The 57,671-nt window shown below is 62.3% G+C and carries 43 protein-coding genes (1 of these 43 cut by a window edge); 22 read left to right on the forward strand and 21 right to left on the reverse strand.

Annotated elements, in window-relative coordinates; all coding sequences use genetic code 11:
* The 5 genes from QN222_RS24875 to QN222_RS24895 all read left to right on the forward strand — a co-directional run.
* The coding region (locus QN222_RS24875; RefSeq protein ID WP_283961902.1) for a type I polyketide synthase at positions 1-6,945 on the forward strand (6,945 nt) is incomplete at its 5' end.
* The gene (locus tag QN222_RS24880) at positions 6,942-8,357 is read left to right on the forward strand and encodes an aminotransferase class I/II-fold pyridoxal phosphate-dependent enzyme (protein WP_283961903.1); all 1,416 of its coding nucleotides are present in this window, start codon (positions 6,942-6,944) and stop codon (positions 8,355-8,357) included. The genes QN222_RS24875 and QN222_RS24880, both read left to right, overlap by 4 nt.
* Positions 8,358-8,511: 154 nt before the next feature.
* Positions 8,512-9,315 (forward strand): SDR family oxidoreductase, encoded by an 804-nt coding sequence (locus QN222_RS24885; RefSeq protein WP_283961904.1) that lies wholly within the window; start codon positions 8,512-8,514, stop codon positions 9,313-9,315.
* Positions 9,316-9,526: 211 nt separating this feature from the next.
* Positions 9,527-11,119, forward strand: a complete 1,593-nt coding sequence (locus QN222_RS24890; RefSeq protein WP_283961905.1) for an LTA synthase family protein — start codon at positions 9,527-9,529, stop codon at positions 11,117-11,119.
* Between the two features lie 15 nt (positions 11,120-11,134).
* Complete coding sequence (locus tag QN222_RS24895; protein ID WP_283961906.1) at positions 11,135-12,451, forward strand: capsule biosynthesis protein; 1,317 nt, start codon at positions 11,135-11,137, stop codon at positions 12,449-12,451.
* A gap of 22 nt (positions 12,452-12,473) precedes the next feature.
* On the opposite strand, the gene QN222_RS24900 is transcribed toward QN222_RS24895, so the two are convergent.
* The 8 genes from QN222_RS24900 to QN222_RS24935 form a co-directional block, all read right to left on the reverse strand.
* Complete coding sequence (locus tag QN222_RS24900) at positions 12,474-13,484, reverse strand: KpsF/GutQ family sugar-phosphate isomerase (RefSeq protein ID WP_283961907.1); 1,011 nt, start codon at positions 13,482-13,484, stop codon at positions 12,474-12,476.
* Between the two features lie 146 nt (positions 13,485-13,630).
* Positions 13,631-14,086 carry an Rrf2 family transcriptional regulator gene (locus QN222_RS24905; protein WP_283961908.1) on the reverse strand — a complete coding sequence of 152 codons (456 nt, stop codon included), beginning with the start codon at positions 14,084-14,086 and terminating at the stop codon, positions 13,631-13,633.
* 272 nt (positions 14,087-14,358) lie between these two features.
* A complete protein-coding gene (locus QN222_RS24910; protein ID WP_283961909.1) occupies positions 14,359-14,568 on the reverse strand; it encodes a hypothetical protein in 210 nt (69 codons plus the stop codon).
* 503 nt (positions 14,569-15,071) lie between these two features.
* A complete protein-coding gene (gene secD / locus QN222_RS24915; RefSeq protein ID WP_283961910.1) occupies positions 15,072-17,606 on the reverse strand; it encodes a protein translocase subunit SecD in 2,535 nt (844 codons plus the stop codon).
* Positions 17,607-17,718: 112 nt separating this feature from the next.
* On the reverse strand, positions 17,719-18,129 hold the full coding sequence (locus tag QN222_RS24920; RefSeq protein ID WP_283961911.1) for a hypothetical protein: 411 nt from the start codon (positions 18,127-18,129) through the stop codon (positions 17,719-17,721).
* A 169-nt stretch (positions 18,130-18,298) separates the two neighbouring features.
* A complete protein-coding gene (locus QN222_RS24925; protein WP_283961912.1) occupies positions 18,299-19,912 on the reverse strand; it encodes a 5-guanidino-2-oxopentanoate decarboxylase in 1,614 nt (537 codons plus the stop codon).
* On the reverse strand, positions 19,909-21,099 hold the full coding sequence (locus QN222_RS24930; RefSeq protein ID WP_283961913.1) for a pyridoxal phosphate-dependent aminotransferase: 1,191 nt from the start codon (positions 21,097-21,099) through the stop codon (positions 19,909-19,911). The genes QN222_RS24925 and QN222_RS24930 overlap by 4 nt, the downstream gene beginning before the upstream one ends.
* 79 nt (positions 21,100-21,178) lie before the next feature.
* Positions 21,179-21,793 (reverse strand): TetR family transcriptional regulator C-terminal domain-containing protein, encoded by a 615-nt coding sequence (locus QN222_RS24935; RefSeq protein ID WP_283961914.1) that lies wholly within the window; start codon positions 21,791-21,793, stop codon positions 21,179-21,181.
* Between the two features lie 274 nt (positions 21,794-22,067).
* Here QN222_RS24935 and QN222_RS24940 point away from each other — a divergent pair, with 274 nt between their 5' ends.
* The 9 genes from QN222_RS24940 (at position 22,068) to QN222_RS24980 (ending at position 31,894) form a co-directional block, all read left to right on the forward strand.
* Positions 22,068-22,841, forward strand: a complete 774-nt coding sequence (locus QN222_RS24940) for an ABC transporter ATP-binding protein (RefSeq protein WP_283961915.1) — start codon at positions 22,068-22,070, stop codon at positions 22,839-22,841.
* 36 nt (positions 22,842-22,877) lie between these two features.
* Positions 22,878-23,660, forward strand: coding sequence for a transporter substrate-binding domain-containing protein (locus QN222_RS24945; RefSeq protein ID WP_283961916.1), 783 nt, complete (start codon positions 22,878-22,880; stop codon positions 23,658-23,660).
* Positions 23,661-23,794: 134 nt separating this feature from the next.
* Positions 23,795-24,520, forward strand: coding sequence for an ABC transporter permease (locus QN222_RS24950; protein WP_283961917.1), 726 nt, complete (start codon positions 23,795-23,797; stop codon positions 24,518-24,520).
* The gene (locus QN222_RS24955; RefSeq protein ID WP_283961918.1) at positions 24,517-25,452 is read left to right on the forward strand and encodes an ABC transporter permease; all 936 of its coding nucleotides are present in this window, start codon (positions 24,517-24,519) and stop codon (positions 25,450-25,452) included. Before QN222_RS24950 ends, QN222_RS24955 begins: the two co-directional genes overlap by 4 nt.
* A gap of 1 nt (position 25,453) precedes the next feature.
* Entirely contained in the window at positions 25,454-26,623 is a 1,170-nt protein-coding gene (locus QN222_RS24960) for a M20 aminoacylase family protein (RefSeq protein WP_283961919.1), read from the forward strand.
* 285 nt (positions 26,624-26,908) lie between these two features.
* Positions 26,909-28,297 carry a glycosyltransferase family 39 protein gene (locus tag QN222_RS24965; RefSeq protein WP_283961920.1) on the forward strand — a complete coding sequence of 463 codons (1,389 nt, stop codon included), beginning with the start codon at positions 26,909-26,911 and terminating at the stop codon, positions 28,295-28,297.
* Between the two features lie 189 nt (positions 28,298-28,486).
* Positions 28,487-29,905 (forward strand): cytochrome ubiquinol oxidase subunit I, encoded by a 1,419-nt coding sequence (locus QN222_RS24970; protein WP_283961921.1) that lies wholly within the window; start codon positions 28,487-28,489, stop codon positions 29,903-29,905.
* Entirely contained in the window at positions 29,895-30,899 is a 1,005-nt protein-coding gene (cydB, locus tag QN222_RS24975) for a cytochrome d ubiquinol oxidase subunit II (protein ID WP_283961922.1), read from the forward strand. The genes QN222_RS24970 and cydB overlap by 11 nt, the downstream gene beginning before the upstream one ends.
* Before the next feature lie 689 nt (positions 30,900-31,588).
* Positions 31,589-31,894: a chorismate mutase family protein gene (locus QN222_RS24980; protein ID WP_283961923.1), complete on the forward strand. Its 306-nt coding sequence runs from the start codon at positions 31,589-31,591 to the stop codon at positions 31,892-31,894.
* Between the two features lie 68 nt (positions 31,895-31,962).
* Here the strand turns inward: QN222_RS24980 and galE are convergent, their stop codons facing one another.
* Positions 31,963-32,967, reverse strand: coding sequence for a UDP-glucose 4-epimerase GalE (gene galE / locus QN222_RS24985; RefSeq protein WP_283961924.1), 1,005 nt, complete (start codon positions 32,965-32,967; stop codon positions 31,963-31,965).
* A 344-nt stretch (positions 32,968-33,311) separates the two neighbouring features.
* On the opposite strand from galE, the gene QN222_RS24990 reads away from it, so the two are divergent.
* Positions 33,312-34,652 carry a pilus assembly protein TadG-related protein gene (locus tag QN222_RS24990; protein ID WP_283961925.1) on the forward strand — a complete coding sequence of 447 codons (1,341 nt, stop codon included), beginning with the start codon at positions 33,312-33,314 and terminating at the stop codon, positions 34,650-34,652.
* 61 nt (positions 34,653-34,713) lie between these two features.
* On the opposite strand, the gene QN222_RS24995 is transcribed toward QN222_RS24990, so the two are convergent.
* A complete protein-coding gene (locus tag QN222_RS24995) occupies positions 34,714-35,880 on the reverse strand; it encodes a pyridoxal phosphate-dependent aminotransferase (protein WP_283961926.1) in 1,167 nt (388 codons plus the stop codon).
* Between the two features lie 244 nt (positions 35,881-36,124).
* Positions 36,125-36,553 (reverse strand): large conductance mechanosensitive channel protein MscL, encoded by a 429-nt coding sequence (gene mscL / locus QN222_RS25000; protein ID WP_283961927.1) that lies wholly within the window; start codon positions 36,551-36,553, stop codon positions 36,125-36,127.
* Positions 36,554-36,917: 364 nt separating this feature from the next.
* On the opposite strand from mscL, the gene QN222_RS25005 reads away from it, so the two are divergent.
* Positions 36,918-40,424 carry a PAS domain-containing hybrid sensor histidine kinase/response regulator gene (locus tag QN222_RS25005; RefSeq protein ID WP_283961928.1) on the forward strand — a complete coding sequence of 1,169 codons (3,507 nt, stop codon included), beginning with the start codon at positions 36,918-36,920 and terminating at the stop codon, positions 40,422-40,424.
* Between the two features lie 200 nt (positions 40,425-40,624).
* Here the strand turns inward: QN222_RS25005 and QN222_RS25010 are convergent, their stop codons facing one another.
* Both QN222_RS25010 and QN222_RS25015 read right to left on the reverse strand, forming a co-directional pair.
* Positions 40,625-41,272 carry a response regulator transcription factor gene (locus tag QN222_RS25010; protein ID WP_283961929.1) on the reverse strand — a complete coding sequence of 216 codons (648 nt, stop codon included), beginning with the start codon at positions 41,270-41,272 and terminating at the stop codon, positions 40,625-40,627.
* 89 nt (positions 41,273-41,361) lie between these two features.
* Entirely contained in the window at positions 41,362-41,796 is a 435-nt protein-coding gene (locus QN222_RS25015) for a hypothetical protein (RefSeq protein ID WP_283961930.1), read from the reverse strand.
* Between the two features lie 105 nt (positions 41,797-41,901).
* Here QN222_RS25015 and QN222_RS25020 point away from each other — a divergent pair, with 105 nt between their 5' ends.
* Both QN222_RS25020 and QN222_RS25025 read left to right on the forward strand, forming a co-directional pair.
* A complete protein-coding gene (locus tag QN222_RS25020; protein ID WP_283961931.1) occupies positions 41,902-42,249 on the forward strand; it encodes a DUF952 domain-containing protein in 348 nt (115 codons plus the stop codon).
* Positions 42,246-43,334 carry a quinone-dependent dihydroorotate dehydrogenase gene (locus QN222_RS25025; RefSeq protein ID WP_283961932.1) on the forward strand — a complete coding sequence of 363 codons (1,089 nt, stop codon included), beginning with the start codon at positions 42,246-42,248 and terminating at the stop codon, positions 43,332-43,334. The genes QN222_RS25020 and QN222_RS25025 overlap by 4 nt, the downstream gene beginning before the upstream one ends.
* On the opposite strand, the gene QN222_RS25030 is transcribed toward QN222_RS25025, so the two are convergent.
* The 3 genes from QN222_RS25030 to QN222_RS25040 form a co-directional block, all read right to left on the reverse strand.
* The gene (locus QN222_RS25030; protein WP_283961933.1) at positions 43,310-44,677 is read right to left on the reverse strand and encodes an MATE family efflux transporter; all 1,368 of its coding nucleotides are present in this window, start codon (positions 44,675-44,677) and stop codon (positions 43,310-43,312) included. The two genes, QN222_RS25025 and QN222_RS25030, sit on opposite strands and share 25 nt — an antisense overlap.
* Before the next feature lie 153 nt (positions 44,678-44,830).
* Positions 44,831-45,334, reverse strand: coding sequence for a CAP domain-containing protein (locus QN222_RS25035; protein WP_283961934.1), 504 nt, complete (start codon positions 45,332-45,334; stop codon positions 44,831-44,833).
* Between the two features lie 2 nt (positions 45,335-45,336).
* Positions 45,337-45,603, reverse strand: a complete 267-nt coding sequence (locus QN222_RS25040) for a DUF6460 domain-containing protein (protein WP_180940092.1) — start codon at positions 45,601-45,603, stop codon at positions 45,337-45,339.
* Positions 45,604-45,755: 152 nt separating this feature from the next.
* Here QN222_RS25040 and QN222_RS25045 point away from each other — a divergent pair, with 152 nt between their 5' ends.
* The 4 genes from QN222_RS25045 to pdeM all read left to right on the forward strand — a co-directional run bounded on the left by QN222_RS25045 (position 45,756) and on the right by pdeM (position 51,008).
* Positions 45,756-46,748, forward strand: a complete 993-nt coding sequence (locus QN222_RS25045; RefSeq protein ID WP_283961942.1) for a class I SAM-dependent methyltransferase — start codon at positions 45,756-45,758, stop codon at positions 46,746-46,748.
* Positions 46,749-46,900: 152 nt separating this feature from the next.
* Positions 46,901-47,536: a YitT family protein gene (locus tag QN222_RS25050; RefSeq protein ID WP_283961935.1), complete on the forward strand. Its 636-nt coding sequence runs from the start codon at positions 46,901-46,903 to the stop codon at positions 47,534-47,536.
* Between the two features lie 95 nt (positions 47,537-47,631).
* A complete protein-coding gene (locus QN222_RS25055; protein ID WP_283961936.1) occupies positions 47,632-50,184 on the forward strand; it encodes a ligase-associated DNA damage response DEXH box helicase in 2,553 nt (850 codons plus the stop codon).
* A gap of 98 nt (positions 50,185-50,282) precedes the next feature.
* A complete protein-coding gene (gene pdeM, locus QN222_RS25060; RefSeq protein WP_283961943.1) occupies positions 50,283-51,008 on the forward strand; it encodes a ligase-associated DNA damage response endonuclease PdeM in 726 nt (241 codons plus the stop codon).
* A gap of 28 nt (positions 51,009-51,036) precedes the next feature.
* Here the strand turns inward: pdeM and QN222_RS25065 are convergent, their stop codons facing one another.
* The 5 genes from QN222_RS25065 to QN222_RS25085 all read right to left on the reverse strand — a co-directional run.
* Complete coding sequence (locus QN222_RS25065; protein WP_283961937.1) at positions 51,037-51,594, reverse strand: dihydrofolate reductase family protein; 558 nt, start codon at positions 51,592-51,594, stop codon at positions 51,037-51,039.
* A 328-nt stretch (positions 51,595-51,922) separates the two neighbouring features.
* Positions 51,923-52,159, reverse strand: a complete 237-nt coding sequence (locus tag QN222_RS25070) for an Lrp/AsnC ligand binding domain-containing protein (RefSeq protein ID WP_136509220.1) — start codon at positions 52,157-52,159, stop codon at positions 51,923-51,925.
* Between the two features lie 126 nt (positions 52,160-52,285).
* Positions 52,286-53,089 carry a TIGR02186 family protein gene (locus tag QN222_RS25075; protein WP_283961938.1) on the reverse strand — a complete coding sequence of 268 codons (804 nt, stop codon included), beginning with the start codon at positions 53,087-53,089 and terminating at the stop codon, positions 52,286-52,288.
* Positions 53,089-54,015 (reverse strand): sulfite exporter TauE/SafE family protein, encoded by a 927-nt coding sequence (locus QN222_RS25080; protein ID WP_180940085.1) that lies wholly within the window; start codon positions 54,013-54,015, stop codon positions 53,089-53,091. The genes QN222_RS25075 and QN222_RS25080 overlap by 1 nt, the downstream gene beginning before the upstream one ends.
* A gap of 506 nt (positions 54,016-54,521) precedes the next feature.
* Positions 54,522-57,671: the 3' portion of a peptidoglycan-binding protein gene (locus QN222_RS25085; RefSeq protein WP_283961939.1), read on the reverse strand. The gene runs 537 nt beyond the window's last position; 3,150 of the gene's 3,687 nt are visible here — the last part of the coding sequence; its start codon lies off the right edge, out of view; it ends in the stop codon at positions 54,522-54,524.

Genomic DNA, 57,671 nt, shown 5'->3' on the forward strand with positions numbered 1-57,671 from the left:
AACATTCTTGCCCATCCCCTTCCCTTCGTCGGCTTCGCCCAGGCACGAATGTTGTCGCCGGAAGGCCTCTGCCGGGCCTATGACAACGATGGCGCCGGCTATGTGCGCGCCGAAGGCGGCGTCGTCTTCATCCTGCGCCGCTCGGATCGGGCGCGCCGCGAACGCGACCGCAGCTACGCCAGGATCGTGGCAACCGGAGTCAACTCCGCCGGCCGGACCAATGGCATTTCGCTTCCTTCGCGCGAGGCGCAGGCCAATCTGCTCAGGGCCATCTACGAGGGCAACGGCATCGATGCCAACCAGGTCGCCTTCGTCGAGGGCCACGGTACCGGAACAAAGGTAGGCGACCCGGCGGAAGTATGGTCCATCGGCACCGTCATTGGCGCCAAACGCAGGGCGCCGGTGCCGATCGGCTCCATCAAGTCCAATATCGGGCACACCGAGCCGGCCTCCGGTCTGTTCGGCATGATGAAAGCCATCCTGGCGCTTGAGCACAACTACCTGCCAGCGTCACTGCACTTCGACACGCCGAACGAACACATCGATTTCGACGGACTGAACGTTCGCGTCACCGCCAACCCGATCGAGCTGCTCAAAGGCAAGCGTGCACGGCTTGCCGGCATCAACTCGTTCGGCTTCGGCGGCGCCAACGCGCACGTGGTCATCAGCGACCCGGAGACGGTACAGGAAGAGAAAGCCGCGCTTTCGTCGGCCGGTCACGTGTTCATGGCAAGCGCCCACACGGCGTCCAGCCTCGAGACCCTGCTGAAGGAGTACAAGGCGAGCTTTGCGAATGCCTCGAAGGAAGAGACGCGCGCGATGATCGCTGCCTCCGGCGCCAACCGCACCCATATGCGCCATCGCTTCGCAGCGCGCAGCGATCACGCCGAAGATATCGTGCGTGCGATCGCCAGCCATCTGGACAAGCCCGGCTCCGACATCGGCGAAGTGGGCGAAGCCCCGGTGAAGGATGCAAAAGTCGCGTTCGTCTTCTCGGGCAACGGCTCTCAATGGGCCGGCATGGGCGTCGAAGCCTTCCGCGAGAATCTGCACTTCCGCCAGTCCTTCACATCCGTCAGCGCTCTCTTCAAGTTCCATTCCGACATCGTCCTGACCGACCTGCTGACGGATCCGGAACTCGACAGGAAGCTCTCGGACACGAAGATCGCGCAGCCACTACTGTTCGCCGTTCAGGCTGCTCTCTCAGATTCTCTGGTCGCGATGGGCATCAAGCCGGCTGCGGTCTTCGGCCACTCGGTCGGCGAAATCGCCGCCGCCTATGCGGCCGGCGCACTGTCGCTCGTCGATGCCGTGTCGATCGTTGCCAAGCGGTCGCTGCATCAGGATCTCCTGGCAGGCCAGGGAACAATGGCGGCGGCGATGCTCGGCGAGGAAGCCGCCCAGGCTTTCGCGCAGGCCCGCGGTCTCAACGAGCTCTGCGTCGCAGCCGTCAACGCGCACAATTCGGTCACGATGTCGGGTCCGGCGCACGAAATCTCCGCTTTCCGCGACGCCGCGCGCAAAGCCAAGATCCCGGTCCAGATCCTCGATATCAACTACCCGTTCCACCATCCGGTGATCGACCAGGCAAAGCAGGCCTTCCTTTCAGACATTCCGGACATTGCCCCGCGGCGGACGGAGCTGACCTATCTCTCGACCGTAACCGGCGCAGCACTTGAGGGAACTGAGCTCGATCCGGACTATTGGTGGAAAAACGTCCGCGAACCGGTCCGCTTCCAGGCCGCCGCGGAGGCGGCGCTCGAACTCGGCTGCCGGCTTTTCATCGAAATTTCCCCGCGCCCGATCCTGGCATCCTATGTCAAGGAAACGATCAAGCAGGCGGCCTTCCCGGCGGCGGTCGTGCCGACGTTGCTTCGGGACGTCGGCCAGAGCGGTCACGATCCGATTTCGGCATCGATGGCGCGTGCCGTCGCGCACGGTGCTGCGGTCGACCGGCCACGCGTCTACGGCAAGCGCAACGCTTTCGTCGAATTGCCGGCCCTGCCCTTCGAACCGGTCGAATTGCGGCCTGCGGCCACGACCGATTCCACCGACCTCTTCGGCCGTTCCGCGCGGCCTTATCGCCTGACGGGCTGGCGCAGCGATCCGAACAGCGGAAGCTGGAAGAACCACGTCGACGCGCATCTCTTCCCGGATCTGGCGGAGCATGTCGTCGACGGCAAAGCTATTTTGCCGGGTAGCGGCTTCATCGAAGTGGCGGTTTCCGCCGCACAGCAGTATTACGGCAGTGACGAGGTGGAGATCACCAATCTGGAGATCGTTCGCCCGCTGGAGCTCAATGACAGCCGCATCATGGAGCTGTCGACGATCCTGTCGCCGGAGACGGGCGACATCGAGATCCGCTCGCGCGAGCGCCTCTCGGAGGACGACTGGACGGTGCATGCCGTCGCGCGAAGCCGCAAGCCCGTGCCCGGAAAGAACAATGCCTCTCCGTCCTTCGCCAAAATGGCGAAAACGGCGAGCGTCGATCCTTCGAAAGCCTACGATACGGCGAAGCAATTCGGGCTCGATTACGGTCCGAGGTTCCAGTTACTTTCAAAGGCCGTCGCGTACGGCGACCGGATCATCGACGTCGAGCTGAAGGCACCGAATGCGGCGGGACACCCGCTCGTCAGCTATTCGCTTCACCCAATCTCCGTCGATGCCACCTTCCATGGCCTCGTTGCGCTCTTCGACCGCTTTACCGGTGACAAGGGCGGCGCACCTTATATTCCTGTGCGCTTCGGTTCCGTGCATGTCGTCAACGCCGGGCGGCCGATCGCCCGTGCCACCATCGAGATCGAGCGTGTCAGCGCCAATTCGATCAAGGCGAGGTTCCATTTCTTCGACAAATCGGGCGAAGCGATTGCGCATTTCGACGATTGTCGTTTCCGCCGCACCTATTTGCGCAAGCACAAGACGCTGGATGGGCTTTCCTTCCACTACGAGACCGTGCTCTCCGAGACGACGCTGCCCGGCGCCAAGCCGGCCGCACTCATGCCCTCCTTGCTGACGGCGCCCGGCGGTGGCAACGACGGCGTGGACAACGCGACCTTGCTGTTCAATGCTGCGATCTACCGCGCCTGCCAGGAAATCGCGCTGAAACTTGCAAGGGGAGGCGCCACAATCCGCGGCGATGCCCTGCCCGGCGACTTCGCCTTCCAATGTTTCCTGACAAGCTGCCTCTACGTATTGGAGGACGCGGGACTGAGCGAACATCAAAACGGCGTCTGGACGGTTGCGCGGGAGTTCAGCCTTCCGGCCGTGGCCGAAATCCTCGGCGAACTCTACGGCGAGCGTCCCGATCGTGCTGTCGAAGCCGTGCTTATCAACAATGCCTACGCCGAAGCCTTAAGCCGGCTCGACGCGCTCTTCGCTGCGGGGCCGGATGGCGACCACTCTCCGTCCTTCCCGGGCTTCATCAGCGACGCAACGCTCGACCATCAGGCTGTGCATTCCGTCGCGAGCCGGCAGCGCATGGAGCGGGTGCTCGGCGCGGCGGAATGGGCACTGACTGCGCAAAACTCCGGCGTCCCCTTGCGCATTGTCGAATTCGGAAGCGTTTCGACGGGTTTCACGCGGCGCCTCGCTGACCTGGCGGCTCGTCATGGCGCGAGCCTGATCGTCGCCGAACCGCGCGACAACGCGCAGCGCAACCTTGAGATTGCATTCGAGAACGATGCGCATGTGCGCATTCTCAAGAAAAGCGAATTCGCGGCGATCGCGCCCTTCGACCTCGCTGTCAGCGCCTCGGACAATCTTTACCAGCTGATCGAGGATGAAGTCGCGCTACGCACTGCATTGCGCTCGATGCTGCGCGAAGGCGGCGCCCTTGCTGCAGCTGTCAGTGCGCCCTCGATCTTCGGCGACTTCGCTCTCGGATTGTCCGACGGCTGGTTTGCCCGCAGTCAGACGGCAGAGTTCCCAATCGGCAACCTTGCTGCCGTACCGCATTGGCAGAAATGTCTTTCGGATCTCGGACTGCGCGACATCAACGTCGCGGACCATGAGTGCGCACACGGCAACATCGTCCTGCTCGAGGCCCGCGGCGCGACTGCGGCGACAACATCCGGCGAGCCAGTGCAGGCGAACGAAGCCGTTGCCGGCCCCTATCTGGTCATCCAGGTGGAAAGTTCGGCCCGCGACACCGCGTCGATGCCTGGCCATGCCGTACCAGTCTCGCTCGTGGGCGACATGGCCGCGGACGTTGCAGCACTGCGGACCGCACTCGGTACATTGGGCCAGAATCCAGTTCGCGCGGTACTCGTTTCGCCCGCGACGGGTCATGCGAGCAACACCGATTCCGCCTCGCTGCAGACTTATGTGCTTGCGCTTAGCGCCTTCGCCGAAGCATTGAGGCAGCATCTCGCAGACGCTGACGCGTCAGTCGACGACCGCCCTCGCCTGGTGCTCGTTGCTCCGGGCGGCGCACCGGTTACTTCAGGCGCAAGTGGTGTTGCGCTCAGTGGGGTGAATTCCGGCCTCTGGGCGTTCGCTCGCGTTCTTCAGAACGAATACGAATTCCTCGATGTCCATTCGCTCGACCTTGGCGGTCACGACGAGGCGAGCCTGGAGGCTGGCATCGCGTCGGCATTGCCGCTGTTGACCGTATCCGGTTCAAATCGTGAATGGCTGCTGGACAGGGGCACTGGGTTGCTCTCGGAAATCCGCGCCGTTCCCGGCCCCGCCGCCCGAACGGAAGGCAAGACAAGCTCCTTCACGGCGGCGACCATCCGCCAGCGCGTGAGCTCGCAGGTTGCGAGCATCGCCTGGGAGGAAGCTGATGTACCACGGGCCGCAAGGGGCGAGGTCGTGGTCGCCGTTGCGGCAACGGGCCTGAACTTCCGCGACGTCATGTGGGCGATGGGCCTTCTTCCCGAGGAAGCGCTCGAAGACGGCTTTGCCGGCGCGACGATCGGCATGGAGCTTTCGGGCCATGTGGTGGCGGTCGGCGAAGGGGTCGACGACCTTGCCGTCGGCGATGCGGTCATGGCGATCGCATCTTCGGCATTCTCGACGCACGCGGTCGTTTCCCGCGCCGGCGTTGCAAAACTGCCGCGAACCATCAGCCCCGTCGCAGCCGCCACTGTGCCCGTCGCTTTCCTCACGGCCTATTACGCGATGGTCGAGCTCGGCCGCATCCAGGCCGGAGAGACGATCCTCATCCATGGCGCTGCCGGCGGCGTCGGCCTTGCCGCGCTCCAGGTCGCCAAACTCAAGGGCGCCAAGGTCATAGCGACGGCTGGAACGCGCGAAAAACGGCGCTTCCTGGCGATGCTCGGTGCCGATCATGTATTCGATTCGCGCTCGCTCGGCTTCGTCAACGACGTGCGCGTCGTCACCGGCGGAGAGGGCGTCGACCTCGTGCTCAACTCGCTGTTCGCCGAGGCGATGGAACAAAGCCTCGCGCTCGTGAAGCCTTTCGGCCGGTTCCTGGAACTCGGCAAGCGCGACTATTACGCCGACAGCAAGATCGGATTGCGGCCGTTCCGGCGCAATGTCAGCTATTTCGGCATCGATGCGGACCAGCTTCTGGTCAATGCGCCTGCGCTCACCAAACGCATCTTCATGGAAATCGGGGTGCTTTTCGAGGAAGGCAAGCTGACGCCGCTCCCTTACCGCGCCTTCGATTTCGACGAAATCGGCAACGCCTTCCGCCTGATGCAGAATGCCGGGCACATCGGCAAGATCGTCGTCCTGCCGCCGGTCGCCGGCACGCACGAGATCGCCGTGAAGCCGCATAAGGGCGTCAAAGTGGATCCGGACGGCGTTCATCTCGTCGTCGGCGGCATTGGCGGTTTCGGTCTAGCGGCCGCCAACTGGCTGGTCGAGAAGGGTGCACGCAGGATCGCGCTGTGCTCGCGCCGCGGTCAGGCGGACGCCGAGACGAGCGCGACGCTCGCGCGCTGGCAGAAGACGGGCGTGTCTGCCTCGCTCCATGCCTGCGATATCACCGACACTGACGCGGTCGACGGGCTTCTTGCGACGCTTCGTGCCGAGGCGCCGCTGCGTTCCGTCGTCCATGCGGCGATGGTGCTGGACGACGCCCTGATCAGCAATCTCAACCGTGAGCGTAACCGGCCGGTGATCGACACGAAGGCCAAGGGCGCAGCGATCCTCGACCGGCTGACGCGCGACGACCAGCTCGACAACTTTATCCTGTTCTCCTCGGCAACGACTCTGGTCGGCAACCCGGGACAGGCCAACTATGTCGCAGCCAACGGCTATCTCGAAGGCCTTGCCCGCGCCCGCCGCGCGGGGGGCCTGGCGGGTCTCGCCGTCGGCTTCGGCGCAATCGCCGACGCCGGTTATCTCGCGCAGAACACCGACGTGAACGATCTTCTTGCCAAGCGCATCGGCAAGACCGCCTTGAAGGCCCAGGTGGCACTCGACCTGGTCGAAAGCCACATCGCCTCGGATCCCGGCACCGTCGATGCGGCGGTCGTGATGATTTCGGAGATCGACTGGACGGCCGCGCGGAACCTGCCAGTCGCCCGCAACGCGCTCTTCGAGGTGATCCTGCGCAGCGCGGATCAGCATTCTTCCGGTTCCGAGGGAACCAAGATGGACCTCGTCGCGATGATCGAGGGGAAGTCGCCTCAGGAAGCCGAAGACATCCTGTTCGACCTGGTGGCAGGCGAAATCGCCGCAATCCTTCGCGTGTCGAAAGATACGGTGACCCGTGGCAAGATCCTGAAGGAAATTGGCCTGGACAGCCTGATGGCGGTGGAACTCGGCATGAGTTTCCAGCAGAACACTGGCTTCGATATGCCTTTGAGCGGCGTCGCCGACAATACGACCGTGGGCGATGTTGCGCGCAAGCTCTATGAAAAGGTAAGCAAGCGGGACCAGGGCGACGATGGCGAGGCGGCCGATGACCGGCTTGTGAGCGAACTCGCACAGCGCCACGCCGGGGCGGACAGGGAAAAAGCACTGAGCCAATGAGCAACGACGGAAACGGCCAGACCTTCTCCAAGATGAACAGCAGCCTCAAGGAGAACCTTCTGGACAGGATGAGGAACACGCACCAATCGTCCGAGCGCAACCGGATGGCGCGCTCGGAACGGGAGTTGCCGGCACCTCCCCGTCGCCGCCAGGCGCGCTTCGAGGATCTTCCTGAATACAAGCAGGTGCTCACTCAAAAATTCGCGAGCGAGCAGCTGGGTATCGCCAATCCCTTCTATCGGGCACACCAGACGGCGGCCGGGGCGACGACCGTGATCGACGGTCGCACGATGATCAACTTCGCCTCTTACGATTACCTCGGGCTGAACCGCCACGCCCACGTGCTCGACAGAGCGCGCGACACGATCGGGAACTTCGGGATTTCCGCCTCCGCAAGCAGGCTCGTTGCCGGGGAGCGGCCGGTGCATGTCGAGCTCGAGGAAAAGATCGCGCGGTTCTATGGCGTCGACGCGGCGGTCTGTTTCGTCAGCGGTTATCTCACCAATGTTGCCGCCATCAGCTGCCTGATGGGACCCAAGGACCTCGTGATCCATGACGAGTTCATCCACAACAGCGCGCTTGCCGGCATCAAGCTTTCCGGCGCCACGCGCCGTCTCTTCAAGCACAACGACGCGACCGATCTGGAGCATGTGCTGCGGACGGTTGCCGGCGAATACCGGCACATCATGGTCATCGTCGAAGGCATCTATTCGATGGACGGCGATGTCGCGAACCTTCCCGCGCTGTTGAAGCTCAAGGCCGAATATGGCTTCTGGCTGATGGTCGACGAGGCCCATTCTCTCGGCGTTCTCGGGCGGCAGGGCAAGGGCCTCGCCGAACACTTCGGCGTCGATCCCCACGAGATCGACATCTGGATGGGAACGCTGTCGAAAACGACGTCGAGTTGCGGTGGCTATATTGCCGGCAGCGAAGCATTGGCGGCAGTGCTCAAGGCATCGGCCGGCGGCTTCGTCTACAGCGTCGGCCTGGCACCGGTGCTCGGCGCATCGGCGGTCGCCAGCCTCGATATCCTCGAACGCGAACCGGAACGCACCGCGGCGCTCAGGCGCAACGGCGGCCTGTTCCTAAAGCTTGCCAAGGAGGCCGGCCTCGATACCGGCTTGAGCGGCGGCTTTTCGGTTGTTCCCGTCATCGTCGGCGATTCGCTCCGCGCGGTACAGCTTTCCAACGATCTGCTCGCGGCGGGAGTCAATGTGCTGCCGATCATCCATCCGGCTGTACCGGAAGGATTGGCGCGGCTGCGCTTCTTCATCACCAGCGATCACACCGAGGAGCAGATCCGCCGTACCGTCGCGCTTACCGCGGAACGGCTCAAAGATCTGACTGAACGGAATTTCGGGCTCGGTGGCGTCGATATCGAACAGATGTTGAAGGCGCTCTCGGCGCGGTAGGATCATTTCTTACGCAAACCTCTGCCCTTACAGCGCCGTGCGTCCTTCAGGACGCACAAAGGACGCTGTAAGTCTTTGAACCTACGCATCGTGCTTTCCGAAAAGCGATTCCGATTTTCGGGCCAATGCGCTAAGCCGCAGGCGGAACCTCAGCATGACCCATGTGATCATCACCGGTGGCTCGAGCGGCATAGGCCTGGCACTTGCATCCATCTACGCGGGCCGCGGCGCACGGCTTTCTCTCATCGCACGTTCAGGCGACCTTCTGGAACAGGCCAGGCAGAAGCTCCTCACGGAGCATGGTGCAAAGGCCGAAGATGTCCAGGTGGAGGCAGCCGACGTTGCCCGGGAGGAAGAAATCGAAACGGCCATTCGACGCTGCATCGAGACCTTCGGCCCGTGCGACATCCTCGTGACCTCGGCCGGCATCGTCGAACCGGCGCCTTTCGAGGAACAGCAAAGCGCAGCCTTCCGCCGACAGATGGAGACGAATTTTTCGGGCACCGTGCACGCGGTCCGCGCCGTCTATGGGGACATGAGGCGGAGGCGTGAGGGCAGGATCATGATGATCTCCTCGGGGGCCGGTCTCATCGGTATCTATGGCTATTCCGCCTATTGCGCGTCGAAGTTCGCGCTGCACGGTTTTGCCCAGGCGCTGCGCAGCGAGGCGCGAAGGCACGATGTGCGGATATCGGTGAGCTTCCCGCCGGATACAGAAACCCCGCAGTTCGAGCGTGAGCTCTCCCTGCGCCCGCGCGAGGCGAATGCGGTGATGGGAACTGTCCGGGCATGGCCGGCGGACGCCGTCGCCCGCAGGATCGCCGCGGGCATCGACAGGGGGCGCTTCGAGGTTTATTTCGGCGCGACCCTGTTCCTGCTCGGCCGCTTCGGACCGGCGGTCAGACCGCTCATCAACTGGTGGTTCGATCGGGCGATCGCACGCGGCAGTGGACGGTGACGGCCGATGTCCCCAGCGCGCTTGTGCCGATCGGAGATAGGATTTAAGTGTCAGACGATTGCCGTGCCGCCTGCTGCATGATGCCATAAATCGGAATCGATTTAAGGACAAAATCATGCAGCACTTTAAAGCGCTGCAGCTAGCGCGTCCGATTGGACGCGCGGCGCTGTAGGGGGGACGCGGCGCGACCGAATGGCCTGAAGGTAACCGTTTGCCGCAGCTTTCCTTTCATCTCCATGATTATCCGGCGGCGCTGACCCTCTTTTGCTATCTGCTGTCCTGCGCCGTGATTTTTTTCACGGATCGCTTCGCTCTGCCGGCGCGCGAGCGCAGGAAGAACAGGCCCCCCTATGGGCCCAATCAGGACAGAATCGACATCCTTGCGCGCCTGCCGGTCATAGCGCTCGTCTTTGCCGGGTTTTTCGCGATTTCCTGGCGGCCGCTCTATGCCGCTGCTGGCGCGATGAGCTTCTTCATCATCTTCACCGGCATCTCGCGCGCGAAGTTCAAGTTCATCCGCGAGCCGCTGGTATTCTCGGACATCGCCCTCGTCGCGGACGTCTTCAAGTACAAGACGATCTTCTACGCGACTTCGCTGAATATCCTGTTCTGGATCGTCGCGTTCCTTTACGTGTTCGGCGTCTCCGCCCTCTACATGTACTTCGAGCCGAGCATCTTGCCCCAGCGAGGCAAGTTGTTCTGGATTCTGCTGATGATCTTCGCGGCCAGCGCGCCTTGGGGCCTTTTGTTCTACGGGCCGGTGAACCGGCCGACGGCGGCGCTTGTGCAGAAGCTCGTAAAGGCCGTCAACGTCAAGATGAATACGGTGCGCTTCGGGACGTTTGCTTCCGTCGTCTTCCATTTCATCATTTGGCTGGGCGTGAAACGCGAAAAAATCGTCGCCGAGCTTTCTGAGCGGCTTCGCGCCGTCGTGCTGGATCTGATCGGACACGAGGAAGCCCCGTTGATCGTCGTGTGGCAATCGGAATCCTTCATCGACATGCGCCACTTCGGCGTCGACACGATCAAACTGCCGACGATCGACCGGCTGCGCAAGCAGGCGATACAATGGGGCCGCCTCAGCAATGTGTTCGAGGGCGGCTATACCTTGCGTACTGAGTTCGCCGTGCTGAGCGGACTGGTGCCGGACGACCTCCATGTCGATGCGAGTTATCCTTATCTGCGCGCCGCGCACTATGCCGACGTCGTCTGGCCGGGAAAATTGAAGCGGGCCGGCTGGCATACACACTTCATCCACCCCTACGACCGCACCTTCTTTCTCCGCCACAAGGCAATGCCGCAGCTTGGCTTCGAGAAGCTCACCATGTTGGACGCCTTCGACCACAAGCCCGAGCGCGACGGACTCTATGTCTCAGACGCGACGCTGACAGAAAGAGTGATCGCCGAAGTCGAGAAGCTGCCCGAAGACGAAAGCGGCTTTTTCTTCGTCGCGTCCATGGCCAATCACGGCCCGTGGGAGCCCGGCCGAGTGGGCACGCTGGCGAATCCGGTCGATATCTACATGGCGATCCTGCAGCAGTCGGATGCCGCCCTCAAGCAGCTGGTCAACCGTCTCAACAAGCTCGAGCGTCCCGTCTGGCTCGTCTTCTACGGCGACCATGCGCCTCTCCTGAAATCCTTCGCGGACCCGTTCCCGGATCCCCGCACGGACTATTTCATCGTGCCGCTCGCCAAGGCCCGCCCGGCCCAATTCAGTGCGAAAGCACCCCAGGACGAGGACCCGTGGAACCTGATACGGTCGCTGCTCAGACATGCGAACCTGCAAAAGGATGCGCTGCAATAGCGGTGGCGACTGGCAATGACAGCGGACACGACGATCAATCGCTCGACACCACGGACATTCCTGTTTCTGCAGGGCCCCTCGTCGCCGATCTTTGCCAAGATCGCTGCCCGGCTCGAGGCGTTGGGCCACACCTGTCTGCGCATCAATCTCAACGTCGGCGACCAGATCTTCTGGCGACGCCGCGGCGCTTTCAACTATCGCGGCTCCATGTCGGCGTGGCCGACCTATTTTGAGGCCTTTATCCATCGCCACCCCATCAGCGACCTCGTGCTGCTTGGCGAAGAGCGCCCCTACCATCAGGCTGCGATTGCCGCTGCCCGCCAGGCAGGCGTAGCTGTCTTCATCGTGGAGATGGGCTATTTGCGCCCCGACTGGCTGACACTGGAACGGGGCGGCATGTCGTCCAACTCGCATTTTCCATCCGAACCGGACCAGATCTTGCGCGCCGCAGCCGGTTTGCCGGAACCGGACTGGCGGCGGCGTTACGAGCAGTCCTTCTTCGCCGAAGCAGCCTGCGATTTGCTCTACAATCTTCCGAACGTCTTCCTTTGGTTTCTTTTTCCGGGCTATCGTCGACACGGGATCTTTCATCCCCTGGCGGAATATGCGGGGTGGCTCTTGCGCCTCAGCACGCGGGGGCGGGAGCAACGTGCAGCTGGTGCCCTCATCCGCTCTCTAGCCGCGGAGGGCAGCGATTATTTCGTCTATCCGCTGCAGTTGGAGACCGACTATCAACTGCGTGCGCACTCGCCTTTCAACAGCCAGAAACAGGCGATCCGCGCAATCCTTGCCTCCTTCGCGCGCCACGCACCCGCGCGCAGCAAACTTGCGATCAAGACCCATCCCCTCGACAACGGCCTCATCCGCTGGCGCAAGATCGTTGCCGAAGAAGCGGGCAAATCTGGAATTGGAGACCGCACCGTCTATCTTGACGGCGGCAATCTGGACGCTTTGGTGCAGGGGAGCGCTGGCGTCGTTACGGTAAACTCGACCGCCGGCCTGCACGCGTTGAAACAGGGCAAGCCCGTGAAAGTGCTCGGCAGTGCCGTTTTCGACATTGCGGGGCTTACCGATCAGCAGCCGCTCGACGCGTTCTGGTTAGCGCCGCAGACGCCTGATCCGGACTTGAGTGCAGCTTTGTTCAGATTGATGGCCGTGGCCATCCAGGTCCGTGGCAATTTCTATTCAAGCGCAGGCACGAGCGCCGGCGCAAACGCGATCGCGGAGCGTCTGCATCAGGGCGTCGTCAACGAGCCCGGGGCTTTCGTAGACCCTCCGCCCCGGCGAAAGCCGGAAAAAGGCGCTCCCTTTGTCGCACTTGGCGGCCGCTGACGTCTTCGGCCGTCGAAGGCGATCACGCCACGCCGGCGCGCAAAAGATCGTGAATGTGCAAGATGCCGGCCGGGAGGCCGGCGTCGTCGACCAGGAAAAGCACGGTCACCTTGTGTTCCTGCATGAACTCCATGGCGGCGCTGGCAAGCACGTCGCCTTTGATGACCCTCGGATTGCGCGACATCACGTCCTCGACCGGCTGAAGCAGCAGATTGCCGGCCATGTGGCGACGCAGGTCGCCGTCGGTAATGACGCCGATCAGCGCGCCGCCTTCGTCGACGATGCCGACGACGCCAAATCCCTTCGATGACATCTCGATGACCGCTTCGCTCATCGGACGACCGACCGACAGCAGCGGCACCTGTTCCGCCACATGCGCCAGTTCATGCACCAGGCGCAGCTGCGCGCCGAGCTTGCCGCCGGGGTGGAATGTCTTGAAATCTTCAGCCGAGAAACCGCGACGCTCCAGGAGCGCGATCGCCAAGGCATCTCCGACCGCAAGCTGCAGCATGGCGGATGTCGTTGGAGCAAGCCCGTGCGGGCAGGCTTCCGGCACCTTCGGCAGCACCAGGGCAACATCGGAGTTGCGGGCAAGGATGCTGTCGCGATTGGCGCAGATGGAGACAACCGGCACCTTGAAGCGCTTGGCGTAGGTGAGCATGTTGCCAAGCTCGGCCGTCTCGCCCGACCAGGAGAGCAGGATCAGGACGTCCTGCGACGTGACCATGCCGAGGTCGCCATGGCTCGCCTCGGTCGGATGGACGAAATAGGCGGACGTGCCGGTGGACGCCATGGTCGCCGCGATCTTGCGGCCGATATGCCCGCTCTTGCCGACGCCTGACACGACGACCCGGCCCTCGCTGTCGCCGATCAATTCGACCGCATCGACGAGGCTGCGCGCAAAGACTTCATCCGTCGCCAGGTGATCGGCGAGAGCCTTGATGCCATTGGTTGCGGTCGTCAGCGTCCTGCCGATCGAATCCAGCATGGCGGAACGGGATTGCCCATCCGCTTTTACTTGTCTCAAGCCCATCGTTGACCCTAGTTTCCGCGACGAAATTGTCCGAACGCCTGCCGTTTCAGCAGCAGCCGAAGCATATAGGAGGCTGATAAGCGCTTTTTCTTGGCAAACCAAGTCTATTTGCGCCTGTTTGCACTGAAACCGGTCGTGATCGACCGTCAGCCCGCACGTTTTTCCTCGATAACCTCGTGCGGCAGGTCGCCATCACCCGCAAATTCCGCAAGCGTCATCGAGTCGAGAATGGAGGCCATCGCGTCACGGACCGTCGTCATCGATATCCGCACACGACAGGTCTCGGGATCGCTGCAGTCTTCGCAGACCTCATAGGCCGTGCGGCTGGCGCAGCGGATCGGTGCGAGGGGACCGTCAAGCGTGCGTATGACGTGGCCGATACGAATCTCCGACGCCGGGCGAGAAAGCGAATAGCCGCCGCCTGGCCCCTTCTTCGAACGCAGCATGCCGGCGTTGCGCAATTCGAGCAGAATCGTGTCGAGGAATTTTTTCGGAATGTTGTTGCGCAGGGCGATTTCATTGATGAAGGCAGTCTCGCCTGGTTCGAGGCGCGCCAGATCGACAAGGGCCTTGAGCCCGTATTTTCCCTTCTTCGTCAGCATTCCGAGAAATTCCCCTCCCGGTCCCAAGACGCGGGACCGTTGGCAACGACACAATCCTGTCTTGGCATAGCACAAGAAGCGCGTCGCCAATACACAATTTTGGTCGACAATTCGGAAGGATGAACTTCAAATTTGATGGATTTATTGCCGCATGGCGGCGGACGCTACAGCGCCGGGCGTCTTATCGGACGCACAAAGGTCGCTGTAGCACTTCAAATTGCTGCATGTTTTCATCCTTAAATCCGCTAGGATTTAAGGAATCATGCAGGAGATCACGCCGCCGCAATGCCAACCTGATGGTTTCGAGCGCCCTGGCCGGCGAGCAGGCGGCGGATCGCCGCGCGCGCTTCATCGGCCGAGCGGAAACGTTGAGCGTCCAAGTCCCAGACGTGATACTTCACGGCCAAAAACTTCAACCGGTCCTCGTCAGGGACAACAACGCCGACGGCTTCGCCGCCATATTCGATAACTTGCTTGCTCATGTAATAACGCTCCTCCACGCCTCGCGGCGCGGATCATTCGATTCTCGGCAAAAGATGAAATTCGGGAAGTTCGGACGGTCACATTCGGCGAAGTGCGCGAAGGTGACGTTTCACTGTTGCACGACAATAGGAACGCGAGCCGCAGAAAGCGGCGGTCGAGACGATTCCGGACATGTCACTCTCCTTTGGCTGTGCCCGGCGCATCGCGCCGCGGCGGTTCATGAACAATGTGAGGCGGACTCTTCCGCATCACGCTTCGCAAACTAGAATAATCTACCAAATTAGTCAATTACAAAAACAAAGAGGAGAAAAATAATTCTCTGCTCTCCCGTTTTGAACCATCATGGCGACAATTCTATTTTCGTGGTCCCCGCTGAGGACTCCAACGCTATCTAGGTAGCGACGAATCAATCTGCAAGGGACGATGGTATAAAGACAGCACTTTCAGACGAAAAAGGGGCAGCCGCCGGCCGCCCCTTTTTGTTTCGTCATTTGTGATCGGATCACGCCGCTGGCGTTCCCGGCTGCTGCGCCGCGGTGCGACCCGCCTCGCGGTCCTTCCACCAGCGGCTCAGGAACAGGAGGATCGGCCCACCGATATAGATCGATGAGGTTGTGGCGACGATGACGCCGAAGATCATCGGCCAGGCAAAGCTGCGTACCGTTTCGCCGCCCCAGATCGCCATCGGCACCAGCGAAAGGGCGGTCGCCATCGAGGTGAAGATGCATCGCGCAATCACCTGGTTGATGCTCATGTCGATGAGATCCGAGAAGGGCATCGACTTGTACTTGCGCAGGTTTTCACGCATGCGGTCGTAGACGACCACCTTGTCGTTCACCGAATAGCCGATCATCGTCAGCAGTGCGGCGATTGCCGTCAGGTTGAAGTCCACGCCGGTAAGCGCGAAGAAGCCCACCGTCTTGGTGATGTCGAGCAAAAGCACCGCGATCGCGCCGACGGCGAAGTGCCATTCGAAGCGGAACCAGATGTAGAGCAGGATCGCCACCATCGCGAGACCGACGGCGAGGAAGCCGGAGCGCTGCAGCTCGCCGCTGACCGTCGGGCCGACCACCTCCGTCCGCTCCAGGGTCGCCCCCGGGACGGCGGTCGTCACCGCATCCTTGACGCGGTTCAGCGCCGCGGTCTGCTCCTGTTCGCCGCCCGGCTGGCGCTGGACGCGGATCAGCACCGACTGACCGTTGCCGAAGTCCTGCAACGCCACTTCGCCGAGATTGAGCGCTTCGAGCCCGTGACGCAGCGTCGGCAGATCGATCTTCTCCTTGGCCGCCGCTTCGACCTGGATACCACCGACGAAATCGATGCCGTAGTTCAGGCCCGGCGTGAAGAACAGGATGACCGAGCTGATCGACAGGAAGGCAGAGAAGCCGATCGCCTGGAAGCGGCGCTTCATGAAGGAGATGGTCGGCAGATGCGGCACGCCGCCGAAGAGCGACGGGATCTCCAGCTTCTTCATCTTGCGACGGACGACGACCTCGCGCATCAGCAAGCGCACGACCGTGATGGACGTGAACATCGAGATGACGATGCCGAGCATCATGGTGACGGCAAAACCGCGAACCGGGCCGCTGCCGAGCCAGAACAGGAGGATCGTGCCGGAGAGCGTTGTGACGTTGGAGTCGAGGATCGTGGCATAGGCCTTGTTGAAGCCGACATCCAGCGCCTTCATCGCGCCGGCGCCCCCTTCCGTCTCTTCGCGGATACGCGCGTTGATGAGGATGTTGGCGTCGACGGCCATGCCGATGCCGAGAATGATGCCGGCGATGCCGGGCAGGGTGAGCGTCGAGCCGATCATGCCGAGAACACCGATCGTCAAGGCCGTATGCAGAACCAGGCCGACATTGGCGATCATGCCCCACGCACCGTAGAGAATAATCATGAGGCCTACGACAAGGCCGAAGCCGGCAAGGCCGGTATAGAGGCCCATGCGGATCGAATCGCTGCCGAGGTTCGGGCCGACCGATCGCTCTTCGATGATCGTCAGCGGTGCCGGCAGAGCCCCAGAGCGCAGCAGCGCCGAAAGAACCGTCGCCGACTCGGCGGTGAAATTACCGCTGATCTGGCCACGGCCGCCGAGGATCGGCTCGTTGATGACCGGTGCGGTCAGCACCTTGCCGTCGAGGACGATTGCGAACGGGCGGCCGACATTTTCACGCGTGATTTCGGCGAACTGGCGGGCGCCAAGCGAATCGAAGGTGAAGTCCACGACCGGCTGGTTCGTGCGCTGGTCGAAGCCGACCTTGGCGTCGTCGAGCCGCTCGCCGGAAATGGCAACGCGGCTTTCGACCGGGTATTTGTTGCCGTCATTGGCGCCGGGAAGGATGTCGACGCCGCGTGGCGGCGGCTGCGTGACGTCCGCGGTCTGATCGAGCATGTGGAAGCTCATCTGCGCCGTGGAGCCCAGGAGTTCGCGAAGACGGGTCGGATCCTGCAGACCAGGCAACTGCACGAGGATGCGGTTCGAGCCGATACGCTGGATCAGCGGCTCGGCGACGCCGACCTGGTCGACGCGGTTGCGGATGATCTCCAGGCTCTGCTCGACCGCCTTGGTCATGCGGTCGGCAAGTCCGGCCTCGGTGATCGCAAGTGTCACCACGTCGGCGTTCGTCGTTACCTCGACCTCAGGCGCCGCGCCGCCGAAGCCGATCGTGCTGACGGGGGTCGCCAGTTCCTGCAGCTTCGGCAGCACTTTGTCCCGATCGGCCGCATCCGCGATGGTGACCGTCACGGCGTTGCCGCTGATGCGCGCCGACGAGGCCGAAACGCGCTCGCCGCGCAGAACCCGGCGGGTATCGTCAAGAAGCGTATTGAGCCGCGCCTTCTGCAGGCCGGCGCCGTCGACCTCGAGAACGAGGTGCGAGCCGCCCCTCAAATCGAGGCCGAGAGTGACCGGCTTGAAGGGCAGGATCGACGTGAATTGCTCTCTCATGCCTTGCGGCAGAACGCTCGGCACCGCCGCGAGGCATCCGAAAATAATGATCGCGACATAGGCGAGGACCGCCCATCTGGATGTACGCATGTGGAAATTCCATGAATGCCTGAACGCGCTCAACCGGCGTCGTCCGGGCCAGGTTTTCATCAAAACTCAGGCGGAACCGGAGATCGCCGGCCCACCAACACTGAAGGATGCTTTATGCCTCAGGTGGAGCGCGAATGCGTTCGCTGAAAAGCGGCGCTCCTGCTACGACGTCCGCTCGCGGCAACGATGGCGGCCGAGCGTTTTCAACGGCTGGCAAGTTGACGAAATCGAAGGGAAGAACCGGTGGGAGATCGCCTCCGGTTGTCGATTTTCCATCCGCTCGCTCGCCGACGAAACGGAGATCGGGCAAGGTAACGGCCCTGGAACCCTGCCGCACCGTCGGACGATCGGAGGAGCCGGTGTCCGGCACAGCGACATTGCCGGCCGGCGCGCCAGCGGTGCGGCTCGAAACACTCTGCCCGACGGCAATGACCTGCATGGCAAAGGAGGCACAGAACAGCCACAGCACGGCAAGAAGCCGGCTGGCCTGCATGCTCTTGCTGCCACCACCCAAGAGGTCCATAGAGGACACTATCCCTTTTTCTCGACCGGCCCTTGACCGGGACACCGGCGAGACGAAATTCAACCCGACTGCTACAGCCTAGCGAAAGAACATGGCCGGATTCGAGCGTGCGGCCTCTTAACACCATTCCGGGGCGGAAAAGTCAAATCCGGCTCAGTTCATTGCTCTGTCAGGCGGTAACGCCGACGGTCTTTGCCTCATGGATTTCAATCAGCGAAGGTCCGGATCGTGCGGCGGCCACAGTGAGCGCGCGCGACAGGTCGCGGACATCGGCCAGCCGTTCCGCCGGAACGCCATAGGCTCCGGCAGTCATCAGAAAGTCCGGAGCGGAGGGCTTCACACCTTCCGGGGTGATACCGGAATCGACCATGTAGGACTCGATTTCCTGGTACCCGTCATTGTTCCAGACGAGAAAGATCACCCTGGCCGCGGCATCGACGGCCGAACCGATCTCGGCCAGCGAGAATTGAAAGCCGCCATCGCCGACGAGGCAGACGACAGGTTTGCCGCGATCCGCCACGGCCGCGCCGACCGCCGCCGGCGGCGCATAACCCAGCGCCCCGTAACCGGTCGCGGAATTGAACCAACTCCGTTGTCGGGGCGCATCGCAATAGAGGTTTCCGGCGTAGACAGCTTGCGTGGAGTCCCCGACGATCGCGCAATCCGGAAGCGCCCCGTAGATCATGTCGATGATGGCGCCTTCCGCACGCATCTTGGCCGACAACTCCTTCAGCGCCGCCTTGCGGGCCATTTCCGCACGCTCTGCGCCGTCCTTTGCAGCCACATGGCCGGGCAGAAAGCCCAGGATCCCCGCCGTCGCCATCTTAGCGCCCGACAGGATCGAAAGCGCTGCCTGCGGCCCGCGGGCGAGTTGCGCGGCATCGATGTCGGTGCGGATGAGATTGCGCAGTTCCGGAAAGCCGCCATCGGCATAAAGATCGTAGTCCGTTTGGCCCATCTCCGTGCCGAGCGCCAAGACAAGATCCGCGGCCCGCAGCAGGGCGCGCACTGCCTTCAAGCTCGGGCTCGCCGGCACCCTCAGGGGATGGCCCGCAAGCATGCCGCGCGCGTTGACGGTCGTCACCACCGGCGCACCGATCAGCTCGGCGAGCTGCCGCACTTCCGCTTCCGCGGTCAGCGCACCGCCCCCGCATATGATCACCGGCTGGGCGGCCTCGCTGCAGAGGATCGCCGCTTTCTGCAAGGTTTCGCTGTCAGACCGTGGACGAGTCGCCGCGGCTGGTCTCGCCGGCTTGCTCTCGATCCGCAGAGCCATCACGTCGGTCGGAATCTCGATGTGCACCGGCCCGGGCCGCCCGGAAAACAGGACCGCAAAGGCCCGGTCCACCACAAGCGGCAAATCGGTGGGGTTGAGCAGCGTTTGGGAATAAAGCGCCAGCGTCTTCATCATCCCGTGCTGGTCGGGCAATTCGTGCAGCAGGCCACGGCCATGGCCGAGCGAATCGCGACGGTTGACGCCGGAAATGACCAGCATCGGGATCGAATCCTGGCGAGCCTGCGCCATTGCGGTGATGGTATTGGTAAGACCCGGGCCGGTGATGACGAGCGCAACACCTGGTTTGCCGCTGACGCGCGCATATCCGTCAGCCATGAAGCCCGCGCCTTGCTCATGCCTCGGCGTGACATGGCGGATCTTAGACGAGGCAAGACCGCGATAGAGTTCGACCGTGTGCACGCCGGGAATACCGAACACGACTTCGACACCGTTTGCCTCGAGGAGATCGACAAGGACCTCGCCTACGGTTTTCATTCCAGCAGTCATGCTCGGCGCTCCCTGCGGGCGGTCAGGCGCTCCGCCAGGGAGCCGATACGCCGGCATGCTTCGTCGATATCGCAATCGGGAACGGTGAGGCTCACGCGCAGGAAATTCTGCGCTTCCTCGCCGAAGGAGGAACCCGGCATCACCGCCACGCCTTCCTCTTCGAGAAGCGCCCAGGCGAAGGCCTCGCCGGAAAGGCCGGTGCCGGAGACGTCGATCAGCGTGAACATGCCCGCTTCCGGCGGCAGGACAAAGACGCCCGGCGCACCGGCAAGGCCATCAACGATGCGCCCCGCGCGCCGTTTGTAGGCTTCGCGCATCCTCTTCGCCGTGTCGATCTCGTGCGTCAGCGCGTAAGCGGTCATGTCGGCGATGAAGGGCTGCACGCCGAAAAGCATGGTTTCGGAGATCGGCAGGAGACGATTCGTGAATTCGGCAGGACCCACCGCCCAGCCGCTGCGAAAGCCGGGCGCAGCGTGCGACTTGGAAATCGATGAGACGACGACGGTGCGCTCGGCGAGATCAGGGTTGTCGAAAGGCGATGCGAACGCGGCATCGAAGACCAGTTCCTCATAGACTTCGTCGCAGACGATCCAGAGGTCGTGGCGACGGGCGACTTCGCCGATGGCGGCAATCTCGGCGGCGGTCAGCACCGCACCGGTCGGATTGTGCGGCGTATTGAGGAGCAGCACACGGCATTCCGGTGTGATCGCCTTTTCCAGATCCTCCGCCCGCATGTGAAAACCGAATTCGGGTTTCAGCGGAACGAGGACATGACGGGCACCGGTGGAGCGGATGACGCCTTCATAGGTGGCATAGAGCGGATCGCCGACGAGCACGGCGTCGCCGGCCTCGACGAGGCCTAGCATGACGGCAAAGAGCGCCGTCTGCGTGCCCGGAAAGCATAGGACGTTGTCAGCAGTCACGTCGGCGCGGCGCCGCCGGTATTTTTCCGCAAGAGCAGCGACGGCGGCGGGTTCGCCGCGCCCGTTCGAGTAGCGGTACCGCCCGGCATTCATGGCACGCTGGCACTCTTCAAGCAGGGAGCGGTCCGGCGGCAGGTCCGGCTCACCGATCGTCAGCTCGATGATATCGGCCCCTTCTGCCTTCAGTTGGCGCGCGCGGATGTGCAGCGTCCATTTACCGGAACCGAGATCAGCAAGACGTGAGGTGATCGACGCGTAGCGCAAATGTTGCTCCCTTGTTGGTTCTTTGTTTTTTATGTCGTCGTTATCCCAAAAACCGCTGCACAGTTTTGGGCGACACGCATCAGTTTTCGATTGGCAAGCCGAGCACGGCCTCGACCGACGCCATGGCAATGCTGACCAGTTCGCCGTCGCGAAAGAGGTCGCCGGCAAGGCAGCCTTCGACCCAGAGCCCGTCCACAAGGCCGTTGATCGCAATCGCATAGCGGCGGCACTCTTCCTCGCTTGCGGACCGGCCCTTGGCGGCAAGGAATTCGCTCAGCAGTTCCTGCAGCGTGTTGCGGAAGGCGAGATAGCCTTCGCGGTGGATCTCGGCGAGAACCGGATCCACCCGCACCTGGCTGATGAAGGCCGCCCAAAGCGAGACGCTGCGGCTGTCGGCAACCGGTTCGGTGAAGTTGACCGCAATGAATTCCCTTAGCCGCGTCGCAGGATCGCCTTCGACGTTCTGCGCCTTCTCGGTGAGAGACGCGATGACGGCGCGATACGCCTCCGCGACCATCTGGTCCTTGGAATCGAAATAGTGGCGGACCAGCCCCGCGGTCACGCCGGCGCGGATCGCGATCTGCCGGACGGTCGCGCCTTTCAAGCCGAATTCCGCGATGCAATCAAGCGTCGCCTCGATCAGCTCCTGGCGCCGCTCGCCCTCGGGAGCGCGGTGAAATGTGCGGCGATTCACTGCAACCTCCGGCACGCAGGGCGGCGCAACCAGATCGTCAGTGTTAGCGAACCGGATGGGCTCATGCGTTGCTCCTGCGGTGATACTCATTCAGACAACGCGGCCAAAAAAACCGCGATGAAATTATTATACGCTTGAATAATATCGGCACAAGTGCAACATTCCCCCCAATGAAACAGCGTGACAAGCCGAAGATGCTGCACGAGAGAACGACCAGGGGAACTGTTTTCATGCTTTCAAGGAAAGCTCTTCGAGCCACGGGACTGGCGCGTCGATGACGGGTGCGGCCCAGGCAATCGCGGTCACTGACCTGCACAAGCGTTTCGGGCCATTGGAAGTGCTGAAAGGTGTGTCGCTCACGGCCCGACAGGGCGACGTGATCGCGATCATCGGCGGTAGCGGCTCGGGCAAGTCCACCCTTCTTCGCTGTATCAACATGCTGGAATTGCCGTCGGCCGGACGCGTCAGCGTTCACGGCGAGGAAATCCGCATGAAGTCCGACGGTCATGGCGGGCTGATGCCCGCCGATCACAAGCAAGTGCAGCGAATTCGCACCCAACTCGGCATGGTCTTCCAGAGCTTCAATCTCTGGCAGCACATGACCATTCTTCAAAATGTCATCGAGGTGCCGGTGCATGTGCTCGGCAAATCCAAGGCCGAGGCGATCGAGACGGCCGAAACACTGCTGCGCCGGGTCGGCCTTTACGAGAAACGCGATGCCTATCCGGCCTTCCTTTCCGGCGGCCAGCAGCAACGCGCGGCGATCGCCCGGGCGCTGGCGATCCAGCCGCTGATGATGCTCTTCGACGAACCGACCTCGGCTCTCGATCCGGAGCTTGTCGGGGAAGTGCTCTCCGTCATCGGCGATCTCGCGCGCGAAAAGCGCACGATGATCCTCGTCACGCATGAGATGAAGTTTGCCCGCGACGTCGCCAATCACATCGTCTTCCTGCACAACGGCGTCATCGAAGAACAGGGGTCGCCCGAGGCGATCTTCGGTGCGCCGCGATCCGAGAGGCTCAAGAAGTTCATCAGCTCCATTCACTGAATTCCGCAATGCTCAACAACCAAAAAAGGGAACAGCATGAAGAAGACATTGAGACTCCTGGCGGTCGCGGCCGCATTGTCGATCACCGGCGCCGTCGCCGCGCAGGCGGAAGCGGTCAAGGTCGGCTTTGCCGCCGAGCCTTACCCGCCCTTCACCTCCCCTGACGCCAACGGCAATTGGGAAGGCTGGGAAGTCGAGTTCATGAAGGCGATCTGCGCCGAGGCGAAACTCGACTGCGTGATCACGCCCGTCGCCTGGGACGGCATCATTCCGGCGCTGACTTCAAAGAAGATCGACATGATCATCGGTTCGATGTCGATCACGGAAGAGCGCCTGAAGACGATCGACTTTTCCGACAAGTATTACAACACGCCGACCGGCGTCATCGGCACCAAGGGCGATGACATCAAGCCGACGCCGGAAGGCCTTTCCGGCAAGACGATCGGCGTGCAGGTTTCGACCGTGCACCAGGCCTATGCGACCGCCCACTTCGCCCCGGCCGGCGTGGAGGTCAAGGAATACCAGACGCAGGACGAGGCGAATCAAGACCTGGCCGCCGGCCGCGTCGACGCCGTGCAGGCGGATGCGATCGCGCTCGATGCCTTCCTGAAGAGCGACCAGGGCAAGGAATGCTGCGACTACAAGGGTGATGTCGCCCAGGATCTCGCCATCCTCGGCCCAGGTGTCGGCGTCGGCCTGCGCAAGGGCGAAACCGAGCTCAAGGACAAGATCAACGCGGCGATCAAGGCGATCCGCGAGAACGGCACTTACGACACGTTCTCGAAGAAGTATTTCGACTTCGACATCTATGGCGGCTAAGCGCCACGGCTGGCCGTCCTGCAGCGCCGTGCGTCTTGTCAGACGCGCAAACGACGCTGTAGCACCTTGAGTTGCTGCATCTCCCCGGTTCGGTTCCGAGCTGGGGAATATGCAGAAAGGAGCATGAAGTCGCCATGGCTGCGGATTCCATCATCAACTGGAGCCTGCTCTCGCTGTCGGCGCCCGGCTGGGGCGGCGTATTGCTGCAAGGCTTTCTCCATTCGATCCAGATCGCAGTCGGCGGTTACGCGCTCGGTCTCCTGCTCGGCGTCGGCGGCGCCTTCGGCAAGCTCTATGGCGGGCCGGTCACGCGCGATCTTCTCGAATGCTACACCACCATCGTCCGGGCCGTGCCCGAACTCGTCCTCATCCTCCTCCTCTATTATGCCGGCACTGACCTCTTGAACCAGCTTCTCGGCGCCGTCGGCTTCGGGGCTGTCGACATCAGCGGCCTGATGGCCGGTATCTTCGTCATTGGTGTCGTCCAGGGCGCCTATTCGACGGAAGTGTTGCGCGGCGCGATCAAGGCCGTGCCCGCTGGGCAGATCGAGGCGGCGCGCGCCTACGGCATGTCGCCCGGCAAGGTCCTGCGGCGTGTCACCCTCCCCGCCATGCTGCCCTATGCCATCCCAGGCCTTGCCAATCTCTGGCTGATCGCCACCAAGGATACCGCCCTGCTTGCCGTCGTCGGCTTCAGCGAGCTGACGCTGGTAACCCGCCAGGCGGCCGGCGCAACCAAGGCCTATCTGCTTTTCTTCTGCGCGGCCGGCGCGCTCTATCTTGCGCTGACGCTCGTTTCCAACGTCTTCATCGGCGCATTGGAAAGGCATGCCAGGCGCGGTTTCGTGGAGCAGCGATGACCAACGAAACGACCCACGCTCTCGACCACGCTGATTTTGGATTGAATCAATCCAAAATCAGCGTGGTCGATTCTAAAGAGATAGAGCGGGATGCGGGCGGAAAACCGCTTCACACTTTTCCTCATCCCGCTCTGGCCCTCACCCCGGAGGACCTGCGGAAAGGCGAGAACTTCCTCAAGCCTCACCGTATTGTTCTCATCCTCGCCGCCGCCGCGCTGATCGTCGCCGTCGCCGTCCTCATGCGCTGGGACTGGCTGCCGCGCTACCTGCCTCGGCTCGGCTGGGGCATCCTTGTCAGCATCGCGATGCTGTTCAGCACATCGATCCTCGGTTTCCTCTTTGCTGTGCCGCTGGGCTTGGTCCAGGTCACCGGGCCCTGGTATCTCAAAGCCCTTGCCAAGATCTTCTGCACGGTCATTCGCGGGACGCCGCTACTGCTGCAGTTGTGGCTGCTCTATTACGGCCTCGGCTCGCTGTTTCCGCAATTTCCGGCAATTCGCCACTCGTTTCTCTGGCCGTATCTGCGCGAAGCCTGGCCTTATGGCGTTGCGGCGCTCACTATTTCCTTCGCCGCCTACGAGGGCGAAGTGATGCGCGGCGCCTTTGCCGGCGTGCCGGCGGGCGAGCTGGAGGCGGCACGGGCCTATGGCATGAGCCGCTGGACAATGTTCCGGCGGATCTGGCTGCCGCGTGCGATTCACCGCGCGCTCCCGACACTCAACGGCGAGACCGTGTTGCAGCTCAAGTCGACGCCGCTGGTTGCGACGATCACCGTCGTCGATGTCTATGCGGTCATTTCGAAGGTGCGGCAGGAAACCTATCTCACCTACGAACCGCTGCTGCTGCTTGCTCTGATCTACCTGTGCCTTACGGGCATTCTGGTGGTCGCTTTCCGCTATTTCGAAAACCGCATACCGACCCGTGGTGCCTGACATGAAGCTCGCCGCCGCCATCGACAACGCCATGCCGGAGCTGGTCTCCATCCGCCGCGACCTGCATGCGCACCCGGAATTGGGTCTCGAGGAAACGCGGACCTCCGCCTTCATTGCCCGACACCTCGATGCACTCGGCTACACGGTAACTACGGGACTCGCGAAAACTGGCGTGGTCGGGACGCTCAGGAGCGGCACCGGCTCGCGCTCGATCGGCATCCGCGCCGATATCGATGCCTTGCCGATCCACGAGGAAACCGGGCTCGACTATGCCAGCAGGACACCCGGGTTGATGCATGCCTGCGGGCATGACGGCCACACGGCGATGCTGCTCGGCGCCGCTCGCGCGCTTGCCGAACGGGGGAATTTCGACGGCACGATCCACCTCATTTTCCAGCCGGCCGAGGAGAACTTCGGCGGCGCGAAAATCATGATCGATGACGGCCTATTCGAGAAATTCCCGTGCGACGCAGTGTTCGCGCTCCACAACGAACCGAACCTTCCCTTCGGCCAGTTCGCCTTGCGCGAGGGCCCGATCATGGCGGCGGTCGACGAGGCGCGGATCACCGTTCATGGCCGCGGCGGTCACGGTGCCGAACCGCAGGAGACCGCCGATCCGATCGTCTGCGGTGCCAGCATCGTCATGGCGCTACAATCCATCGTGTCGCGCAATATCCACCCGATGGACCCGACCGTCGTCACGGTCGGCGCCTTTCACGCCGGCTCCGCTAGCAACATCATCCCGGAACGGGCCGAGATCGTCGTCGGCATTCGCTCCTTCGACCCCGCCGTTCGCGACGAGCTGGAACGCCGTATCCGCATGATCGCGGAATCGCAGGCGGCAAGCTTCGGCATGCGTGCCACGGTCGATTACCAGCGGAGTTACGACGCGACGATCAACCACAAGGCCGAGACCGATTTCGTGCGCGACCTCGCGATCCGCTTCGCCGGCACCGACAAGGTCATTGATCTTGCGCGCCCTTTCATGGGCAGCGAAGACTTCGCCTACATGCTGAAAGAGCGGCCCGGCAGCTATTTCTTCCTCGGAACGAAGGCGACGGGCGAGGAAAAGCCGCTCCACCATCCCGGCTACAACTTCAACGACGATCTGCTGCCGATCGGCGCCGCCTTCTGGACCGAACTCGCCGAGACCTATCTTGCCCGGCTCTAACTGCATTCCCCCTTAAATCGGAACCGATTTAAGGATAAAATCATGCAGCAGTGAAATGCTACAGCGACCTTTGCGCGTCCGATTGGACGCGGCGCTGTAGAGCGGTGACGTTTATGATTTCAGGTCGATCCGGTCTAAAATCATCGTGATCTGAAGCGCATGCATGAAAACAGCGTCATGCGGGACGCCCTGTTTCGAGTAGCTTGAGTGTTTGACAGCGACCAGACAGGTTCTCCGCTCATGTTGTCGAGAGCAACAACATCAGCGGAAATATACTGCGTGCATATGGCCCTTCCCACTTGGACCAGGCTCGTTTGGCTCCCCCTCGTCGTTTTTATCCTGTTCCTGGCAGCGATCTCCTTCAGACCACTCCTGCCCATCGACGAGACGCGCTACACCAGCGTCGCCTGGGAGATGTACTTGCGCCAGGAATGGCTCAAGCCGCTGACGATGAACTTCGTACCCTATCACCACAAGCTCCCCCTCTTGTTCTGGCTCATCAACGCCTCATGGTCGATCTTCGGGGTCTCTCGCTGGGCCGCTACGCTTCCGGTCGTGCTTTCGTCCCTGGCAAGCGTATATCTTACGGTCGCTCTCGGCCGCGTGCTGTTTCCCGGCTTTCACAACCAGGGTGATCGCACCGCCATAATCATGGTCGCGAGTGTGCCGTTTCTCGTCTACAGCACCCTGATCTACTTCGATTTCACGTTGACCGTTTTTGTTCTGCTGTCGCTCATCGGCACGGTCGCCTATGCGCGCAAGCGGGATTGGCGTTCCGTGGTCCTTATCGGCGTATCCCTGGGGCTGGGCATTCTCGCCAGAGGACCGGTGGCATTCCTCCACGTACTGTTCCCAATTTTGCTGGCGCCGCTCTGGGCCAGCGATTTAAGGCAGCCGATAAGGTGGTACCTCGGAATTCTCGCAGCTTTGGGAGTGGCGGCCGTCATCGTTCTCTGCTGGCTCATCCCGGTGCTGTGGCAGGCAGACGGCAAATTTGCCTATGCGCTGCTCTGGGTGCAGACGGTCGGGCGGGCGACCGGAAAGCTCGACGCCCACGTTCAGCCCTTCTACTTCTATCTCCCCTTCTTGCCCGTGGCGCTTATCCCGTGGATCTTCCTTCCCCGCTTCTGGAAAGGCGCTGCCATGCTGCGCGAAGGCTTGTGGGAGACGGAAGGAATGCGGTTCCTCATTTGCTGGGTCGTGCCGACCTTCTTGTTGTTCTCCCTCATCAGCGAGAAGCAGCCGCATTACCTGCTGCCGCTCGTGCCGGCCGTCGTTCTTGCTATGGTTCTTTGCCTGAAGGAGGTCCCAACCCGGCAAATGGCCCATGGCGTGGCGATCATGGTCGTCGCCATCGTCGCCGGCCAGATCATCGCATCGGCGACGATCCTGAAGCGCTACGATCTGGAGCCGGTGGCCGCCTATATGCGTGCAAATCGCGACAAGGACTGGGCTTTCATCGCGAACTATCACGCGGAGGTGGGCTTCCTGGCACGGCTTGAGAAACCCGTTGACGACGTCCCACCGCGGCAGCTGGCGCAATGGTTTACCGACCATCCGGACGGGCGCGCGATCGTCATATGCCGGGACAGCAAGGACGTCGCCGGCTACAAGGCGGTGATGGACCATCCCTACCGGGGCAAAAGGATGGTCGTGCTCTCTGCTCAACGATAGGTGACGCAGCAGGATCCCGGCCGGCACGCGAAATGCCGCAAGCGAAACATTGCCGCAGTGTGACAACGTGGCGATTCGCCTGTCATTGACGTTTGGCAAATTTGCTTCAGATTCAATCACACGATGAAATGACGGCTCCGGCTGACAGGCGGCGCCTGGCTTTCCGGCAACGCCCAAGAGGATCACGTCGTGTTTGAGTCCTTCGACGCAACCATGCTCGCCCGCATGCAGTTTGCCTTTACAGTCTCGTTCCACATCATCTTTCCAGCCTTCTCCATCGGGCTTGCCAGCTACCTCGCCGTTCTTGAAGCTCTCTGGCTCTGGAAGAAGGACGACGTTTATCTGGAGCTCTTCAACTTCTGGAAGACGATCTTCGCGGTCACCTTCGGCATGGGCGTCGTGTCAGGCATCGTCATGTCCTACCAGTTCGGCACCAACTGGAGCGTGTTCGCCGACAAGGCCGGTCCGATCATCGGCCCGCTAATGGGATACGAGGTACTCACCGCGTTCTTCCTGGAAGCCGGCTTTCTCGGCGTCATGCTCTTCGGCCTGAACCGAGTGGGTCCGAGACTGCATTTCTTCGCAACCGCCATGGTGGCGATCGGCACGCTGATCTCGGCGACCTGGATTCTGTCCGCAAACTCCTGGATGCAGACGCCGGCGGGTTTTGCGATGAACGAAGCCGGTCAGTTCATGCCGGTCGACTGGTGGGCGATCGTCTTCAACCCGTCCTTCCCATTCCGTCTCGTCCACATGGTGCTTGCCGCCTATCTGACGACGGCTTTCGTCGTCGGCGCCTGCGGCGCCTGGCATCTCCTGCGCCAGACGGCACCGCGCCGCGCCCGCACCATGTTCTCAATGGCGATGTGGATGGCGGCCATCGTCGCGCCGATCCAGATCTTCGCCGGCGACCAGCACGGGCTCAACACGCTCGAACACCAACCCGCCAAGGTGATGGGGATGGAAGGTCACTTCGAAAGCCACCCCGACGGCGCTCCGCTCGTGCTGTTCGGCATCCCCAACACGGCCGAGAAACGCATCGACTACGCGATCGAGGTGCCGAAGCTCGGGAGCCTGATCCTGAAACACGACCTCAATGCGCCGCTTGCCGGACTGGACACGATCCCCGACGAATTGCATCCGCCGGTCGCTGTAATCTTCTGGTCGTTCCGTCTCATGGTCGGCATCGGGCTGGCCATGCTCGGCATCGGGCTATGGTCGCTCTGGTGTCGCTACCGCGGTACGCTCGACAGCGATCCCTGGCTCCACCGCGCCGCGGTGCTGATGGGCCCTGCCGGCTTCGTCGCGGTTCTGGCGGGATGGGTAACCACCGAAGTGGGCCGCCAGCCTTACACGGTCTACGGCCACCTGCTGACGGCCAACTCCGTCGCGCCGATCGAAGCTCCTGCCGTTTCCGCCTCGCTTCTGGCATTCATCATCGTCTACTTCTTCGTCTTTGGCGCGGGAACCTTCTACATCCTGCGGCTGATGGCGCGGCTCCCACGCGACACGATGCCGGAACTGGACGAGGGCCCGATCCGCACGGCCGGTGCCGCCGCACACGGCCCGGCGAGCGCCAAATCTCATGGAGCGCATCATGGATTTTGATCTGCCACTGATCTGGGCCGCCCTCATCGCCTTTGCCGTTCTGGCCTATGTCGTTCTCGATGGCTTCGACCTCGGCGTCGGTATCCTTTTCCCGCTCTTCCCCGAGAAGCATGATCGCGACGTGATGATGAACTCGGTTGCGCCCGTGTGGGACGGCAACGAGACCTGGCTCGTGCTCGGCGGCGGCGGCCTGATGGCCGTTTTCCCGCTTGCCTATGCGACGGTCCTGCCGGCGCTCTATGCGCCGATCATCGCCATGCTGATCGGCCTCATCTTCCGGGGCGTCGCGTTCGAATATCGCTGGCGCACGAAGCGCGCCGAATTTCTGTGGAACTGGGCCTTTGCCGGCGGCTCAATGCTGGCCGCCTTCGCGCAAGGGATCGCACTCGGCGCACTCGTCCAGGGCATACCGGTCGAAGACCGCGCCTATGCCGGCAGCTGGTGGGACTGGCTGACGCCTTTTTCCATCGTGACCGGCATCGCGATTGTCGTCGGCTATGCCTTGCTTGGCGCCACTTGGCTCGTGATGAAGACGCGTGGCGATCTCGCCGACCGGGCACGCGCAATTGCGCTCAAGTGCTGCTTTGCGACCGTCGGGGCGATGGGTGTCGTCAGCCTTTGGACGCCATTTCTCGAGCCAGTCTATCTGCAACGCTGGTTCGGCTGGCCGACGGCGATTTTCAGCATCATCGTTCCCTTGCTCGTCCTTGGTTGCCTTTATCTCCTCATCAAGGGTATTCGCGAGCGGTACGACGCGCAGCCGTTCGTGGCGGCCCTCGGTCTTTTCGTCCTCGGCTACATCGGCATCGGCATCAGTTTCTATCCCTATATGGTGCCGCCGTCGCTCACCATTTGGGAAGCGGCCGCACCCGAGGAAAGCCTTGCCTTCCTGCTTGCCGGAGCCCTCGTCCTCGTCCCGATCATTCTCGCCTATACCGGCTATGCCTATTGGGTCTTCCGCGGCAAGGTCGATCCGGAGGAGGGCTACCATTGATGCGAGCGGGTGGCTCAGGCCGGAAACTTCTCTGGTTTGTCGCGCTCTGGCTTGCAGGCGTGGCTGCGGTCGGCATCGTCGGCCTCGCGATCAAACTGGTGCTGGGCACCTAGCGCATCGGCCCGAAAATCGGACGCGATTTTCGGAAAGCGCGATGCGTAGATTCAAAGAGTTATAGCGTCCTTCGTGCGTCCTAAAAGACGCACGGCGCCGTAGAGCGGGCTTGAGGAAACGTGTGCGCGGTGTTCCGCCCGCACTCCGCTCTGACTCAGCGAAAAAGCCTCGCTCCAGTTTGACGGCCTAATGTCTTCACACACATCGGCGGGCGATCGTCGGCGGAGACAGGACCGCGCCCTCCTCTCCGGCGATCACCCGCCGAGGTGACCACTCCAGAAGCTGCAGTGGATCACCCAACGTGATCGTTCCAGTAAGTTAGAGGGATGCGGGCGGAAAACCGCACACACTTTTCCTCATCCCGCTAAGCCGCTGCGGCCGTTTTGCCTCTTCTCAGCCACGCTTCCCTTTGCTAGCAGTTCGGCCGCGACGAACCTGCAGCGCCGCGCGTCTTGTCGGACGCGCAACGGGCGCTGTAGCACTTTGAATCTCTGCGTGTTTTTATCCTTAGGTCAGCTAGGATTTGAGGAAACATGCAGTAGGGCGGCTTCCGCCCCGCAGGAGCTGGACGAGCGATGCAGAAGACCCCCGCAGAATGCACGACAATGGCAGATGTGCGTGTCGAGATCGATCGGCTCGACCGCGCCCTGATGACGTTGCTCGCGGAGCGCTGGGGCTACATCGATCGCGCGGCCGAAATAAAGCGGCCGCTCAAATTGAAAGCCGATATCCCGGCACGCGTGGCCGAAGTGCGGGAGAATGCGCGTCGGCACGCGAGCGAACGCGGTCTCGATCCCGATTTCTACGAGGGCATCTGGGCGCAGCTGATCGATCATGCCATTGCCCACGAACGCAGGCTGCTTGGCGAGGCGGACGAGTAGCCCTGCGTTCTGCCAGGGGGCATCGGAATTGCTCCCGACGCGCCGACACGGTCATCCTACCTCTTTCTTCAGACCGCCTTGTCATAGCTGTTCTTGCGGCTGAGATATACCTCCCAGTCGAAGGCGCTCTGGACGATGTCTTCGAGGCTTGCGTGGGTCGGCACCCAGTCGAGCTTGAACCGCGCAAGCGAGGGGTCCGCGACGACCTGCGCAGCGTCGCCCGGACGCCGCGGCGCATAGTCCACGCGGAAATCACGCCCCGAGACCCGCCGCACCGTGTCGAGAACCTGCAGCACCGAAAAGCCTTTGCCATAACCGCAATTGCTCGTCAGCGGTTCGCCGCCACCTCTCAGATAGCCGAGCGCGTCCTTATGTGCCGTAACGAGATCGGCAACGTGGATATAGTCCCGAATGCCGGTGCCGTCGGCGGTCGGATAGTCGGTTCCGTAGACATCGACCTTGCGGCGTGTGCCGAGAGCGGCTTCGCACGCGACCTTGATGAGATGAGTGGCACCAGCCGTCGATTGACCGGCGCGACCGAGCGGATCTGCCCCGGCGACGTTGAAATAGCGCAGCACCACATAGCGGAAATCGTGAGCGGCCGCGGCATCCTGCAGCATGATTTCCGACATCAGCTTCGAGCGGCCATAGGGGCTCTCGGGACGCAATGCCGCCGTTTCCTTGACCGGATCGGCGGTATCCTGCGTGCCATAAACTGCCGCGGTCGACGAGAAGACGAAGTGGCGAATACCGGCCGCGATCGTCGCGGCGATCAGCGTGCGCGTGTTCGCCGTGTTGTTTTCATAATAGGTAAGCGGGTCGGCGACGGATTGCGGCACGACCGCCGATCCCGCGAAATGGACGACTGCATCGATCTTGTTTTCCGCGAAGATCCTGCCAAGCAACGTCCTGTTGCCGACGTCGCCGAAATAGAACTTTGCTTCCGGGGCGATCGCCCAGCGGAAACCTGTGGACAACCTGTCGACCACGACGACAGACTCGCCCGCATCAAGCAGCGACCACACCATGTGGCTGCCGATGTAGCCCGCTCCACCCGTTACCAATACCGCCATTGCCCGGTTTCCGTCCCCTCAAAGATGGAGACAGGAAAGACGAGTTGAGCTTTCTGAATTGGTAACTTCGGGGCGCGCCCAGCGGCCTTGGCCCGATATTCTCGCGGCTGTAGTTAAGCACCGATCTGCCGATTAGCGAGAATTTTATGGATCACGCCGCATCTGTGCCGAATGCACACCTCCGCCGTCCGCATGACCGGGCGTGACGACCGGCATAGACGCCCTTCTCTCCTGAAATCTTCAAAATATTAAATTTTACTAAAATACATAGACACTTAATAACGGTTTCTGAAGCGGGCATGCATTAGCCTTTCGAAATATTGGCCTTCCAGGGGGAACCACGAATGAGACGTGCGAAGCTCCATGCCCAACTGCGACGACTGGCCCGCGACAAAAACGGCAATTTCGCCGTCCTTGGAGCAATCGCGATCGTCCCCATCATCGCCGCCGTCGGGCTCACGCTCGACTTCGTCGGTGCCTATCTCGAAGCCGAGAAAATTCAGGCCGCGCTGGACGCCGCCGCGCTCGGTTCCGTGCGAGCCTACGGCGAAGGCGCGGACGAAAGCGAAGCCTCCGAGGCGGCAGAGAAATTCTTCTGGAGCAACTACGCGCTGCCGAAAGAAGACGTCATCGTGGAGGGGGCCGACCTCGCGGACACGCCGACGCAAGGCGCATTGTCCGTCGCCTTCACACGCAGCACCATCGAAGACGTCGCCGCAGCGGAATTCAGCTTCGACTACAAGCCGATATTCCTGGAGCGCCTGCCTCTCGAAATCCGGCGCCAGGCCGTTGCTGCGCGCGCGGCCAGCGCGGAAGCCTGTATTCTGGCACTGCATAACACGGCCGATCGGGCATTCGAAGTCAGCGGCAGCGCAGCAGTCGATCTGACCGGCTGCACCGTCATCTCGGACTCCAACGACGATCAATCGATCTATGTCGGCGGCACAGGCAAGCTCAAGGCGGAGTGTCTCTACGCGGCCGGCGCCATCTACAGTGCGCCGCAATCGGTCGAACTTGCTTGCGACAAGGCGATGGAAAGCGCGTCGCGCGTGCCCGACCCGTTCAAGAGAAAAGCCCTGCCGAAGACATCGGCGTGGGTCGATCTCTCCGGCTGCGGGCAGGATTTCATCAGCGGCGGCGGCGGCAATGGTGATTGCAACGGCACCGGCAAGACGCCCAAGAACAACAATGAGGGCTACGTCGTCACGCTGAAGCCCGGAACCTATCAAAGCCTGGACATCAAGCGCGCCGTAAATCTCCTGCCTGGCTATTACATCATCGACGGCGGGCGTCTGGAATTCGGCAGCCAGGCCAATGTGACCGGGAAAGGTGTGACTTTCTTCCTCATGAATGGCGCCGTACTCAACATCAACGGTTCTGCAACGTTCGATATCTCGCCGTCACTCGAAGGTGATTGGGCCGGCTTCTCGATCGTCGCCGAGCATGGAAATGTGGAGACCGCAATCATCAACGGAAACAGCCGGTCGTCCCTGACCGGTATCGTCTACCTCCCCGACGCCGCAGAGCTGCAATACTCGGGCAATGGCACAACGGGCGGCGAGTGCATCCGGCTGATCGCCCAGGAAATTACACTGACCGGTAACAGCACATTCAAGATGGACTGTACGACGGAGCTCGCCGACAAGGGCGTCTACTATCCGGGCGCAATCCGGCTCGTGCGCTAGATCGGGATGTTGCTCTGCCGGGACGACTTGAGGTTGCTTCGATCGACTGGGGAGAGCAACGCTACCGGCTCAGTATATAGCGGCTGAGGCGCGCCGCCGCCTCCGCCACCTGCGCCGGATCGCGCAAAAAGCAGGCGCGCATGAAGAGCGAGCCGCCTTCGCCGAAGGCGGTTCCTGGCGCCAATCCGACACCAGTCTTGTCAACGATGTCGATCGCCGCTTGCCGTGAATCGGTCACGCCGTCGATCTTCAGGAATGCATAGAGCGCGCCGTCCGGCTTCAGGGTTTCGACGCGATTGGTCGCGATCAGCGCGTCGCAGAGCAGGTCGCGGCTCAGTTCCGCCTTGGCGATGTTCTCATCGACAAAGGTGTCTCCCTCATCGAGGGCCACAACTGCGCCGCGCTGCATGAACTGGGCAACGCCGGATGTCGAATACTGGATCAGATTTTCCAGCACCTGTCCCATCGCCGGCGGCGCAACGATCCAGCCGACGCGCCAGCCGGTCATCGACCAGTTCTTGGAGAAGGAATTGACGAACAGAATTCGGTCGTCATCGTCGATGATATCCAGGAACGACGGCGCCCGCCCGCCGGCATAGTGGTACAGTGCATAGATCTCATCGGCGATGATCCAGAGACCGTGCTTGCGCGCGAGCGTCAGAATGGCTTTGAGATCATCGCGCGTCGCGGTCCAGCCGGTCGGATTGGACGGCGTGTTGATGAACAAGGCCCGCGTATTCTCGCCGATGGCGGCCTCGAGCCGATCGAGGTCGAGCTGCCATTTGCCATGTTCGAAACGCAGGGGCACGGAAACCGGCCGCGCTCCTGAAATCTCTGTAGCGGCAGCAAAATTCGGCCACGCGGGCGTCAGCAGCACCACTTCGTCGCCGGGCGACGTCACCGCCTCGATCGCAAGCTTGATCGCCTGCATGCCCGATCCCGTGACGTAAAAATTTTCCGGAGACAGCGTCTTCTGGAACCGTCGCTGATAGTAGCGCACCAGCGCTTCGCGCAGCGGCGGGATGCCACGCTGCCACGTGTAGAAGGTTTCACCCGCCACAAGCGCCGCCCCGGCAGCTCGGCTGATGAAGTCCGGCGTGGCAAGATCCCCCTCGCCCACCCAGAGCGGGATCACACCTTCGCGGCCGCGCGCGTAGTTCACAACCTCGACGATGCCGCTTTCGGGGGCCGAAAGAGAACGGGGGCTGAGACTGGTCATGATCGGCATGGCGGGCTCCTACTGCATGTTTCCTTAAATCGGAGCCGACTTAAGGACGAAAACATGCAGGAATTCAAAATGCTACAGCGTCCTTTGCGCGTCTGATAAGACGCCCGGCGCTGTAAATTGCCCGCCGCTTCTAGACGCTTTTGCGCACACGATCACGCGACATTATCTGACCGGTTTATCGATTTCTGTGATGTTTCGCGGCTTCCGAGTGAACCGGAAGCCGCAATCGACGCCCTTGAGGGAATCAGGCGCGCTGTTTCAACAGATCGCGGATCTCGGAAAGAAGCACGATATCCTGCGGCGGCGGAGCTGCGGGCTCCGCTTCCTTTTTCGTTTCGACCGAAGCACGAGCCCGGTTCACGAGCTTGATCATCAGGAAGATGATCCAGGCAAGAATCAGGAAATTGATGAGCACGGTGATGAAGTTGCCGTAGGCGAACACGGCGCCTTGCTGGCGAGCGGCCGCAAGCGAGGGTGCGGTGACGTTTGCCGAAAGCGGGATGAAGTAATTGGAGAAGTCGAAGCCGCCGCCGGTGATGGCGCCGACGATCGGCATCACGAGGTCGTTGACGACCGAGTCGACGATCTTACTGAAGGCGGCGCCAATGATTACGCCGACCGCGAGATCCATTACGTTGCCGCGGGCAATAAACTCCTTGAATTCGTTCAGCATGCGTCTCTCCGTATAGTCCCCGTTTGAGAACGGCAACCGCATCTGTCCTACAGCGCCGCGTGTCTTGTCAGACGCGCAAGGGTCGCTGTAGCACTTTGATCTGCTGCATGTTTTTGTCCTTTGATCAGCTACGGTCAAAGGAAACATGCGGTGGCGGCAACCGCTGGTTTGGAATCTAGACCAAAGCTCGCACAGTGGGAACCGTTCTTCGCATTTGATCAAATGCTATCCGGCCAACGGCCGTTCTGAGAGTTGCGTCTTCACCGCCGAGGAATGCCCGCTTGTTTCTTGGACTTAAGACGCATAGGCGGGCAATTCTCAACCTGCCGGACTTGTCCTATGCTGCTTTGCGGAGGAGCGAGGCATGCTTTCGGGTTCTGTAATTTTCGCCTCTGCCTTCGCCTATCTGCTGCTGCTCTTCGCAGTCGCAAGCTATGGCGACCGGCGAGCCAGGAGAAACAGCGCTGCCAGCAGAGGCAGGCCGCTGGTCTATGCGCTCAGCCTCGCGATCTACTGCACGTCCTGGACCTATTTCGGCGGCGTGGGACTGGCGGCCGAACGCGGACTCGAGTTCACCGGCATCTATATCGGCCCGATCCTGATGTTCACGCTCGGCATGCCGCTGGTGCGCCGCATCATCCAACTCGCCAAGACCGAAAAGCTGACATCCGTCGCCGATTTCATGGCGGCACGCTACGGCAAGAACCCGGCCGTCGCCGCAATCGTTGCGTTGATCTCACTGGTCGGTGCCATTCCCTACATCGCTCTCCAGCTCAAGGCGGTCTCGAGCTCGGTCGCCGCGATGATCAATACGAGCGACTACGGCATCGGTGCCGGGCAGACTTTCATCGATCTGCCGCTGCTCGTGACGCTTTTCCTTGCCTGCTTCGCGATCGTCTTCGGGACGCGCCATACGGATGCGACCGAGCATCAGGACGGTCTGATTCTCGCGATCTCCATGGAATCGGTCGTGAAGCTCGTGGCGATGCTCACGATCGGCGCCTACGTCGTCTTCGTCCTGTTCGATGGCCCCGCGAACCTGTGGGCGCAAGCCCAGCAAAGTCCTGCGGTCCTTGCCGCCCTCGAATACCGCACGCCGCCGGCGCGGTGGATCCTGCTGATCGTGCTCTCGGCCTTCGCTGTCATCATGCTGCCGCGGCAATTCCATGTGACAGTCGTGGAGAACCGCACTGAAACCGAACTGCGCACCGCGGGCGTTCTCTTTCCGCTTTATCTGATCGCAATCAACCTCTTCGTACTGCCGATCGCCATCGCAGGCATTCTGACCTTCTCGGGCTCTGGCGACGCAGACCTCTACTTGCTGAAGCTGCCGCTTGCCGGCGAAGTCCCCCTGCTGTCGCTGACGACGTTCATCGGCGGCTTTTCCGCGGCCACCGCCATGGTCATCGTCGCATCGGTGGCGCTGTCGATCATGATTTCCAACGACATCGTCATGCCGGTGTTCCTGCGCCGGCGGCTCGGCTCGCGTGGTGCACTCCAGGAGGACATGGCGGGGACGCTGCTCAACATTCGCCGGACCGCGATCTTCGTCGTCCTCCTGCTCGGCTATGCCTATTATCGCTCGGCCGATATCAGTGCAGGCCTCGCGTCGCTTGGGCTGCTGTCCTTCGTTGCCGTGTCGCAGATGGCGCCTGCACTTCTCGGCGGCCTCGTCTGGCGACAGGCCAATGCCCGCGGCGCGATCACCGGAATGGTCTGCGGCTTTCTCGTCTGGGCCTATCTCCTGTTCCTGCCAAGCCTCGGCGGGCCTGACAATTCACACGTGGCAACGACCATCCTGAGTTTCCTTCTGCCGTTCACGGATCTCTTTTCGGGACCTGACGCCGATCCTCTGGTCAACGCCACAGCGCTGAGCCTTTTCGTCAACATGACGACCTACGTGCTTGCGTCGCTGACCCGGACCCCAAAACCCTTGGAGCGCTTCCAGGCCGGCGTGTTCATCACCCGTCGTTCGCGCACGGAAGGAACGTTCCGCGGGCGCAAGACCAAGGTGACGGTGCGCGACCTCAAGACCACGATCGCCCGCTACATGGGCGAGGAACGCATGCAGCGCTCCTTCCACACCTATGAGCAACAATCCGGCCGCTGGCTCGACGAGAATGCTTCCGCCGACATGGCGCTCATTCATTTCTCGGAACAGTTGCTCGGCAGCGCCATCGGTTCATCCTCGGCCCGCCTCGTGCTTTCGCTCGTCCTGCAGCGGATGGATGATGCCTCGTCGGATACGGCGTGGCTGCTCGATCAGGCGAGCGAGGCCCTGCAATACAATCAGGACATGCTGCAAACGGCGCTCTCGCAAATGGATCAGGGCATCGCCGTCTTCGACAATGCCAACAACCTGATCATCTGGAACCGCCGCTTCAGGCAATTGCTCGATCTGCCGGAGGCAGCAGGCCAGGTCGGTTTCCCGCTCGCCGATATCGTCGAGATCCTGACGAGACGCGGCGATATCCGCAAGGGCCAGGAGAAAGCGCTGATCGCCAACTTCCTGACGCTCGACAAACCGTTCCTGCTCGAACTCGCCAATGGTGAGCGCATCATAGAAGTCAGAACCAATGCGATGCCGGACAAGGGCATCGTCACGACCTATACCGACATCACGCAGCGCGTCGCAGCCGACATGGCTCTGAAACAGGCCAACGAGACGCTGGAACTGCGCGTCACAGAACGGACGGGCGAACTAACGCGGGTCAACCGGGAGCTCGCCGAAGCGCGGGCTGCAGCTGAGGAAGCCAACATCGGCAAGACCCGCTTCTTCGCCGCCGCCGGACACGACATCCTGCAGCCATTGAACGCGGCGCGCCTTTATTCCTCGTCGCTCGTCGAGCGGCTCGGCGATTCCGACAACAGCACACTCGTCCAGAACATCGATTCCTCACTGGAATCGGTGGAAGCCATTCTTGGAGCGGTGCTCGATATCTCCCGGCTCGACACCGGGGCGATGAAGCCGCGCCTGCAGTCGGTGCCGCTCAACGAACTGCTCCGGCGCATCGAGACGGATTTCGCGCCAATGGCGCGGGCGAAGGGTCTCGAACTCATCGTCATGCAGACATCACTCGTCGTGCGCAGCGATCCGAACCTCCTGCGCCGGGTGGTCCAGAACCTCGTCTCGAACGCCATCAAATACACGCTGAAGGGCAAGGTGCTCGTCGGGGTGCGCCGACGCGGCCGGGCCGCGACGATCGAGGTGCTCGATTCCGGTATCGGCATACCGCCGTCGAAATTCCGCACCGTCTTCAAGGAGTTTGCACGCCTCGACGAGGGGGCGCGGACGGCCTCCGGGCTCGGGCTCGGCCTCTCGATCGTCGACCGCATCTCGCGCGTCCTCAACCACCCGGTCAGCCTTCAGTCGAAGCATGGCAAAGGCACGGGCTTCAAAGTCACGGTGCCGCTCGAGGCAAGCGTCAGCGAACGCGCCAAGCCGCGGGATGTCGCGGCCGCGAAGACGCATGACGCCCTGACCGGCTTGAGCGTCATCTGCATCGACAATGAGCCGAAGATTCTCGATGGCATGGCGGTGCTGCTTGGGGGTTGGGGCTGCAGCGTCACCACGGTGGAATCGCTTGCCGGCTGTTCGGAAATGGGGCGCGGCCATCAGGCGAAGAGACCCGATGCGATCATCGCCGATTATCACCTCGGCGACGGCACCGGCATCGAAGCGATTGCCCGCATCCGCGCGCTTTGGGAAGAAAGCATTCCGGCCCTGCTGGTCACGGCCGACCGCTCGCCGGAGGTGCGCGGCGCCGCCGAACGCGACGGAGTCGCCCTGCAAAACAAGCCCGTCCGTCCGGCAGCCATGCGCGCATGGTTGACCCAGCTCTCCGTTGCGGGGAAGGCGGCCGCGGAATAGGGGCGCTATTTAGCCGAACAAACCGTGTGCAATCGCCCCTCACCCTAACCCTCTCCCCGCAAGCGGGGAGAGGGACTTGGAGGTTTGGCGGTTGCCGCGAGTTTCCTTCGCCCCGCGAGCGGGGAGAAGGTGGCCGGCAGGCCGGATGAGGGGCGGAGACCCGCTCACATTTTCCGAGATTTTACCGACGAAGCGCCAAATCAAGCCGCCGCCACCGTGCCTATCTTCGACAGTTGAATGACGGCCTGTGTGCGGCTGTCGACGTTGAGCTTCAGCAGGATCGCTGAAACATGGGCCTTGATCGTCGCCTCGGAGACGCCGAGCTCGTAGGCGATCTGCTTGTTGAGCAGGCCCTCGGCGAGCATGCTGAGCACGCGCGACTGCTGCGGCGTCAGCGTCTGCAGCCGATGCAGGAGGTCGGCCACTTCCGGTTCATATTCCTGATTCTGGTCGTAACCCGCCGGCACAAAAACTTCGCCGGCGATTACCTTGGAGATGCCGTCGCGAATTTCGTCGATGCCAGCAGACTTGGAGAGGAAACCGGCGGCACCAAGATCGATCGCACGATGAATGGTCGCCGGATCGTCGTGGGCCGAGACAATCATCACCGGGAGGCTCGGAAACTCCGCCCGCAATGCAATCAGGCCCGAAAGACCGCTGACGCCAGGCATAGTCAGGTCCAGCAGCATCAGGTCGGCATCCGGACAATCCGCCGCAGCCTTGCGCGCGGCTGCAAAATCACCGGCTTCGACAATACCCGGAGCATCGGCCATGCCGCTCAGCGCCTGGCGCATTGCACCACGAAAAAGCGGGTGGTCATCGGCGATGATGATGGTCATTTCCGGCATTGGATGCTCCCTCCCAAGAGCCTCGGCCCCGGACCCCGCGCATCCTCCAACGCGCCGGGTCGCGTCTCAATGGTTCGTGCCGGTGCCCGTCAGGTCTTTTGCGGCACTTCGGTACGATCGGTGGAACCGTCGCCGCCCCCTTCGAGATCCTTCACGATCTCCATGAACTTGCGCATCATTCTTTCCATGATGCTCATCGTCCGGTCAATCTCTTCGTCGCTCGGAAGAGCCGGTTTCATCGCAGTTTCACCGCTTTTGACCGCCTTTTCCAGTGCCTCGACGCGTTTGGTCAGGAGATCGATCTCCCGCTCGAAGGCCGCTCGCTCATCGGCCGCCATCCGGCAGACGAGTTCGCCGTCCCTTTCCCGGCACAGGGTAACCTCGCCCGTCTCGGTGTCGAGCCGCGCGATGCCGGTGTCCGACTTCTGCATGCTGTAGCGCCCCGGAGGCACTTCCTGCGCGTCGGCCGACGCGACCCAGCCGAGCGTCAACCCCATCGCCAGTGCCGCAACCACCTTCCTCATAACAGCCACTCCATTGGATGCTGCGGAAATCCGCCTTCCGTGGTGGACAAGCGCCAATATTTGCGGCAAGGCCACGATTGGGTTTCACGACGGACAAGCGGGCACATGAACGCTACTATATACAAAATCGTTCCGGCACTTCTATGGCAGGAGGCGCGGCGGGCAGGACAATTCACCGGGGCGCCGGTCGACCTCGCCGATGGCTTTATCCATTTCTCGACCGGCGACCAGGTCGTCGAAACAGCGGCAAGGCACTTTGAGGGCCAGGACGGACTGCTGCTCATTGCCATCGACGGCGTCGCCCTCGGCGACAAGCTCGTCTACGAACCTTCGCGCGGCGGCGCGCTGTTTCCCCATCTCTACGGGCCGCTCCCGCTCGATGCGGTGATCTGGGAGAAGCCCTTGCCGTTGGGTGCCGACGGCCTTCACGTCTTTCCCGAGCTTCTACCATGATCGATGCCCTGAAGTTTTTGTCGCGCAGTGGCCTGTTTCTTCTCGATCCGGAAACAGCGCATGGAATGTCGGTCAAGGCGCTCAAGAGCGGGCTCGTGCCGAGTTGCGCAGCGCCTGACGATCCGCGCCTCGGCCAAGAAATCGCAGGCCTCACTTTCCCTAATCCCATCGGCATGGCGGCCGGGTACGACAAGAATGCGGAAGTGCCGGAAGCACTCCTGAAGATCGGCTTCGGCTTCACGGAAATCGGCACGGTCACGCCGCGGCCGCAGCCCGGCAACGACAAGCCCCGCATCTTCCGGCTGGTGGAGGACCAGGCGGTCATCAACCGGCTCGGCTTCAACAATGAAGGCCATGGAGCCGCGCTTGCCCGCCTTCAAGGCTGCTCGCGTCAGGCTCTGATCGGCGTCAATATCGGCGCCAACAAGGACAGTGCAGATCGTATCAGCGACTATGTCGCGGGGATCCGGACCTTCTATCCGGTCGCGCGCTATTTCACGGCCAACATCTCGTCGCCGAACACGCCCGGCCTTCGCGACCTCCAGGCGCGCGAAAGCCTGGCAGCGCTGCTCTCGGCCGCGCTTGCGGCCCGCGACGAGGAAGCAAAGAAAAGCGCCAAACGAGTCCCCGTCTTCCTGAAGATCGCCCCCGATCTCACCGAAGAAGGGATGGACGATATCGCGGCAGAAGTGCGGGCGCACGATCTCGACGGCCTGATCGTCTCCAACACCACGCTTGCACGCGACGGATTGACGGATCAGCGACAGGCTAAGGAAGCCGGCGGACTTTCCGGCAGGCCGCTTTTCGAAAAATCGACGGCCGTGCTCGCGCGGATGCGCAAGCGCGTCGGCCCGGCCCTGCCGATCATCGGTGTCGGCGGCGTCCACTCTGCGGAAACCGCGGCGGAGAAGATCCGCGCCGGCGCCGATCTCGTCCAGCTCTATTCCTGCATGGTCTATGAAGGGCCGGGCTTGCCCGGCCGGATCGTGCGGGGCCTTTCAGAGCTCTGTGATCGTGAACAGCTTGCCTCGATCCGCGACATCCGCGACAGTCGCCTGGACTACTGGGCCGCGCGAAACGCCTGAGCGGCACGGCGCGGCACGAGGACAAGCAGGAACACGCCGCGCATGAGCAGGAACAGATTGAGCCCTGCCCAGAGCCCATGGTTGCCGAAGACCGGGACCAGCACAGCGAGCGCGACTGCATAGCCGATGAAGGCCGCCAGCATCATGTTGCGCATGTCCCGGGACCAGGTGGCGCCGATGAAGACGCCATCCATCAGGAAGGCGAGCGCGCCGGTCAGCGCCGTCAGCGCCGCCCAGGGCATATACTCATAAGCCAGCGCACGCACATCCGGCGCGGTCGTCAGCACGGCGACCAGGTCATCGCCGAAGACGAGGAAGCCAAGCGTCGTCAGTGCGGCAAGCCCCAGCGACCAGAGCGCGGTCATCCGCAGAGCGCGATCGAAGGCCGGACGATATCCGGCACCGATCGATCGTCCGGTAAGCTGCTCGGCCGCGTTCGCAAGGCCGTCGAGATAGTATCCGGCGACCAGGAAGATCGTCATCAGTACGGCGTTGGCAGCAAGCGTCACGGGCCCAAACGCCGCACCGATCCGCGTCATCAGCGTGAAGGCGGCGAGCAGCACGAACGAGCGGATCATGATGTCGCGGTTGAGACCGAACAGCGGCTTCAGCCGCTCGCGGGCGAAAATCGCAGCCCAATCCGGTGCGTCGCGCCAGTCAAATCGCCTATAGACGAATGCGAAACCCGCGAGCGCGCCGACGACTTCGCCCGTCACCGTCGCCAGCGCCACGCCCGTCACGCCCCACCCGAGGACGAGGCCGAGCAGGATGGCGAGCACGATGTTGATGCCGTTGATGAGCGTCTGCAGCAGGAGGCCGATGGAGCCCTCGCCGCGTCCGAGGACGAAGCCGAGGATCGCGTAATTGGCAAGTGCCGCCGGCCCGGACAGGATCCGATAGAAGAAATAGGTGCGCGTGACCGCTTCGACCTCGGCGCCGGGCGCCATCAGCCACAGACCGGCAGAAAAGAGCAACGGCGAGAGCACGACGATGGCGGCTCCCGAGACAAGCGCGATCACCAGCGACCGCCAGAAGACCGCCTGCTGCTCACGGCGGTCGCCCCGGCCATAGGCCTGCGCCACGAGACCGGTGGTAGCAGCCCGGAGGAAGTTGAAGGTCGTGAAAATCAGGTCGAACATCACGGCGCCGACCGCGAGCCCGGCCAGCAGATCCGCCCGCCCGAGGCGGCCGACCACCGCGGTATCGACAAGACCAAGCAGCGGCGTCGTCAGGAACCCCAGCGTCATCGGCAAGGCGATGGAGAAAATCAGCCGATTGGTGACGTGAAACGGGCCGGCTCCGCCAGCATGCGAGTCGCGTTCGAGGGTTTCCATGGCGGCCATCGTCGAATTCCTAACGGGTGGCTTCCGAACCGCCCCACTACAGCGCCGCGCGTCCATTCAGGCGCGCGAAGGACGCCGTAGCACCTTGAATTGCTGCATGTTTTTATCCTCAAATCGGCTAGGATCTAAGGAGACATGCAGTAGGGAATCAGGTCAGCCGGACAGCACCATGGCCCAATAGGGGCGGTTTCCGGAAGCGGAATTCTGCGCCACCGCAACACCGAGGCCGCGGTAGCTGCCGAGCATGTTTTCGAGATGCTTCGGAGAATGGAACCAGGCGTTATAGGCGCTCTCCGCATCGTCCTGGCCCATGGCGATATTTTCCGCAGCCGGAAGGGTAACGCCCTGCTCCTTCATCCGGTCGTGGAAACTGTCGCGCCAGCCGATGTTGTGCTGCATCTTGCCGACACGCGCCATGCGCGCCGCCTGGCTCAATGCCGCGACCGACGCAACCGGGTCGTGAGCAAGCGACGTCAGCCCGCGATCCTTCCGCAGCGTGTTGACGTAGCCAAGTGTCGCCGTCGTCTGGTCGCTTCCGCTGCCTTCGCCGGTGGACAGGAGGTTTGATGTCGTGCAGCCGGCGAGCACGCCGAGCGAGAGGAAACCGCCAGCCCGCAACAGGACGCGCCTGCGGTTGAAGAATTGCTGATGCTGCATGCTTACCGTCGATAGCTCAAGACACGAAGAATGAGGAAGGCGGGTATGACGATTGCCGCCCCGAGCAACAGATAGTCGCCGACCCTTCCGAGGGCTGCGAAACCCGTACGCCACAGGTCGAGCAGGAAATTGCGAATGCCAAAAAAGATGTCGACCGGATACCAGTCGAACACGGTCATGACAAAACCGACCAGGATCGACACGACGACGAGCTTGACCAGCACGCGCAGCGGCGTGTCTCCTAGAAACTTGTTAAGGCCGTCCGACATCGGCGAAAATTCTCCTGTTTCCCTTCAAATAAGCCGCCGCCACCAAGGTCGCAAGGCGTAACGGAAAGCGACTTGCCCCGTCTTTCAGATTCCGCTTGTATTTTATCGTGGCCGACGTCAGAAGCGTCCATCGCAACCACGCCGTCATGTCGATGACCCTCAACCAGCTCTCCTCCGGCGACCTGATCGCCGATCGCCGCGCCGACTACGCCAAAATGCTCGCCGAAGCCGGTGAACCGCAAAGTGCGGCGGAACTGATGGCCCAGGCTCTCGAACGCGCGCCCGACTGGGCCGCCGGCTGGTTTCGGCTGGCGGACTATGAGGAGAAATCTGGCCGAAAAGAGGCAGCGATCGAGGCACTCCGCAACACGCTGCGACTCAATCCCGACGACATTTTCGGCGCTGGCCTGAAACTCGCCCTTCTCGGCGCGGCCGAAACGCCCGAGCAACCGCCGAGCGTCTATGTCGAACGCCTCTTCGACGACTATGCCGAGCGCTTCGACAAGGCGCTTATCAAAAAGCTCGACTACAGCGTGCCCGACAAGCTCGCCGCCCTGATCGACCGAGCGACCGACGGCCGCCGTTTTCATCACGTCACCGACCTCGGCTGCGGCACCGGCCTCTTCGGTGAGCGCATCCGCCATCGCTGTGATTATCTCGAAGGCTTCGACCTCTCTGCCAACATGTTGGCCAAGGCCGAGGCAAAGGCGACCTACGACCGTCTGGCGCAGGCGGACCTGTCGCTTGGGCCGGAGGAGTCGGGCGCGTTCGGCGATTTGCCGCCTGAAAGGGCCGATCTCGTCAGTGCGGCGGATGTGTTGATGTATCTCGGCAATCTCGAAACTGTCTTCGTGATTGCCGACCGACTGCTCGCGCACGGCGGTCTCTTCGCCTTTTCGGTCGAGGACGCGGCAACGGACGAGGGTTTCACCCTCCGGCCGTCGCTGCGTTACGCGCATTCCGAACCCTATATTGTCGACGTCTGCACCGAACGCGGATTTTCGCTGATTGCAACGGAGCGCACGATCATTCGCACGGATGCCGGAAAGCCGATCGCGGGCATACTGTTTCTCGCACGGAAGCCTGCATGGAACGCAAAGCTGCCAAGCGAAAATAGGTCAGCATTGCTTACATATTTTTCTTGAATGTTTTTGTGCATTGCAGCAATGCTGTGGCCTACAGCGCCGCGCGTCAATCCGACGCGCTAAGGTCGCTGGAGCACTTTGAAATGTTGCATGATTTTGTCCTTAGATCGATTGCGATTTAAGGAATCATGCGGTGCAATCGGGGTTTCGTCATGGCACAGATCAGCAGCGTCTTCGGTCTCTGGAATACCAGTCCCACCCGGCATACGCCTGTCGAGGACGTGCAGGGCATCTTTTCCGGCAGCCTCGTCGCCGCGCTCGGGCTTTATTTCCTCGCGAGTGCCGGACTCCTGACCGGCAGCACCGCCGGCGTCGCCTTCCTGCTGCATTACGCCATCGGCGTGAACTTCGGCCTTGCCTTCTTTCTTCTCAACCTGCCCTTCTTCTATCTCTCGCTGAAGCGGCTCGGGCCGGCCTTCACGGTCAAGACTTTCATCGCCATCGCGTTGACGTCGTTCCTGACCGACATGCAGTCGCGCCTGTTTCAGGTTGGCGGAATCCATCCGGCCTGGGCTGCACTGCTCGGCGGCCTGCTGCTCGGATACGGACTGCTGGCGCTCTATCGCCATCGCGCGAGCCTCGGCGGCGTCGGCATATTGGGTATCTATCTGCAGGAGCGCTTCGGCATTCGCGCCGGGCTGGTGCAGCTTGCGATCGACATGGTCGTGCTCGCGACCGCGTTTGCCGTGACGACGCCGTCCGTCGTCATCTGGTCGGTGCTCGGCGCGGTCGTCCTCAACCTGTTTGTGGCCATCAACCACCGCGCCGATCGTTACATCGCGCTTTAACTGAAGGGTCTTGGCACGCGGCAGCCTACGCAGAGGCAGGTTGTCTCTGGCAATGCCAATGCGCGGGCTTCTCTTTTCCCGAACATGATCTACTTTTGTTCCCCGTGAACAGGATCGATTCTCCATTGCCGGAAAGCGACGCGCTGACGTTGCCGGCGCCGTTTCTCCGGTGGTTCGCCGAGAAGGGCTGGCGACCCCGCGCCCACCAGCTCGAGCTTCTGTCCCGTGCGGAGGCGGGAGAAAGCACGCTTCTGATCGCACCGACCGGTGCGGGCAAGACGCTTGCCGGATTTCTGCCGTCGCTTGTCGCGCTTACCCGACGTGGCAAGATCCCACCGGGCTCGCCCTTCATCGGCATTCACACCCTCTACATATCGCCGCTGAAGGCGCTCGCGGTCGACATCGAGCGCAACCTGATGAAGCCCGTGGCCGAGATGGGCCTGTCGGTCCGGATCGAGAACCGGACGGGCGACACGCCGCAAGGCAAGCGTCAGCGCCAGAAGCTCAATCCGCCCGATATCCTGCTGACCACGCCCGAGCAGCTGGCTCTCCTCATCGCCAATGGCGAAGCGGAGCGCTTCTTCAAGGATCTGCGCTACGTCGTGCTCGACGAATTGCACTCGCTGGTGACCTCGAAGCGCGGCCATCTGCTCTCGCTCGGCCTTGCACGACTGCGGCGGCTTGCGCCCAACCTCCAGACGATCGGTCTTTCGGCAACCGTCGCCGAACCAATGGACCTGCAGCGCTGGCTCGTGGCCCAGAGCGAAGAACGGGAGAATCACGCCGGACTGATCACCGTTTCCGGCGGCGCGAAGCCGGAAATTTCGATCCTGCGCACCGATGAGCACGTGCCCTGGGCGGGACATTCGGCGCGTTATGCGATCGCCGACGTCTATGCCGCGATCAAGGATCACGGCACGACGCTGCTTTTCGTCAACACCCGCAGCCAGGCGGAAATGCTGTTCCAGGAGCTCTGGAAGATCAACGACGACAACCTGGCGATCGCGCTGCATCATGGGTCGCTCGACGTCGCGCAGCGCCGCAGGGTCGAGGCGGCCATGTCGGAAAACCGGCTGCGCGCCGTCGTCGCCACCTCGACGCTCGATCTCGGTATCGACTGGGGCGATGTCGATCTGGTGGTCCATGTCGGTGCACCGAAGGGGGCGAGCCGCCTTGCACAGCGAATCGGCCGAGCCAACCATCGCATGGACGAGCCCAGCCGGGCGATCCTCGTGCCTGCCAACCGCTTCGAAGTGATGGAATGCCAGGCGGCGCTCGACGCCAACTATATCGGCGCACAGGACACGCCACCCCTCGGCCGAGGCGCGCTTGACGTGCTGGCCCAACATGTCCTGGGAATTGCCTGCGCGAAGCCCTTCGATGCCGTCGATCTTCATCGGGAAATCACCAGCGCGGCACCCTACGCGGACCTTTCCTGGGAGACTTTCGAGCGCATCGTCGATTTCGTCGCCACCGGCGGCTACGCGCTACGCACGTACGAGCGCTACGCCCGCATCCGCAAGACCAAGGACGGGCTCTGGCGGGTATCGAACCCGATGGTCGCCCAGCAATACCGCCTCAATGTCGGAACCATTGTCGAATCCCCGATGCTGAACGTGCGCATGGTCAAGCGCGACGCGCGGCGCTCGCTTGGCCGCGGCGGCATGACGCTCGGCAAGGTAGAGGAATATTTCCTCGAAATGCTGTCGCCGGGCGACACATTCCTCTTTTCCGGCAAGGTGGTCCGCTTCGAGGGAATCCGCGAGAACGAGTGCCTCGTCTCTCAGGCCTTTTCCTTCGACCCGAAGGTGCCGACCTACGCCGGCGGCAAATTTCCCCTTTCCACATACCTCGCGGCGCAAGTTCGCAAGATGCTTGCCGATGCCGCGCGCCGCGCCTCGTTACCCGACCAAGTGCGTGACTGGCTGGCGCTGCAGAAGGACGTCTCGATGCTGCCGCGCGAGGACGAGCTGCTGATCGAAACCTTCCCGCGCGGCAGTTGTCATTACATGGTGATCTACGCCTTCGAAGGGCGGCTTGCGCACCAGACGCTCGGCATGCTCTTGACCCGGCGCCTTGACCGCGCCGGCTTGAAACCGCTCGGCTTCGTCGCCACCGACTACTCGCTCGCCGTCTGGGGCCTCGACGATCTCAGCAGCGCCTTCCGGGCCCGTCGCCCGTCGCTCGCGCAACTCTTCGACGAAGACATGCTCGGCGACGATCTCGAAGCCTGGCTGAACGAATCCTTCCTTTTGAAGCGCACCTTCCGCAATTGCGCCGTCATCGCCGGATTGATCGACCAGCGCCATCCGGGCAAGGAGAAGACCGGGCGGCAGATTACCGTTTCGGCCGATCTCATTTACGACGTATTGCGGGCGCACGAGCCGGACCACATCCTGCTGGAGGCAACGCGCAACGACGCCGCGACGGGACTTTTGGACATCGGCCGGCTCGGGTCTATGCTCAAGCGAATCAAGGGGCACATCACCCATAGACGGCTCGATCATATCTCACCGCTCGCCATACCCGTGATGCTGGAGATCGGGAAGGAAGCGGTCCAGGGCGAGGCGCACGACTTCCTGCTCTCGGAAGCGGCCGACGACCTGATCAACGAAGCGATGGGCGGCAGCCAAGATGCCTATGAGTAGAAGCGATATGAGAGAGATTGCAAGCCTCTCGTTCAGCCGATGTGTTCAAAGCGGGATGCCGGCCGGGGCGAACCATGCCCTCGAATATCGAGGTGGCGATGCATAGGCTCGTTCACGCGATCTCGCCCCCGGCCGCGGACGGCTTCTTCCAGTCGCGCATGACCGTCGACGGCGTTGTCGCGATCTGCGACCCGCTGGGCGGACTCTACCTGCCCGAAAGCAGAACGCTCGTCGTTTCGGACCTCCACCTCGAAAAAGGCTCGGCCTTTGCCAGGCGCGGGATGATGCTGCCGCCCTATGACACGCTCGCGACCCTGCGCATTCTGGAGGCGGTGGTCGCCCGTCACAACCCCGCGACGGTCGTCAGCCTCGGCGATAATTTTCATGACCGGAAGGGGTCAGCGGCAATGCCGGAGACTTTCCGCCACATGGTCGCTGCCATGGCCCGCGGACGCGAATGGATCTGGATCAACGGCAATCACGACCCTGACGGCGCTTCCGGGCTGCCGGGAACCTCCATGGATGAACTTCGCCACGCCGGGCTGATCTTCCGCCATGAGCCGTCCAGAGGCGAAGGCATCGGCGAAATCGCCGGTCACCTGCATCCGGCAGCGACGGTCAGGCGCCGGGAAAAGTCGGTCCGGCGCGCTTGCTTCGCAACAGATGGAAGGCGCTTGGTGATGCCGGCGTTCGGCGTTACGACCGGTGGGCTCGATCTCAGGCATCGCGCCATGAGCGGATTGTTCGATCGCCAGCAACTCGTCGCCCACATGCTCGGCCGGGATCGGATCTATTCGGTGCGGTTCGCCAATCTCCTCGGCTGAGACGACTCAAAGGTCCGCCCTCACGGGTTCAGGCCGTTTCCGGGGCGTAGCGTAGAATGACGCTGCCGTTCGAAAGTGGTCGTGCCTCGAGCAGACTGAACGGCTTCGCGGCCGTGGTCTTCTTGAAGAATGGCGTCCCGTCACCGAGTTGCACGGGAACGAGGCAAAGCATGATCTCGTCGACGACGTTCTCCGGCAACAGCGACGCGACGAGTTCGGCGCTTCCGAAGATATAGAGGTTCTTCTCGCTCTCCCGCTTCAGCCGCCGCAATTCGGCGTCGGCGTCCCGAACGACGCGGCTGTTGTTCCAATCCGCTTTTTCCATCGTGCGCGAGGCAACAATCTTCGGAAGCGCATTCATATAGGTCTTCACCCGGCCCTCTCCTTCCGCCGTCGGCCAATAGGCCGCCATGCCCTCATAGGTGACCCGACCGAAGACGATCGCCTGCGCCTTGTCTCCGAATTCCAGGCTGAGCGCTTCCAGTTCCGGGCCCCAGGCACGGTTATGAAAGTCGAGGTCCCATTTCTTCGTCCCTTCGAAGTACCCGTCGAGCGTGACCAGATTCCAGACAATGACCTTGCCCATGATTCCATCCTCCATGAAACTGATTGCACAATTGCATCAGTTTCATCATAACAAACCGCTTTCGATTTGCAACCAGTATATTCAAGGAACGCCTCGGCCCCATCCCGCGTCGTTGCGGGACCCGGCAAGCGCGAGATTGGCAGCGCAATTGTCTGGCAAGTACGGGAAGACTGCCTCCGGAAGAACGAAGGCGTCGGCTACTGCATGTTTCCTTAAATCGTAACCGACCCAGGGAAATATGCAGCAACTCAAAATGCTACAGCGACCTTTGCGCGTCCGACAGGACGCGCGTCGCTGCAGGGCGAAACAAACTGCGCCGGAAGCGATCTCAGAAGGCGTTGAAGGTCAAGGTTGTCAACGACCGGGAAATGCCCGGAACCGATGCGATATTGTCGTTGATGAACTTGCCAATATCGTCGCCCTCCTGAACGTAGATCTTCAGAAGCAGATCGTAATCGCCGCTCGTCGAATACATCTCCGAGACGATCTCCTTGCGGTAGATTTCGTCGGCCACCTCGTAGGTCTTGCCGGGAGCGCATTGCAACTGGACAAAAATCGGTTTCATGGAGCTTCCTCTGCTGCCCGGAGCGCCCGTGTTCGACACGCCCGACGTCAAAATACCTTCCCCTTCCTTAGACCGCTATCCCACAAAAGGGAAACGCGAAGGGAACCCATATCGATAGGAAAAGCCTTACTCCTTGCGGAAAAGCAGGCTGGCTCCCCAGCCGGTGATGACCGCCAGAAGCACGGCAAAGAGACCGTAGATCAGGGGCTGGTCGTGTGCTGCGCGCGTGATCGCCTGCTCGAGGCCGGTTTTGACGACCGTCAGCGGCAGCGCCTTCGCGGCGACGAAAAGGCCGTCGCGGAAAAGATAGGCGCGTACGACATGGACGCCATTCGGCACATTGGCAGGCAGGCGCACCGACGCCCTGAACAGGCTGGAACTGATGAACCGCACGCCGCCCGGGTCGCGCTGGTAGACACCACTCGTCTCCCTGATCCGGCGGAAAGCGTTGCGGAACTCGCCGAGATTGCTGCCGTCGCCGACGAAGCCCAGCGGCACGAGACGCATGTGGTCGACGCCGATGCCCATGTTGCCCAGCTCGCCCGGCGGCGCGATCGTCTCGATGTCGCGCGTGCTCGACAGCGAATAGGATTCCGGCACCAGCTCGAAGGTCATCGAACGGGTGTTCACCCAGATGCCGAAGACGCGCTCCTTCCGGCGCACCGTGGCGTGTTCCTTGGGGCCCTCGAGCGTGACGATGATGCTGTACTTGCCTTGGGCGAGCAGCTTCTCGTCAAAGCCGTCGATGGCCCCGAAGATCGTCAGGTCCGCGCCACGAAAGTCGGAGGTGATGGAGATTTCGTCCGTCGAGATGCCGATCTCGAGCTTCTCCGAGAACTCCGAGAGCTCGTCTTCTCGAACCTGGGCCGCGGCCGGCGCCGCCAGCGCAAGGAGCAAGGAGACAAGACACAGGCGCGCGAGAGCAAACATCAGAAGCCGAACCCCGCGGAAACGACCGAATAGATATCTTTCGGCGGAATGATGAGTTCGATCGCCAACCGGATGCCGACGGCAAGCACGAGCAGGGCAAGCAACGCCCGCAACTGTTCGCCACGCAAGCGCTGGCCGACGCGAACGCCGTATTGCGCCCCGATGACGCCGGCGATCATCAACACGAAGGCAAGCACGATGTCGACGGTGTAGTTTGTCGATGCCTGGACGATCACGGTGTAAGCCGAGACGAAGACGATCTGGAAGAGCGAGGTTCCGACGACGACGCTCGTCGGAATGCGCAACAGGTAGATCATCGCCGGCACCATGATGAAGCCGCCGCCGACGCCCATGATCGAGGTCAGGATGCCGATGGCGAAACCGAGCGTGGCGACCGGAATGACGCTCAGATAGATCTTCGATTTCTTGAAGCGCATCTTGAGCGGCAGGCCGTGGATCCAGTTGTGCTGCCCCGGCCGGCGGCGCGGCGTCGATTGGTTCTTCGCCGCCTTGCGCATCGCGCCGATGCTCTCCCAGAGCATCAGGCCGCCGACCGAGCCGAGCAGCACGACGTAAAGCAGCGAGATCACCAGGTCGAGCTGCCCCACGCGGCGCAGCAGCGAAAAAAGCCAGACGCCCAGCGTTGCGCCGACGAGGCCGCCGCAGAGCAGCACCGTGCCGAGCTTGATATCGATCGTACCGCGGCGGAAATGCGTAATGGCACCGGAGATCGACGAGGCGACCACCTGGTTGGCGCCGGTCGCCACCGCCACCACCGGCGGAATGTTGTAGAAGATCAACAGCGGCGTGATCAGGAAACCGCCGCCGACGCCGAACATGCCGGACAGAAATCCGACGGCCGCGCCCATGCCGAGAATGATGAGTATGTTCACCGACAACTCTGCAATGGGCAGATAGACCGTCACGGCCGAACCTCGATACGACAAAGGCCCGCGACGCGGGCGGAATTGCGACTCCACAATCCCTAACCGGAATCGATTGAGGAATTGTGCAATGCCTAAACTTATTCCTGCACGTATCCGGAGAGACGCGCGGCGCGACGTTCAAAGTGGCAAGTGATTTACCACGAGCGGGGATGTATGGCGGACCGCCCCTCGGCGACGAGGAACAAGCGGCAATTCCTCATGCGCCCCAGGGCCGGAGCTGTCAACCTTTTCAGGCACATGACCCCAGACTTTGCCCCTGAACCGTGTTGCGCCGATCTGCGGCTTTATTGCGGCGGCGGCTGAAGCAGAGCATGCTCGCGCGGCGCTGTAGATCATTTCGTTGTTTTATTGAAACAGTGAACCGATCCAGGTCTTTGAAGAATGCAATTCCGGAACGGAGAACCGCTGCACACTTTTCCTGGAATTGCTCTTCGAAACGACGCAATCCCGGACGGAAAACCGCTGCACACTTTTCCTGGAATTGCTTAGGAGTTCCGCTTCAGGAGTTCCTTGACCAGTGCGTCGGTGATCTCTCCGGTCGGTTCCTGGCCGACGGATTTCTGGAAGGCCTTGATGGCGGTAATGGTTTTCTTGCCCAGGTGCCCGTCCGGTTGGCCGGCGTCGAAACCGTTGTTGTTGAGAATCGCCTGGATATTGCGCACGGCCTTGGTCATGTCGACCGTGGCTGTCTTCGTCGACGGACCGACCCACGCGTCGGGGATATCGACGGTGTTCGCCTTGGCGTCGACCGGCTGGGCTTTCCATGCGTCGGCTTTGGCCATGCCGCTGGCCAGTTGTTCGGGCTGCATTGCCTTGGCAATCTCGTCGCGCTTTTCACCGGCATCCTTGTCGCCGTCACGAGCCGCAATCGAGAACCACTTGTAGGATTCTTCCAGGTCCTGCTTGACGCCATTACCGCGCGCATACAGCACCGCGAGGTTGAACTGACTGTCGCGAACGCCGAGGCTCGCCGCCTTTTCGAACAATTTGGCGGCTTCGGCGAAATCCGGAGCCCCGTCGCGGCCGCTGGCGAGCATGACCGCGAGGTTGTGGGTCGCGCTGGCGTTGCCTGCGGCGGCAGCTTTGAGATAAAGCGTCTTCGCCTTGACGGGGTCGCGCGCCACGCCTGACCCTTTTTCATAAAGATTGGCGAGCCGGTATTCGGCCGGGATCACGCCGGCATCCGCCGCGCGCTGATACCATTTCAGAGCTTCCGCGGGATCTTCCTTGACGCCTCGGCCTTCGGTGAAGCGTGTGCCGATCTCGTAGAAAGCCAGAGGGTCGCCACCCTTGGCGGCCGTGACAAGAGCTGGCGGACCAAAGCCTTCGGGCAGGACTATGTCGCCGGCCTTGGCGATCGGCTCGAATGTCGCCGCTTTGGCGGTCACGGCAGGAGCGACCTGAAACGTCGATGCGCTCGCCTGTGCCGGTTCGCTTGCCGGATGCAGCAAGGGCGCGTGGCTGCTGTCGGCAGTTGCGGTCTCAGCCGCAGCCTTCGCCGCCGGAGCCGTATTCGTGGCGGCCGCCATTGCGGCGGGCGTCGCGTTTGCCGCCGGCGTCTCTGCCGGTGTCTCTGCTACAGGGGCAGAGGCCGTTTCCGTCAGACGGTCGTCCACGGCCTTCGCTTCTGACACTTCAGGAACCGCCTTCTGCTCGATCACCACTGCCGGCTGGATTTCGGACATGTCCTTGCCCTTGAGGACGGTGCTGACGAGCGGATAGGACATGATCGCCAGGAGCACCGCGCCGACGGCCATCAGGATCGGACGGCGATGACGGGCAAAGGCGCCGACACCGGACGAACCGCTACCATCCTTCACACCGTTCAGCGTGTCGGCCTCCTCGATCGCCAATTGTGCTGCACGGCGCGCGGCAGCGATGAAATCGGCCTTGTCGCCCTCGAAGGCTGGCTGGCCGCCGCGGCTCATCTGACCGGCGCGGACGCGCTCAAGGATTTTCTTCACGTCCGGCGCGCCGGAGCCGGGCTCGAGCAACTGGTTGGCATCTTCGGGGGCGAGCATCTCGGACGGGTCGATCGATGGAGCGGGTTCGACCACCTGCCGCACACGCTCGGGCATCGCCGCAGTTCGTTTCCCGGTGAGGCGACGGGTCAACCCGGCGAGCAATCCCGTCCGGGCGCTAGGCGCCGGCTCCCGAACCTCGTCCTTTTCGACCGTCGAAGGCGCCTCGGCAACCACAAGATCATCGGTGGTGGCGGAGGCTGGCACGGCGGCAACCGCCTCGTCCTCCGCCTGCAGCACCCGGACATTCCGCTCAATGTCGTCGTCGCGCTCGTCGAGATCGGCACGCCCGAATGGGTTGCCGAATTCCGGCTGCGCGGCCCTCGGCATCGCGGGGATGTCGCGTGTTATCGCTGCGTCGGGCCGCAGCGTGGCCACGACAGGCGCGCGGTCTTCGAGCAGTTCCAGCTTCTCGGCAATCTGAACAAGGGTTTCATGCAGAGCTTCGAACGTCTGCGCCGTGCGTTCGTTGGTCGAACGGCTGAGGTCCTCAAGCGTCCTCAGATCCTCGGCGAGCGCCGAGATTGCCGCCATGTCGCCGCCGGCATGCATCGGGCCATTCTTGGTAAAGGCCTCCATGACGGCTTCGGCCGCCTGGCGGGCTGCTTCGATAATATATTCGTCGCTGGTTTCCAGATAGTCTTCAAGCGCGCTCATCCGGCTTTCGAAATCCACCGGAGCCGCACCGGCCTCGACGCGCGGCTGGCTGATCAACGTCGACAGGTTGGCAATCTGGGACTCAAGGTTGCGCAGCGCTTCGCGGTCGTCGAACGGAGCGGCATGCGTCTCTTCCAGGCGTTGCGCGATATCCGCGAGACGGTCTTCCAGACGCGAGAAGCGGTGGTCCGCCACGGGTTGCTCCCCGTGCACGCCGAGGTCGTCGATGCGGCGCGCGAGATAATCGAGACGCTCCGCCAGAGCTGCGTTGACGCTGCCCTGGTCCAGAGCCTCGATTCGCTGGGAAATGTCGGCGAGATAGTCAGCCAGTTCCGCTTGCGCATTTTTCTGGTTGCTTTCGAGCAGCATCGAGAGTTCGTCGAGGCGCTCCTCAAGCCGCGCGGCCGCCTTCTCGCTCGACAGTTCTTCGATGCGCGCCGTCAGGGCTTCGATGCGCGTGCCGAGTCCGGCCTCGACCGGACGAGCGACGTCGTCGATCTGGCGCGAGAGATCGCCAAGCCGACCTTCGAGCCGGCTGACGAAAGCATTGTCGAAGTCCGCCGCACTGCGGCTGCTGACGGCGATTGCCCGGCTGATTTCATCGAACCGTGCGTCAAAATCGGCAAGCTGCGAAACGAGGCGGCCGTCATCCGGCTGTATCTGTCGCCCCAAGAGCTCGATCGCATCGGCGATCGCGAGCAGCTTTTGCTCCTGTATGTCGAAGGCCGCTCCGTTATTCAGGGCGCCGATTTGCGACTTGATGTCATCGAGCCTGTAGGCGAGTGCCACGAGTTCGTCGTCACGGTTCCGGTCAAAGGCGTTCAGGCGGTCCTCGACGCCGCCCCAGCGGTCTTCCAGACGGCGGATGCCGTCTTCGCGCGCCAGGCCGTCGATCAGCGCCCTGAGGCCATCGAATTCGACGCGCAGCGCGTCCGCCTGAGCGGGCGACGCCTGCCG

The organism is Sinorhizobium sp. 6-70 (assembly GCF_030124375.1).
Taxonomy (GTDB): Bacteria; Pseudomonadota; Alphaproteobacteria; order Rhizobiales; family Rhizobiaceae; genus Sinorhizobium.

Excerpts from the sequence above, each read along its gene's own strand:
- QN222_RS24905 (WP_283961908.1), bottom strand. The coding sequence starts at position 14,086 with ATGCTGACGAAGAAGGGAAAATACGGGCTCAAGGCCCTTGTCGATCTG.
- pdeM (WP_283961943.1), top strand. The coding sequence starts at position 50,283 with ATGCATAGGCTCGTTCACGCGATCTCGCCCCCGGCCGCGGACGGCTTC.
- mscL (WP_283961927.1), bottom strand. The coding sequence starts at position 36,553 with ATGCTGAACGAATTCAAGGAGTTTATTGCCCGCGGCAACGTAATGGAT.
- QN222_RS24945 (WP_283961916.1), top strand. The coding sequence starts at position 22,878 with ATGAAGAAGACATTGAGACTCCTGGCGGTCGCGGCCGCATTGTCGATC.
- QN222_RS24920 (WP_283961911.1), bottom strand. The coding sequence starts at position 18,129 with ATGGACCTCTTGGGTGGTGGCAGCAAGAGCATGCAGGCCAGCCGGCTT.
- QN222_RS25005 (WP_283961928.1), top strand. The coding sequence starts at position 36,918 with ATGCTTTCGGGTTCTGTAATTTTCGCCTCTGCCTTCGCCTATCTGCTG.
- secD (WP_283961910.1), bottom strand. The coding sequence starts at position 17,606 with ATGCGTACATCCAGATGGGCGGTCCTCGCCTATGTCGCGATCATTATT.
- QN222_RS25075 (WP_283961938.1), bottom strand. The coding sequence starts at position 53,089 with ATGTTTGCTCTCGCGCGCCTGTGTCTTGTCTCCTTGCTCCTTGCGCTG.
- QN222_RS25035 (WP_283961934.1), bottom strand. The coding sequence starts at position 45,334 with ATGCAGCATCAGCAATTCTTCAACCGCAGGCGCGTCCTGTTGCGGGCT.
- QN222_RS25045 (WP_283961942.1), top strand. The coding sequence starts at position 45,756 with ATGACCCTCAACCAGCTCTCCTCCGGCGACCTGATCGCCGATCGCCGC.
- QN222_RS24990 (WP_283961925.1), top strand. The coding sequence starts at position 33,312 with ATGAGACGTGCGAAGCTCCATGCCCAACTGCGACGACTGGCCCGCGAC.
- QN222_RS24950 (WP_283961917.1), top strand. The coding sequence starts at position 23,795 with ATGGCTGCGGATTCCATCATCAACTGGAGCCTGCTCTCGCTGTCGGCG.
- QN222_RS25040 (WP_180940092.1), bottom strand. The coding sequence starts at position 45,603 with ATGTCGGACGGCCTTAACAAGTTTCTAGGAGACACGCCGCTGCGCGTG.
- QN222_RS24955 (WP_283961918.1), top strand. The coding sequence starts at position 24,517 with ATGACCAACGAAACGACCCACGCTCTCGACCACGCTGATTTTGGATTG.
- QN222_RS24900 (WP_283961907.1), bottom strand. The coding sequence starts at position 13,484 with ATGGGCTTGAGACAAGTAAAAGCGGATGGGCAATCCCGTTCCGCCATG.
- QN222_RS24895 (WP_283961906.1), top strand. The coding sequence starts at position 11,135 with ATGACAGCGGACACGACGATCAATCGCTCGACACCACGGACATTCCTG.
- QN222_RS24960 (WP_283961919.1), top strand. The coding sequence starts at position 25,454 with ATGAAGCTCGCCGCCGCCATCGACAACGCCATGCCGGAGCTGGTCTCC.
- QN222_RS25030 (WP_283961933.1), bottom strand. The coding sequence starts at position 44,677 with ATGGCCGCCATGGAAACCCTCGAACGCGACTCGCATGCTGGCGGAGCC.
- QN222_RS25010 (WP_283961929.1), bottom strand. The coding sequence starts at position 41,272 with ATGCCGGAAATGACCATCATCATCGCCGATGACCACCCGCTTTTTCGT.
- QN222_RS24980 (WP_283961923.1), top strand. The coding sequence starts at position 31,589 with ATGCAGAAGACCCCCGCAGAATGCACGACAATGGCAGATGTGCGTGTC.
- QN222_RS24885 (WP_283961904.1), top strand. The coding sequence starts at position 8,512 with ATGACCCATGTGATCATCACCGGTGGCTCGAGCGGCATAGGCCTGGCA.
- QN222_RS24965 (WP_283961920.1), top strand. The coding sequence starts at position 26,909 with ATGGCCCTTCCCACTTGGACCAGGCTCGTTTGGCTCCCCCTCGTCGTT.
- QN222_RS25050 (WP_283961935.1), top strand. The coding sequence starts at position 46,901 with ATGGCACAGATCAGCAGCGTCTTCGGTCTCTGGAATACCAGTCCCACC.
- QN222_RS25070 (WP_136509220.1), bottom strand. The coding sequence starts at position 52,159 with ATGAAACCGATTTTTGTCCAGTTGCAATGCGCTCCCGGCAAGACCTAC.
- QN222_RS24925 (WP_283961912.1), bottom strand. The coding sequence starts at position 19,912 with ATGACTGCTGGAATGAAAACCGTAGGCGAGGTCCTTGTCGATCTCCTC.
- galE (WP_283961924.1), bottom strand. The coding sequence starts at position 32,967 with ATGGCGGTATTGGTAACGGGTGGAGCGGGCTACATCGGCAGCCACATG.
- QN222_RS24880 (WP_283961903.1), top strand. The coding sequence starts at position 6,942 with ATGAGCAACGACGGAAACGGCCAGACCTTCTCCAAGATGAACAGCAGC.
- QN222_RS25025 (WP_283961932.1), top strand. The coding sequence starts at position 42,246 with ATGATCGATGCCCTGAAGTTTTTGTCGCGCAGTGGCCTGTTTCTTCTC.
- QN222_RS24940 (WP_283961915.1), top strand. The coding sequence starts at position 22,068 with ATGACGGGTGCGGCCCAGGCAATCGCGGTCACTGACCTGCACAAGCGT.
- cydB (WP_283961922.1), top strand. The coding sequence starts at position 29,895 with ATGGATTTTGATCTGCCACTGATCTGGGCCGCCCTCATCGCCTTTGCC.
- QN222_RS24910 (WP_283961909.1), bottom strand. The coding sequence starts at position 14,568 with ATGAGCAAGCAAGTTATCGAATATGGCGGCGAAGCCGTCGGCGTTGTT.
- QN222_RS25020 (WP_283961931.1), top strand. The coding sequence starts at position 41,902 with ATGAACGCTACTATATACAAAATCGTTCCGGCACTTCTATGGCAGGAG.
- QN222_RS25015 (WP_283961930.1), bottom strand. The coding sequence starts at position 41,796 with ATGAGGAAGGTGGTTGCGGCACTGGCGATGGGGTTGACGCTCGGCTGG.
- QN222_RS25065 (WP_283961937.1), bottom strand. The coding sequence starts at position 51,594 with ATGGGCAAGGTCATTGTCTGGAATCTGGTCACGCTCGACGGGTACTTC.
- QN222_RS24995 (WP_283961926.1), bottom strand. The coding sequence starts at position 35,880 with ATGCCGATCATGACCAGTCTCAGCCCCCGTTCTCTTTCGGCCCCCGAA.